The following is a 57,671-nucleotide window of genomic DNA, read 5'->3' as shown; positions in this document are numbered from 1 at the left end:
TGTACAGGTGGACTAGTTGCAAGTATAATTACTAAAATCTCAGGCTCTAGTGATATATTTAATGGAAGTATTGTTACTTACTCAAATAGTATAAAAAACAAAGAGTTAGGTGTTTTAAATGAAAGCTTAGATAAATTTGGGGCAGTAAGTAAACAAGTTGTATCTGAGATGCTAGATGGTGTATTAAAAAAATTTGAAGCAGATTTTGCTATTGCAATTTCAGGGGTTGCTGGTCCAAATGGTGGAACAAAAAATAAGCCTGTTGGAACTATTGTAATAGGTATTGCTTCAAATAATAATATAAAAAAAATAAAAACATATCACCTAAAAGGTAGCAGAATTTCAATTCAAAAACAATCAGCAAATATAGCTCTTTCAAAAATTTTGAAATTTGTATCAAAAACTATTGACAATTAATTTAAATTGCACTATAATTCCAGTCCATTTTAAGTAAACACTTAAAATTTGAATGACTCGTTAGCTCAGCCGGTAGAGCATCTCACTTTTAATGAGGAGGCCGATGGTTCGAATCCATCACGGGTCACCATTTTGTTGTTGTATAATCTTGGCCCCTTCATCTAACGGTTAGGATTCATGGTTTTCATCCATGCCACAGGGGTTCGAATCCCCTAGGGGTCACCAAGTACAATATGCAACAAATGGTCGATTAGCTCAGTTGGTAGAGCGCTACCCTTACAAGGTAGATGTCATAAGTTCGAGTCTTATATCGACCACCATTATTTAAAAGGTGCGGCCATAGTTTAGTTGGTTAGAATGCCTGCCTGTCACGCAGGAGGTCGCGAGTTCGAGTCTCGTTGGCCGCGCCATTTTATTTATTTTTTTGACTCGTTAGCTCAGCCGGTAGAGCATCTCACTTTTAATGAGGAGGCCGATGGTTCGAATCCATCACGGGTCACCATTTCTTTTGTTATATATCTTGGCCCCTTCATCTAACGGTTAGGATTCATGGTTTTCATCCATGCCACAGGGGTTCGAATCCCCTAGGGGTCACCAAGGTTAATATATAACAATCCCCTAATTTCGGTCGATTAGCTCAGTTGGTAGAGCGCTACCCTTACAAGGTAGATGTCATAAGTTCGAGTCTTATATCGACCACCATTATTTAAAAGGTGCGGCCATAGTTTAGTTGGTTAGAATGCCTGCCTGTCACGCAGGAGGTCGCGAGTTCGAGTCTCGTTGGCCGCGCCATTTTATTTTTTAACTATCTCTTAATTCAAATCTAGCTATTATTAATTTTTATATTTTAAGGTTGAAAATTGCTAAAAGCTAAAAGTCTATATCATTTAATTGTTTACAGTATATTTTTTATTATCATTTTAATATCTTTTTTTACTTTTATTATTATAAACAATGCACATGAAGAACTTCAAGAGAAAATAACTACTTTAAAAGAAGATTATACAAACAATCAAAAAGCTCTACTTAAAAATTATGTAAATTATGTAGTTAAATTTATTGATTACTACTATATTGAAAATAGAGATAAATTTGATGAAGAAACTATTCAAAAAAATCTTATTTTAGCTTTAGATCATCTAAATATTAGCTCAAATCCAAATGAGTATATTTTTATTTTTGATATTAATGGAAATTTAATTGATAATTCTAATGATAAACAAGAAATTGGCAAAAATTTCCTAAATTATAAAGACTCTAAAGGAAAGAGTGTTGTAAAAGAGCTAATAGAAGCTTCAAAAAATAGTGATGGTGGATTTGTAAACTATTTTTGGTCAAAACCTAGCCTAACTAAAGAGACAAATAAAATATCTTATGTTAAATCTTATGATAGATGGAGTTGGACAATAGGAAAAGGTGTATATTTAGATGAAATTGATAGATTAATTAAACAAAAAGAAGAAGAGTATAGCAGTAAAATATCAAACTATACTTTACAAATAACTTCCTTAACCATTTTACTAATTTTGTACTCTATATTTATTTATAAGAATGCTACTATATTAATAGTAAATGATGTAAAAGAGATAGGTAAATATTTTAAAGAATCTGAAGAAAGAAATGAGCCAATCAATCAAAATAGAATTACCTTAGGAGAGTTTAAGATTATTGCAAATTATGCAAATGATACTATGACAAATATAAAATTAAAGAGTTCTATGCTTGAAGAGCTAAATAAAAATTTAGAAATAAAAGTAAATGAAAAAACAAAAGAGTTATCAGACTTAGTAGAATCTCAAAAACAATTTTTAAAAAATTCTGTCCATGAGATTAATACTCCTTTAGCAATTATAAGAACAAATATTGATTTGCTAAAGATGAAAATCCCTGAAAATAAATATATTACAAATATTGAATCTGGTTCAAAAACTATCCAATATATTTATGATGATTTATCGTATCTTATAAAAAAAGATAGAGTTTTATATGAAAAAGAGTATTTAGAGTTTTCAGAAATTCTAAAAAATAGATTAGAATTTTTTGAAGAGATTGTAAAATCAAACTCTTTATATTTTATAAAAAATATTGAAGATGATGTCTATTTAAAATTTAACTCTATAGAACTTCAAAGAATTATAGATAATAATATTTCAAATGCTGTAAAATATTCATTTAGTAAATCAGCAATTCATATAAAATTACATTATATAAATGACAATGAAATAGAGTTTAGTGTAACAACGAACTCAAAAATAATAGAAGACACAAATAAAATCTTTGAAGATTTTTATAGAGAGAACAAAGCTCGTGGTGGATTTGGATTAGGATTAAAAATTGTAAAAGAGATTTGTGATAAAAATTTAGTTACAATTGAAATATTATCAGATAAAAAAGAGACAAAATTTAGTTATAGGTTTAAAATAAATGAAGATACTACTACTTGAAGATGAATTGATGTTAAATAGTGCCATTAGCGAATATTTAAAAAATATTGGTCATATGGTTGAAAGTTTTTTTGATGGTGCCGAAGTTTTAAAAAGTATTGAAAATGGTTATGATTTACTAATTCTTGATGTTAATGTACCAAATGTAGATGGTTTTTCTATTTTAAATGAACTAAATAATAGAAAAATTCATATTCCTACAATTTTTATATCAGCACAAATTGATATTGAAGATATTACAAAAGCTTATAATCTTGGTGCTAGAGAATATCTTAAAAAACCATTTCATTTGGGAGAGTTAGGAATAAAAATAAATCAAATTTTAAAAAAAGAGCAAAACAATACTACACATATTAGATTTTCAGAAAATTACTCTTATTCCAAAGATAAACAAACACTGTATTTCAATGGAGAACCTCAAAATCTTACAAAAAAACAGTTAGAAATTATTCATATTTTAGCTTTAAACATAAATATGATTGTAGATTTTGAAAGATTCAGAGTAGATGTTTGGGATGCTGAAAATATTGATAATCCAACAATAAGAGCTGAAATATCAAGATTAAAAAAATCACTAAAAGAAGATTTTATTAAAAATATTCGTGGACTTGGATATAAAATAGATAGATATTACTCAGTATAAATTTTTTAATACTTCTGTGCTACTTTTTTGCTACTAAATATGATTATAATTCCCCTTGTTTACAAGGAGAATTATGAAAATCGAAGAACCAAATATTAAATTTTTCAGAGAAAAAACAACTATTATTTTTACTCTTATTCTTTTATTATTTATTTTCTCATTTGGATTTGGAATAGTTCTTTTTGGCTTCTTAAATAGTTTTAATCTTTTTGGAGCTAAATTATCATATTTTATATCTGGACAATTTACAATTTACTTATCTATTTTATTAATATTTATATATCAAAAACAGGTTTTAAAATTAGAAAAAAAATATGAGAACACCTATTAAATGGAACTTCAATCTTTAATATACCTTTTTGTAGGTGTATCATTTACAATATACTTTGGTTTAGCTCTTTGGACAAAAGCTAGTTCTACAAAAGATTTTTATGTTGCAAACAAATCATTTAATCCATTATTTAATGGGGCCTCTATTGCTGTTGATTTTATTAGTGCTGCAACATTTATATCTTTATGTGGAGCTTTTTTAAGTTTTGGATATGATAGTTTTGCTTATATTATTGGAATTACATCTGGTTTTGTTTTGCTTACAATTTTAATAGTACCTTATCTAAGAAAAATGGAGTGTTTATCTATTCCACTTTTTTTTGAAAAAAGATTTAACTCTAAGTTACTCAAAATAACTACAATAATAATTGTTGTTTTGGTCTCATTTATATATATTTCTGCGCAACTAAAAGGTGTAGGAATAATATTTTCAAGAATTTTCCAACTTGATTTATCAACTGCTCTTTTAATAGGAATGTGTATAACTCTATTTTATGCTTTTATTGGTGGTATGAAAAATATTGCTTATACTCAAATTGCTCAATATATTATTATTCTTTTTTCATTTATGACACCTATTTTCTTCTTAACTATTGAGTTTACGAACTCGTATCTTCCTCAATTAGCTATTTTTTCTAAATCAGCAATATATGAAGAGAGATATTTAATTGAAGTTTTTGAACAAACTTTAAATGATTATGGTTTTAAATCTTTTTCTGAATTTAATGTTTTAAATAGTTTATTAATAGCTATATCTTTGAGTTTAGGAGTTGCTTCTTTACCACATATTTTAATCAAATTTTTCTCAACTCCCACAGTAAATGACGCAAGAAGATCATCATTTTGGGCATTAGTTTTTATATCTGTTATTTATACTTCTATATCATCTTTATTTATTCTTTCTACTTTAAATTTAGTAAAAAACACAAATAGTGTAGAGTATGATGCTTTTATAAATAATGAAATAGAAGGAAATGAAGGTAAGTGGCTAAAAACTTGGGAAAAAACTGGTTTAGTAAAGTTTGAAGATTTTAATAAAAATAATAAAATAGATTTAAAATATGAAAATAATATAAGCGAATTATCAATAAATCCAGATGCGCTATCGCTTTTAACTCCAGAAATTGCAAACTTACCAAATTGGGTTATATCTTTAGTTTTAGCAGGCGCATTAGCAGCAACATTATCTACAATAACTGGTTTGATTTTAATCATAAAAACTACAATATCTTATGAATTGCTAAAAGAAAATTTTAGTAAAAATAATATTATTGCTAGAGTTATATTTTCAAAATTATTAATAGTTTTAATTATAGTTCTAGCAACTTTATTTTATATTCCAAACTATACAATTTTGCAAACAGTTGCTATAGCTTTTACAATATCTGCAGCAACACTATTTCCAACTTTGGTTTTAGGAATTTTTTATAAAAAAATAAATAAAATTGGGGCAATATTTGGTGTAATATCAAGCTTATTTTTTACACTATCTTATTGTATCTATTTTTTATACATAAATAGTTCAAGCAATTACTTTTTTGGTATTAGTAGTGAAGCAATTGGCTCTATTGGTGCAATTTTAAATATTTTAATTACAGTTATAGTTTCAAAACTAACATCAAAACAAAAAAATATAAATGAATCTATTGATTTTAAGCAACACAAGGAGTAAAAATGAGTATTCAAGATCAAGAGAGTTTTTTATCAAAAACTCACCCATTTGAAGTTTTAACACCAAGCCAAATTGCTACATGTATTGAGCATATGGATATAGCTTACTATCCAAAAGATACAGTTTTAATTAGTCCAGAAAAAATACCAAAATATTTTTTTATTATTATCAAAGGTTCAGTTTTTGAATACTCTCCTGAAAATGTCGTAGTAATGGATTATCAAAGCGAAGATACTTTTGATTCAAATTCACTAATTTATGGAAAATGTGAAAATAGTTTTAGAGTAAACGAAGAGCTAATATGTTATGAAATAGAGAAAAAAACTTTTTTAGAATTAATTGATAAAAACCAAAAATTTAAAGATTTTTTCTTAAAAGATTTAGTAAATAAAATCAGAACATTAAAAGACAAAGAGAATACTTCTCAATTATCATCTTTTATGATAGCAAAAGTAAGTGATACTTTAATACATGAAGCTTGTATAGTAAAAAAAGATACAAAATTAATAGATGCAATAGATAAATCAATGAAATACAAAACTTCAACTATTATAATTGAAGGTGATAATAAAGAGTATGGAATTATTACAGATTCTTTGCTAAAAGTAAAAGTTCTTTTAGAAGGAAGAGATTTATCCATTCCTGTTAGTGATATTGCTATTTTTCCACTTTTGACTATTAAACAAGATGATTATCTATTTGAAGCTTTAACAATTTTAGTAAAAAGAAATATTAAAAGAGTTGGAGTAGTTGATAATAATGGAAATATGGTTGGAATTCTAGAACAAATAGATATTTTATCTCATTTTGCAAATCATACATATGTTATTGAATCAAAGATTAAAAATGCAAAAAATATTGAAGATTTAAAAGATGCTAGTAAAGATTTTATAGACATAATTACAAGTCTTCAAGCAAAAGGTGTTAAATTACACCATATTTCAAATCTTATTGGGCAATTAAACACAAAGGTTTATCAAAAAATATTCTCATTAATTCTTCCTTTAGAGTTGCAAAAAGATGCTTGTCTATTTGTAATGGGAAGTGAAGGAAGAAATGAACAAATTATAAAAACAGATCAGGATAATGCTTTGATTGTAAGAGATGGTATCGATGTTGAAAAATACAGACCTTATATGCAAAAAATTACAGATGCTCTTATATTTTTAGGTTATCCTCCTTGTGAAGGAAATATAATGGTTTCTAATCCTGCTTGGTGTAAGTCATATCTCAATTTTAAAGATGATATATCAAGATGGGTAGGTACTCAAGATATGAAAAACTTCTTAGATTTAGCAATATTTGCTGACTCATTTGCAGTTGCAGGTGATAAGCAGATGCTGATTGATTTAAAAGAGTTCTTATACTCAAAAGTGCAAAATGATATTTTTATGGCATATTTTGCAAAATCAACAACAGCATTTGAAACTCCAACAACAATATCTACTTTTATGGGTAAAGAAAATTTTATAAATATTAAAAAAGCTGCAATTTTTCCAATAGTTCATGGAATTAGAAGTTTAGCCTTAAAAGAGAAAATAAAAGAGACAACAACTATAAAAAGAATCCAAATTTTAGAGCAAAGAAAGATTTTAGAAAAAGATAGAGCCGCAGAGCTATTAGAAGCACTAGAAATAGTAAATACTTTAAGATTGAGACATCAAATAGATTTATTACAGCAAAATAAACCACTATCCAATGAGATAGATACCAATAGTTTAGGAAAAATAGAGAGAGATTTATTAAAAGAATCATTTAAAATTGTAAATGACTTCAAAAAAATTGTAAGTTATATATTTAAACTAGATAAGATTTATTAAAATGTTTAAAAATATTATAAAAATTTGGCAAAGAAAAAAACTTTTAGATAAAAGATTTGATTTTTTATTTAATGAACCTCCACAAGATGAATATATAAGTTTAGACTGTGAAACTACAGGTTTAAATCCTAAAAAAGATGAAATTTTATCTATTGGTGCAGTCTTAATCAAAGATAACAAAATTTTAATGAGAAAAACATTTAATATATTTGTAAAACCATCTCAAAATATAAATCCTGAATCTATAAAAATTCATCTCTTAAGAGAAATAGATTTACAAAATGCTATTGAACCTGATGTTGCTATATATAAACTTCTTGATTTTATTGGCTCAAGACCAATAGTTGGCTACTATATAGATTTTGATATGGAAATGATTTCAAAATATACAAAAAAATTAATAGGAATAAAACTTCCAAATCAAAGAATTGAAGTATCATCAATATATTATGATATAAAAAAGACAAAAGATAACTATGGATTTATAGATTTAAAGTTTGATACTATTATGACTTTTCTTGATATACCAGTTTTAGGAAAACATGATGCTTTAAATGATGCAATAATGACTTCTATGATATTTTTAAAACTAAAAAATCTCGCAAAACAGAAAAAAATTAACTTTTAGAAATACTATAAAATAGTATTTCTAATCTTTTTAAACCTTTTTTTTTAATCTTTTTTTAAATGCTATGCTTTTGCAACTAAAATATTTTACTATTTCAACTAATCTTATTTTAGGAGAAAAAATGGATAACAAATTAGTAGAAAGGATTAAAGCTAATCCTAAATACCATGAACTTGTTTCAAAAAGAAGTTCATTTGCTATTAAATTAGCAATTTTCATGCTAGTAGTTTATTATGGTTTCATATTAACTATTGCATTCAACAAAGAGTTCTTTGCTACAAAAATAGGTGAAACAATGACGGTTGCATTCCCTATAGCTTTTGCAATTATTGTAATAGCGTTCTTAACAACTCTAGTTTATGTTGTTAGAGCAAATGGTGAGTTTGAAGACTTAACTAATGATATTAAAAATGACGTGAAGGATATATTATAATGTTAAAAATAATTACTTTATTAGGTTTATCATCATTAGCACTATTTGCAGATGATTCTAAAGGTAGTATAAATATGGAAGCTATGATAATGTTCTTTGCATTTATCATTGGAACTATGGGTATTACAAAATGGGCTGCTAGTAAAACAAAATCTGCTTCAGATTTTTATACAGCTGGTGGGGGAATTACAGGTTTTCAAAATGGTCTAGCAATTGCTGGAGATTTTATGTCTGCTGCTTCTTTCCTTGGTATTTCAGGTATGATTTATCTACATGGTTTTGATGGTATTATTTATGCTATCGGATTCTTAGTTGGTTGGCCAATTATTCTTTTCTTAATGGCTGAAAAATTAAGAAACTTAGGTAAGTTTAACTTTACTGATATTGCTGCTTACAGACTAGATGAGAGAAGAATAAGAATTCTTGCTGCTTGTGGTTCTTTAACAGTTGTTACTTTCTACTTAATTGCTCAAATGGTTGGAGCTGGAAAACTAATTGAAGTATTATTCCATATTCCATATCACTATGCAGTTGTAATTGTTGGGGCATTAATGATTATATATGTAACATTTGGTGGTATGTTAGCAACTACATGGGTACAAATTATTAAAGCTGTACTTTTACTAGGTGGAGTTACAGTTATGGCTCTTTTAGTTCTTGCTACAACTGGAATTAACTTCTCATTTGCAAACTTAGCTGAAACTGCTGTTAATTTACATGCTAAAAAAGATGCTATTTTGGCACCAGGTTCATTTGTATCTGATCCAATTGCTTCTATTTCTTTAGGACTTGCTTTAATGCTTGGAACTGCTGGATTACCTCATATTCTTATGAGATTCTTTACAGTTGGAAATGCTAGAGAAGCTAGAAAATCTGTTGTTTATGCAACTGGATTTATTGGTTACTTCTATTTATTAATAGTTGTTGTTGGTCTTGGTGGAATTGTTTACCTAATGGATCCAAATGTTAATAGTGCTTATTTAGATGCTGCTGGTAAATTAATCGGTGGAAATAATATGGCTGCTGTTCACTTAGCTCAAGCTACTGGTGGATCTATTTTCTTAGGATTTATCTCTGCTGTTGCATTTGCTACAATTCTAGCGGTTGTTGCTGGTCTTGCACTTGCTGCTTCTAACTCAATTGTACACGATTTATATGCAATCGTTATTAGAAAAGGTCAAGCGACTGATGCTGAAGAGATGAAAGTTTCAAAAAGAACAGTTATTATCATTGGTATAGTTGCAGTTCTTCTAGGATTTGCTTTTGAAAATCAAAATATTGCATTCATGGTTGGTCTAGCGTTCGCAGTTGCTGCATCTGCTAACTTCCCAATATTAATTTTATCAATCTATTGGTCAAAATTAACAACAAGAGGTGCATTTATGGGTGGATTCATAGGTCTATTAACTGCAGTTATCCTAGTTGTTCTAAGTAAAACTGTATGGGTTGATATTTTTGGTTTCAAAGATGCTATATTCCCATGGACACATCCAGCACTATTCTCTGTATCTGCAGCGTTTATTGCTATTTGGTTCTTCTCTATAACTGATAGTTCAGCTAGAGCGGAAGAAGATAAATCAGGATTTGAAGCTCAAAAAATAAGAGCTGAAACTGGTATTGGTGCTGATGGAGCTGTATCACACTAATAAAATTACTAAAGAGAGAAATCTCTTTAGTAACAACTTAAAAAATACTTAATAATTATAATTAATTGTAATAATTAATATATTGTTTTTTGTTACTATTCTACATTTATTTTAAAATTTCTATATAATTTTTATCAACAAATCAAGCAAAATATAAATTTATTTGTATAATCGATTACTTTATCTATAATTTAGATAAAAATAAAAAAGTCGCAGGAGAATAAGGTATGGATGAGAAATTGGTTGAGAAAATAGAAGCCAATCCTAAATATAAAGAGCTAGTTTCAAAAAGAAACTCTTTAGCTTTAAAACTAGGAATTTTTGTGTTGATAATGTTTTATTCATTTATCACAATAGTTGCATTTAACAAAGATCTATTTGCAATAAAAGTAGCAGAAGGTTATATAACAACTATTGCATTTCCTATTGCATTAGCAATTTTAGTTATTAGCTTTATTACAACGCTAATTTATGTAAGACGAGCAAATGGTGAGTTTGATGATCTTACAAATGGAATTAAAAAAGATGTAAGGGAGTTTTTATGATTAGAATAATAACTCTACTTTTTTTAACTTCACTTACTCTTTTTGCTGCAGGTGATGCAACTTTTGAAGGTAAAAGAGAATTAAATGTAGCTGCTATTGCTATGTTTTTAGTTTTTATTGTTGGAACACTAGGAATTACATATTGGGCCGCTAAAAGAACAAAATCTGCTAGTGATTTTTATACAGCTGGTGGTGGAATAACTGGTTTTCAAAATGGTTTAGCAATTGCAGGTGACTATATGAGTGCAGCTGCATTTTTAGGTGTTTCTGGACTTATTTATATGAATGGATTTGATGGAGTTATTTATGCTGTTTCGTTTTTAGTTGGTTGGCCAGTAATTTTGTTTTTCATGGCTGAAAAATTAAGAAACTTAGGTAAATTTACATTTGCTGATATTGCTGCATATAGATTAGCTCAAAAAGAGATTAGAACTTTGGCTGCATTTGGTTCTTTATCTGTTGTTATTTTATATCTAATTGCTCAAATGGTTGGAGCTGGAAAACTAATTCAAATTCTATTTGGTATGGAGTATGAGTATGCTGTATTTATGGTTGGAGCACTAATGATTATTTATGTAACATTTGGTGGAATGCTTGCAACTACTTGGGTACAAATTATTAAAGCTGTTTTACTTCTTTCTGGGGTTTCATTTATGGCTATTATGGTTTTATGGCACTTTGGATTTAATTTTGAATCATTAGCTCAAACTGCTGTAAATAATCATGCAAAAGGTGAAGAGATTTTAAAACCAGGTGGATTTTTAAGTGATCCAGTATCTGCTATCTCTTTAGGAATGGCTTTAATGCTAGGAACTGCTGGTCTTCCTCACGTATTAATGAGATTCTTTACAGTTGGAAATGCAAAAGAGGCTAGAAAATCTGTTGTTTATGCAACTGGATTTGTTGCATACTTTTGGGTAATTATCTCTATTGTTGGTCTTGGAGCAATTGCATTTTTAAACAGTGCAGAAGGTGCTCAATATTTTGTTGATGGAAAACTATTTGGTGGATCTAATATGGCATCAGTTCACCTGTCTCATATGCTTGGTGGAAATGCTTTCTTAGGATTTATTAGTGCTGTTGCATTTGCTACAATTTTGGCTGTTGTTTCTGGACTTACTCTAGCAGGTGCTAGTGCAATTTCACACGATATTTATGCGAATGTTATAAATCCAAATGCAAGTGATGAAAAAGTTGTAAAAATTTCAAAAATAACTGTTATAATTGTAGGTATTGTTGGAGTTACACTTGGAATTGCATTTGAGTCTCAAAATATTGCATATATGGTTGGACTTGCATTTGGAATCGCTGCAAGTGCTAACTTCCCAATTTTATTTTTATCAATTTATTGGTCAAAATTAACAACAAGAGGTGCATTTATTGGTGGATTTATGGGATTAATTACAGCTGTTTCTCTAGTAATTTTAGGCCCAAATGTTTGGGTTGAGATTTTAGGAAATGAAAAAGCAATTTTCCCTTATGCTCACCCTGCACTATTCTCTGTTACAGTTGCGTTTGTTTCAATTTGGTTCTTCTCTATAATTGACAACTCAAAACGAGCTACTACAGAGAGAGCTATGTTTAGAGCTCAAAATGTTAGAGCTAACACTGGAATTGGTTCAGCAGGAGCAGTTTCACACTAAAAATATCAAAAAGAGAATCTCTTCTCTTTTTGATTTTGCACTACTTTAAATATAGGAGAGATGAGTATGCAAGAGCAAAAAAAATTTATTTCAAATATTCACCCATTTAATAATTTAAATACATTTGAGTTAGACGATTTAGTCGAAGATTTAGACATTGTCTATTTTAAAGCAAACTCAATAGTTCAAGCACAAGATAGTAATCCAGAGTTTTTATATTTTGTTTTAAAAGGTTTAATTCAAGAGATAAACGATGATGAAGTTTTAAGTGTATATTCAAAAGGTGAGATATTTGATTCTGTATCTTTGATAAAAAATCATAGTAAAAATAGTTTTGTGGCTATTGAAGAAAGCATTTGTTACGCTCTTAAAAAAGAGAGATTTATGCAGATTTTAAGCTCAAATCAACAACTAGAAAACTATTTTTTTCAATCCATTTCAGATAAATTAAATAATAATATCTTAAATGAAAAGAATAAAGATATGGCAAATATTATGATTGCCAAAGTTAAAGATGCAAAAGTTCATAAAGCTGTAGTTGTTGATACAAACAAAACAATTTATGAAGCAGCTACAATCATAAAACAAGAGAAAATTCCAACCCTATTATTAAAAGATGAAGATGGTGAAATGTATATTGTAACTGATTCAGATTTTAGACAAAAAGTTATTTTAAATAGAATGGATTATGATGATTTGGTTGTAAAAATTGCTTCTAAGGGTTTAATTTATATAAATGAAGATGATTTTTTATTTAATGCTCAACTTCAAATGGCAAAACATGGATTAAAAAGAGTAGTTGTAAAAAATGACCATGATGAGATTGTTGGAATTCTTGATCAAATATCTCTTTCGTCATTTTTTGCAACAAATACTTTTGCAGTTTCAAATCAAATAATTAATGCTGAAACATTAGAAGAGCTAAAAGAGGCTTCACACTCATTTATAAAAATAATTAAATCATTAAATGCCAAAGGTGTAAAAATAGAGTTTATCTCTAAGTTGATAAACCAACTAAACAAAAAACTTCTTGACAAACTATATAAAATTTTAGCACCCAAAGAGCTTATTGGAAAATCTTGTTTAGTTGTGATGGGAAGTGAAGGAAGAGCTGAACAAATACTTAGAACTGATCAAGACAATGCGCTTATTATTTCAGATGATTGCTCTATTAGTGAAGAAAAACTAAGAGAGTTTACTCATCTTTTTACAGAGACTTTAGTTGATTTTGGATTTCCTAGATGCGAAGGGAATATAATGGTTTCAAATCCATATTGGTGCAGAAAGCAGAGTGATTTTAAAGAGCTTATTTATGAGTGGGTAAATAGTCCAAGTGGTGATAACTTTATGAATATTGCAATATTTTATGATGCACTTTGTGTATCTGGAGATATTGAAATTATTAAAGAGTTAAAAAATTATCTATTTAAAATATCTTCAAACTCTCAAAGTTTTTATACAAATTTTGCAAGAGTTATAAATAGTTTTGATGTACCTTTAGGTTTTTTTGATGGTTTTGTATTTAATAGCAAAGATGAAAAACATAAAGATGAGATTGATATAAAAAGAGGTGGTATTTTTATAATTGTTCAAGGAATTAGATCTTTAAGTATTCAAAACAGAGTTCTAAATACAAATACAATAAAAAGAATAAATAGCTTAAAAGAGTTAAAAGTTTTAGATGATGAGAGTGCAAAAGAGTTGATTATGGCATTTAATATTTTAAATAGTTTAAAACTAAAAGCTAGTTTAGAGAAACTTGATAAAAAAGAGAAGATAGATAATTTTGTAAATCCAAATAGATTAACAATTATGGAAAAAGATTTACTAAAAGAGTCTTTTAAAATAGTAAATAAACTAAAAAAACGATTAGAAAACCATTTTAAGCTTAACTATGTTTAAAAAAATTTCAAACTACTTTAATAAAAAAAATTTAAAAGATAAAAAATATAGTTTTTTATTTGATAAACCTTTAAAAAATGAGTATGTTTGTTTTGATTGTGAAACAACTGGACTAGATCCAAAAATTGATGATATTATCTCTATTGGTGCTGTGATTATAAAAGATAATACAATAGTTTCAAGTAAAAAGTTTGTAAGATATATTAAACCTAAAAACTGCTCTTTAGATGAAAAATCAATAAAAATACACCATATACGAGAGTGTGATTTAGAAAATGGATGTGAAATTGATGATGTTATTTTAGAGTTTTTAGAGTTTATAGGAAATAGAACTTTAGTTGGATACTTTTTAGATTTTGACAAAAATATGATAAATAAATATCTAAAACCACTATTGGGAATAACTCTACCAAATAGAAGTATAGAGGTGTCTGAGATTTATCACGATTTTAAAATTGAGTTAATCCCTCAAAGCTTTATAGATTTAAAATTTAAAACTATAGTAAATGATTTAGATATTCCAGAATTTGGAAATCACGACTCTTATAATGATGCAATAATGACTGCAATGATATTTTTAAAACTAAAAAATCATCCAAATGTAAAAATAAAATAGATGAATTTATCAAAATTTAAATCAGAAAAAGAGATACTAAAGCTCTCTATATTTACCACAATTTTTTTAGCAATTCTTGGTTTGATTTTTGGTCTGCTAGCTAGTTCTGCAACTATTATTTTTGATAGTATTTATGGAATGATAGATGCTTTAATGACTATTTTAGCACTTGTTGTTGCAAAATTAATTACAGCTTCAACTTCAAAAGATATTGTCTCAAATAGACTTGAAAAACATTTTACAATGGGCTTTTGGCACCTTGAACCAATTGTTTTAGGAGTAAATGGAATACTTTTAATAGGTGCTTCTATTTATGCTTTTATAAATGCAATTGATAGTATTTTGCTTGGAGGAAGAGAGATAATCTTTTCATATGCAATTATTATAACTGCTATTTCTATTGTAGTTGAGATTACTTTGGGAGTTTTTATAAGAAAAGCAAATAAAGATATTAATTCTGAATTTTTAAAATTAGACTCTATTAGTTGGTTGATTTCAGCTTCCATGTCTTTTGCTTATCTTATAGCTTTTGGTTTTGGATACTTTGTAAAAGATGAAGAACTTTCTTGGATTACACCATTTATTGACCCTTTTATTCTAATTTTTGTATCAATTTTAGTAATTCCAATGCCTTTTAAAACTGTTAAACAAGCACTTGCAGATATTTTGCTTGTAACTCCATCTTCTTTAAAAAATCATGTTGATATTGTTGCAAAAAATATTGTAAATAGATATAAATTTGACTCTTTTAGAGCCTATGTTGCAAGAGTTGGAAGAGGAAGACAGATTGAACTTTATTTTATAGTTCCAAAAAGTTGGCCAGCAAAAAGACTTGAAGAGTGGGATATGCTTCGTGATGAGATAGAGAAAGATTTAGGAAAAGAAGATCCAAATCTTTGGCTTACTATTGTTTTTACAACTGATTTTGAGTGGGCAGAATAAAAAATTATTTAAGTTTTAATTAGATATTATTTCAAAAAGTTAATTATAAATTTTAATATAAATTTAAGAAAAAGGATAGAAATGTTGATTTTCGTTTTAAATGCAGGTTCTTCTTCACTAAAATATCAACTAATAGATATAAAATCAAAAGAGCTAAAAGCTAGTGGTTTAGTTGAGAGAATTGGAATTGATGGAATACTAAAACATGAAATTGGAGAGAATAAAAAAATTACTTTTGAACTTCCAATTCCTACACACAAAGAGGCAATTGAATTAGTTCTTAGAATTCTTACAAATGATGAGACAAAGGTTATAAACTCTATTGATGAGATAAAAGCTATTGGACACAGAGTTGTACATGGTGGAGAGTATTTTAAAGGCTCTGCTATTGTTGATGATGAAGTAATTAGAAAAATTGAAGAACTAATTCCTCTAGCTCCTTTGCATAATCCTGCAAATATTTTAGGAGTAAAAATTTGTAAAGATTTAATGCCAAAAGTTCCAAATGTTGTAACTTTTGACACAGCATTTCATCAAACTATGCCAATGGAAAACTTCTTATATGCAGTTCCTTATGCTGATTATACAGAGCATCACTTAAGAAAATATGGATTTCATGGAACAAGTCACTACTATGTATCACAAGAGGCTATTAAACTTTTAAATAAAAAAGATAGCAAAGTTATCGTTTGTCATCTTGGAAATGGATCATCTGTTTGTGCTGTTAAAGATGGAAAATCAATTAGCACTTCTATGGGTCTTACTCCGCTTGAAGGTTTAGTAATGGGTACAAGAAGTGGAGATATTGATGCTGGTGTTATTCCATATTTAATGGAGAAAAAAGGTTTAAATCATATTCAAATTCTTGATTACTTAAATAAGAAATCAGGGATTCTTGGAGTTTCTGGAGTTAGTTCAGATTTAAGAGAGGTTATAAAAGCTGCTAATGATGGAGATAAAAGATCTAAAATAGCAATTACTATGTTATGTGATAGAATCAAAAAATATCTGTGCTCTTATGCTGGACTTATGCATGGTGTTGATGCTATTTGTTTTACTGCTGGAATTGGAGAAAACTCTGATTTAATTAGAGAAAAGGTTTGTGAAGGTTTAGATTTTATGGGAATTGAGATTGATAAAGATAAAAACTCAAAAAGAGAGAAAGGAAACAAAGAGATAAATACAAAAAACTCTAAAACAAAAATCTTTGTTATTCCTACAAATGAAGAACTTGTAATAGCAACTGATACTTATAATCTACTAAAAAAGTAAAAATTTATAAAAATAAAAAGAGCAAACTTGTAGAATTTACTCAAAAGTGCTCTTTTTGTTTTATTTTTTCACTTTTTTTAACACTCTCAAAGCCCTCAAACATCGCTTTTATTGCTATTTTAATGCTATTTTTTTTCATTATACTTTTCGTTATATTTGAAAAAAGAAAGGATTGGTTACATCATGGGTTTAATTGATAATATCAAAGAAAAAGCTAAACAAAATTTAAGAACTATAGTTCTTCCTGAATCTGAGGATGAGAGAGTTTTAAAGGCAACTGAAATAGTTTTAAAAGATAAAACTGCGAAAATTATCCTTATTGGGAATGAAGAAACAATAAAAGCTGATGCTACAAAATATGGTGCAAATATTTCTGGGGCGACTATTGTTGATCCTTCAAAATGTGCAAATCTTGATAAATATGTTGATGAATTGGTTGAACTTAGAAAAAGTAAAAATCTTTCAAGAGATGAAGCTAAAAAACTAATGCTTACAGAACCTAGATTTTTTGGTTGTATGATTGTAAGACTAGGAGATGCGGATGGATTAGTTGCTGGTTCAAACTCTCCAACTTCTGATGTTTTAAGAGCTGCTATCCAAGTAATCAAAACAGCTCCTGGTATAAATACAGTTTCATCTGCATTTATTATGGAAACAGCTGATGGTAAATTTGGAGATAATGGTCTAATTTTATTTGCAGATTGTGCTGTTATTCCAGATCCAAATGCTGAGCAATTAGCTGATATTGCTAGTGCTACTGCTGCTACTGCTGCTAGCGTTGTAGGTCTAGAGCCTAGAGTTGCTATGTTATCTTTCTCTACAAAAGGTAGTGCATCACATCCAATGGTAGATAAAGTTACAACTGCTTGTCAAATTCTAAAAGATAGAGATGTAAAATTTGCATTTGATGGAGAACTTCAAGCTGATGCGGCAATCGTTGCAAGTGTTGGTTCTAAAAAAGCTCCTGATTCAAAAGTTGCTGGAAAAGCAAATATTTTAGTATTCCCTGATTTACAATCTGGAAATATTGGATATAAACTTGTACAAAGATTTGCAGGAGCAGAAGCTCACGGACCAATTATTCAAGGTTTAAATAAACCTGTAAATGACCTTTCAAGAGGTTGTTCAGTTGAGGATATTTCAAACTTAGTAGCTATCACAGCAACTCAAATTAAATAATAAATTAAATTTCAAAAAAGGATTAGTAAATGTTAGTTTTCGTATTAAATGCAGGAAGTTCATCTTTAAAATATCAATTAATGAACCCTGTTACAAAAAAAGTTTTAGCTTCAGGAATTTGTGAAAGAATTGGAATTGATGGTGTTTTAAAACATGAATATAATGATGGGAAAAAGTTAGTTTTAAATGAAGCAATGCCTACACATAAAGAGGCTATAAATGCTGTTTTAACAACACTTACAAGTGGTGAGGGAAAGGTTATTGAATCTACAAATGACATTGAAGCTATTGGACATAGAACTGTTCACGGTGGAGAAGAGTTTGCAAGTTCTGTTTTAATTACTCCAGAAGTTATTGAAACTATGAAGAGATTATCTCCATTAGCACCTTTACACAATCCTGCAAATATTTTAGGAATTGAAATTTGTCAAGAATTAATGCCAGGAAAACCAAATGTTGGTGTATTTGATACTGCATTCCACCAAACAATGCCTGATTATGCTTATATGTATGCCTTACCATATGAAATGTATACTAAACATGGAATTAGAAAATATGGTTTCCATGGAACTAGCCACTATTTCGTTTCAAATGAAGCTAGAGGAATGCTTGAGAAAAAACACAACACTAGAATTATTGTTTGTCACTTAGGAAATGGTTCATCTGTAAGTGCTGTATTTGATGGAAAATGTATTGATACATCAATGGGATTAACTCCTATTCAAGGACTTATGATGGGTACAAGAGTTGGAGACATTGGTGCTGGAGCTATTCAATATATGATGAAACAAGAGAACAAAGATATTGATGAAGTTCTTGATATTATGAATAAAAAATCTGGAATTTTAGGAATTTCAGGAAAATCATCTGATTTAAGAGAAGTTTTAGATGGTATGGCAAATGGTGATGATAGATGTAGACTTGCTATTGATATGGTTGCATATAAAATCAAATCTTATGTTGGAGCTTATGTTGCAGCATTAAATGGTATTGATGCACTGTGCTTTACAGGTGGAATTGGTGAAAATGCCTCTTTAATTAGAGAAAAAGTTTGTGCAGGTCTTGATGCAATGGGGCTTGTAATTGATCCAACTAAAAACAATAAAAGATCAAGTGAAGCAAGAGATATCTCTACAAATGCATCACCTGCTAGAATATTTGTAATTCCAACTCAAGAAGAGTATGTAATCGCAAATGATACTTACAATATAGTTTCTAAAGGAAGATAATTTAAAAGGCGAAATTTTCGCCTTTTAATAAAATTCTAATATGCTTTTAAACTGCTAGAAAAACTCATAACAACTTTTGAAATAGCTTGACTCATAAGTTTATCCATAAATTTTTCAAATTTGTCCTCTCTTTTCCAAATAGGTTTTTCAACTTTTGATAACTCTATTAAACTATATTTTGCAAAATTAAGTGTTGCAACTTCATCTACAAGCCCAACATCTTTTGCTTGATATGCTGTAAATATTTTTGCATCCGCAAAACTTGTATGTTTTTTAATATCTAATTTTCTAGCCTCTGCAACATCGCTTATAAACATATTATATGTACTATTTATAACACCTTGAAGCTCTTGTTCTTCATCATTTGTCCATTTTCTTGTAAATGTTCCTGATTCTTTATATTTTCCAGCTTTTATAGTTTGAGAACTAATTCCAATATTTTCTAATAGTTTACTAGCTTCAAAACCTTGCATAATAACACCAATAGAGCCAACAATACTTCCAGGATTTGCAATAATTTTATCGGCCCAAATAGAAGCATAGTAACTACCGCTGGCAATTGTTCCACTTGCATATGCAACAACTGGTTTTTTCATACTCAACTCTTTTATTGCATAAGCTATCTCAACAGAAGGAGCAACAGCACCTCCTGGACTATCTATTACAAATAAAACACCTTTTATATTAGAATCATTTGAAGCTCTTTCTATATCTTCTAGTACTTTTGAAGGATCAATTATTTGTCCTATTAAATCAATCTTTTGTAGGTTTGCATTATATTTTGCAATTGTTTCATCTTCAGCTGTACTAAAAAATATAAAATATACAATAGTTAAAAAAACTATTGTTTTAAAATATTTTGTAATAAAATCTAAAAACCAAACAACTGGTAAAAATAGTTTTTTTAAAAAATCAAACAAACTCTCCTCCTATCACAATTTTATCTACATATTTTGTATGCAAAATAATCTGCATATAAATATCTTCAACTTCTTCAATCTTGTCTGGTAAACAAAAACCTATAATATCAGCATCAAAATCTTTTATTAAACTACCTTTTTTAACTCCTAAAGCTTTTGCTCCATTTACAGTTGCAGCATTTAACAAAGTTTTTGAAAACTTTATTATATTTCTTTCGTAGTGAGTATAAAGTGCAACTCTTAGCTCATCAAACATACTTAATGAATTATTTGAACTTAAACCATCTGTTCCTATGCTAAAAGGAATATTTCCTAGACTCTCTAAATTTAATCTACTATTATTTAAAAATCTATTTGAACTAACACAATGATTTATAGTTGCTTTTAACTCTTTTATCTTACTAAAATCTTCATTACTTGCTTCTACACAATGAGTAAAAGATAGATTTTTTACACCCTTAAAAAGGTTTAAAAACTCCAAAGGTTTTGTTGTTGCTTTCTCTTGATTTAAAAAATTTTTGAAAAAATCTAAAAAACTACCCTCATCTTTATTTAACCAATCTTTTTCATCTTTTGATTCTAAAAAATGAGAAGTAACTGGAAGATTTTGATCTTTAGCAATATTTAAAACTTCACGAACTAAAAATGGATGAACAGAGTATGGCGAATGTATTGCAATACCTGTTTTAAAATTTTTACTATTATGCTTTTGAGCATCTTTTAATCTTGCTTTAAAATCACTAAACAAAGTATCAATCATATCTGCTTTTGAACCAATTACTTCACAAAAAAAGATTGTATTAATTGGAGATTTTAAACAAGCTTCTAAATCAAAAGAGTAAGATGATATAGCACCTATAGTTGTAGTTCCTGTTTTTAAAAGTTTTTTTAGCTCTTGAGTTATCAAAGATGTTTTAGCTTTATCAATAAGTTTTTCTCTATGTCTTATAACAGAATTTAACCAAGAGTAAAAACTACCATATTTTAAAGTTGTTTTATTTGCACTAAATTCAAGATGAATATGTGAGTTTATAAGTCCTGGCATTAAAACAGAGTTTTCTCCAAGACTTAAAATTTCAATATTTGGATATTTTTTTATAGTAATATCATAACTTGCAAGCTCAATAATTTTTTCATCAAAAACAATACAACCATCTTTTAAAATAGTAAAGTTTTCATCAAATGTAAGGATATAAGAAGCAGTTAATATTTTCATAAAAGCTTATTTATTCTCTTCTTGTGTTTGTGCTTGTATTTGAGCATTTCTTGCATCATTTAAAGCTTTTAATTCATTTAACATTTGAATTAAAGAGATAAGTCCCAAATGATAACCAAATCCACCAAATCCAGTAATTACTCCTGTACTAGACCCTGCTGTAATAGATTTTTGTCTAAACTCTTCTCTTTTATAAATATTTGAAATGTGAACCTCAACAACAGGCATATTAACAGCTGCTAAAGCATCTCTAATTGCTATTGAAGTGTGCGAATATGCAGCTGGATTTATCATAATTCCATCAACTGTACCTAAGCACTCTTGAATTCTATCAACTATTTCTCCTTCAAAATTTGATTGAAAAAACTCAATTTCAACTCCATTTTGATCAGCTGCATTTTGAAGTTGAGCATGAATTTGCTCTAAAGTTACTCCTCCATAAATATGTTGCTCTCTAACTCCTAACATATTTAAGTTTGGTCCTTGTATTACTGCTATTTTCATTATTATATTCCTTTTATAAAATTTAGGTAAGATTATAATCAAATTTTTGTTAAAAAACCCAAAAAAAGGCAATCTTAGTGGATAACTTTATTTTAAAAAATGAGAATGCAATATATTATGAATGTAACTTTTCTTGTGATAATGTAATTTTTTTAAGTTTAGGAAGTGAGAAATTTTTTATTACAGATGCTAGATATACAATTGAAGCAAAAGAGTATGCAAAAAATTGTGAAGTTATTGAAAGTTCTAATCTAATTGAGAGTGTTAAAGAGATTTTGAAAAGAAATCTTATCAAATCTATAACTTTTGATCCAAATGATTTTACTTTTTTTGAGTACAAAAACATGGTAAAAGATTTAGATATAGAGTTTGTTGAAGAGATAAATTTTTCAAAAACAAAAAGATTAATAAAGAGTGATTATGAGATAAAACTTCTTAAAAAAGCATCATCTTTAGGAAAAGATGGTTTTAAAGAGTTTGCAAAATATATTAAAAATAGTGGATTTAAAAAGAGTGAAAAAGAGCTATATTTTAATGCTTACAAATTTATGAGTCAAAAAGGAGAGCTTGAAACCTCTTTTAATCCAATTGTTGCAATAAATGAAAATGCAGCAAAACCTCACGCACTTCCTACAAACAAAAGATTAAAAAAAGATGATTTAATTTTAGTTGATGCAGGAGTTAAATATAAAAGATATTGTTCTGATAGAACTTGTACTAGTGTTGCTAATTTTGATAACTTTAATTTTGAACGAAAGCAAACTTTTAAAAATAAAAAGCATCAAAAAATTTATGACATTGTATTAAAAGCTCAAGAAAAATCTATAAAAGAAGCAAGAGCTGGAATGAAAGCTTGTGATGTTGATAAGATTGCTAGAGATTTTATATCTCAAGCTGGTTATGGAAAATATTTTGTGCATAGCACTGGTCATGGTGTTGGACTTGATATTCATGAGTTTCCAAATATAAATAGCAAAAATGAACTTATAATTGAAGATAATATGGTATTTACAGTAGAACCTGGAATTTATATTCCAAATGAGTTTGGTGTAAGAATTGAAGATACAGTTTATATAAAAAATGGCAAAGCTGAAATTTTATAAATAAAAAAAGAGAGAAATTTGAAAAAAAAATTATCACCTAATTTAACACTTTTTTATACATCAAATTTTCCAAAAATTTTCAATATTAGTTCAAACAAAAAATATAGTGTAACTATTGGAGTTGGGGGAAATATTGGAGATACAAAAAAAATATTTGATAAATTAATCTTATGTTTAAAAAAAGATTCAAGATTTACTTTACTTAAAACTTCCCCTCTTTTAAAAAATCCTCCATTTGGTTTTTTAGAACAAAGTGATTTTTTAAATGGTATAATTCGTCTTCAAACAGATCTTTGTGCATTTGAGTTTTTACAAGCTATGCAAAGATATGAAAAAAAATTTGGAAGAAAGCGATCCTTTCAAGATGCGCCTAGAACCTTAGATATAGATATTATATTTTTTGATAAAAAAAAGATAAACTCAAAAAATTTAATTATACCTCACAAAAATTGGGCAAATAGAGAATCTGTGATTATTCCTTTAAAATACACATAAAAAACTTTTTAAAGGTAAAAAAATGAATAAAAATAAAAGAGTAGTTGTAGGAATGTCAGGTGGAGTTGATTCATCTGTTACAGCCTTATTGTTAAAACAACAAGGATATGATGTTGTTGGATTGTTTATGCGAAACTGGGAGTATGGAATAAAAGGTAGCCAGTGTCCTAATCGTATAGAGTTTGAAGATGCAAAAAAAGTTGGTGCATTAATAGGTATTGAAGTTATTGGAAAGGACTTCGTAAAAGAGTACAGAGATAGAGTTTTTGATGTTTTCCTAGATGGTTTAAAACAAGGTCTTACACCAAATCCAGATATTTTATGTAATCGTGAGATAAAATTTAATGTATTTTTAAATGAAGCAAAAAATATGGGTGCAGATATGATTGCAACTGGTCACTATGCAAAAATTGCAAAATATAAAGACCATTTTGTACTTGATACTCCAAAAGATAGCTCAAAAGATCAAAGCTATTTTTTACATGCACTATCAAGTGAACAATTATCTCAAGCTATGTTTCCACTTGGAGATTTAACAAAAAAAGAGGTTAGAGAGATAGCAAGAGCTCATAATCTTCCTGTTAGTGATAAAAAAGATAGCACTGGAATCTGTTTTATCGGTAACCAAAAATTTGATGAATTTATTACTCAACACTTACAAGCAATCCCAGGTGATATTATTGATGAAAATGGAAAAGTTTTAGGAAAACACAAAGGTTTGGTTTGTTATACATTGGGTCAGAGAAAAGGTATTGGTCTTGGTGGACTTAAAGGCAATGAAAATGAAAACAATACGCACAAACCTTGGTTTGTAGCTTCTAAAGATGTAATAAATAATACCTTAACAATTGTTCAAGATACAAATCATCCACTACTTATGAGTAAAACTGTTGAAGCAAAACAGATGCACTGGGTACTAGAAGTTGCACCAAAAGTTGGGGATAAACTAATGGCACAAGTTAGATATAGACAACAAAAACAAGCTTGTACGGTTGTTGAGGCAAGTGCTGAAAAAGTAATAGTAGAGTTTGATAATCCTCAAAGAGCTGTAACTCTAGGGCAAAGTCTTGTTTTATACTCAGGTGATTATTGTCTTGGTGGTGGCTTTATAAGCTTTTACAAATAAAAAGGTAAAAGATGAGTAAACAAAAAGTAATGGTTGGAATGAGTGGAGGAATTGACTCATCAGTTACAGCTTATATCTTACAAAAAGATGGATATGAAGTTGAAGGAGTTTATCTAAAACTTCATAATAGAACTGATGGTTACCACGAATCAAATTTAAGTTATATTGATGGGGTTGCAAAATTTTTAGGTATAAAATATCATATTTTAGATTTATCCAAAAAATTTAAAAAAGATGTTTATGACTATTTTGTAAACTCTTACATAGATGGAAATACTCCAAATCCATGTGTAAAATGTAATAAAAATATAAAATTTGGTGCAATGCTTGATTTTGCAAAAAAACAAGGAGCTTCATTTCTTGCAACTGGTCACTATGTAAAAACTGATGGTAAATTTTTATATCTTGCAGATGATTTATCAAAAGATCAAAGCTATTTTTTATCTCAAGTTCCTAAAGACTCTATTGCTTCTATGATGTTTCCTCTAAGTAACTATAAAAAAGAGGATATTATAAAACTTGGTGCAAATTTAGATGTAACTTATAAAAAGATAACAGAAAAAAGTGAATCACAAGAGATCTGTTTTGTAGAGACAGTTTATACTGATATTATAAAAAAACACGCAAATATAGATATTGAAGGTGATGTTTTAGACCAAAATGGAAATATAGTAGGAAAGCATAAAGGTTATGCTCACTATACAATTGGAAAAAGAAAAGGATTTACAGTTAAAGGTGCTCAAGAGCCTCATTTTGTTTTAAAATTAAATCCAAAAGATAACACTATTATTGTTGGTAAAAAACCAGCTTTAGAAGTTAATGAAGTTGTTGGAGAAGAGCTTAATCTCTATATTGATAATAAAAAATTCACATGTGGTGTAAAACTAAGATATAGAAGTAATACAATTTTATGTGATGTTGAGATTATTGATGATAAGGCAATTATAAAATTAAAAGAACCAGCTTTTGGAGTTGCTAGTGGACAATTGGCTGTTTTTTATGATGGAAATAGAGTTTTAGGAAGTGCTTTTATAAAAGGTGCAAAATAATTAAAAGTGGAAATCCACTTTTAATTATTTAACTAAAATTTATACTCAACACTAGCTAAATATTTATTATAATCTGTCTCACCACTTGCTTCGTCAGCATCTACATTTACATACATAATATTTGTATTTAAATTTTTTGTGAAATTATATCCAACACTTAGATTTAACTCTTTTTCTTTCAATCCAGAGCTTGACGCATCATATCTTGTAATTCCATACAAAGCACCAAATTCAAAATCATAAATTGAATAACCCAAAGAGCCATAAATAGTTCTAGCATCTAAAGTATACACTTTTTCTCCATCTTCAAATGGTGAAATACTATCTCCATAAGAAGTTATAATATCAGCTCCACCTTTTTTACTTGTTTTTATTAAACCAACTGCTGAAGTTAAATCTTCAAAATTACCATTTAACTCAAAATGTGCTACATAACCATCATTTTCTGAACTATTATTAGTTTTATATTCATTAGTTAAGCTACTCTTTGCATATTGTGCAATAGCTCCAAAATATTCTAAATTGTAAGAAGTTTTTAAACCATAAAATTTTACTACATCTGGAATTTGGTAGTAGTAAGGATTTATTTCCAATCCCTCTAAACTCTCATTTTTAATATCAACTACATAAATACCTTTATCATGTGGTTTATGAAAGTCTTCACTTGTATCAATTCCTGATTCAGCTTTTCTATTTGAAAATGCTAAAGATACAGTAGTATCAGGAATTGCTGTAATCTCGACAATAGCTCCTTGTTGATAATCTGTAAGCCACTCTAATTCACCTTCATATCTACCTGCTTTAATTAATAACATCTCATTTAAAGAATATTGTAAATATGCTTGAGTTATTAAAGCATTGTTTTCAAAAGGTCCTTCGTTTTTTCTATCATCTTTATGTTTTTCACCAAGTTTAATATTTCCTTTTACTTGAGTTCCTAAACTAAAACCATAAAAACTAGCAGTGTTATATCCTAAAGTTAAATTACCATTACCAAATGCAAAATCTCTTTTAATAGATTGATCTTTATTATCTTGAGTTAATCCAAATAGTGCTATGCTTCCCTCTATTTTACCATTTTTGAAAGCTTCATCTATAGAGTTTGCATTTTCTATATTATCTTTCTTTAAAGGAGCATCAACTTCTTTGTCAAAAGCTGAAGCAGCAAACATTGTACTTGATAACATAATAGTTGAAACAACTAAACTTAATTTTTTCATAAATACTCCTTTAATTAATAATCTAAATGATACTTGTTATCATTATTTTTAGATTTTGGAATAATACAGTTTTTTTTATTAATACTTTATTAATCTTTTATTAATAATTAACAAATTTTTATTAAGTAGATTTTTGATACTATTTTAAATAAAAAAATCAAAAATTAGAGGAATTTTTATGTCTACTTTTAAACTCTTTAGTGGAAGTGCAAACCCTGAATTTGCAAAAAAAGTCGGTGACTACTTAGGAATGAATGTATCTGATGCTAAATTAAACAAATTTAGTGATGGTGAAATATCTGTTCAGATAACTCAAAGTGTAAGAGGACAAGATGTTTATATTATTCAACCAACTTGTGCTCCTACAAATGATAATTTAATGGAACTTTTAATAATGATAGATGCACTTAAAAGATCAAGTGCTAAATCAATAAATGCCGTAATTCCTTACTACGGATATGCAAGGCAAGATAGAAAAGCAGCCCCAAGAGTTCCTATTAGCGCAAAATTAGTTGCTGATTTATTAGAGAAAGCTGGAATAAATAGAGTTGTAACTATTGATTTACATGCTGCTCAAATTCAAGGATTTTTTAATATTCCTGCTGATAATCTTTTTGGTTCGATTCTTTTTGTAAACTATATAAAAAGTAAAAATTTAAAAAATCCAATTATTGCAAGTCCAGATATTGGTGGGGTTGCAAGGGCTAGACAATATGCTGATAAACTAGGTTACGATTTAGTAATAGTTGATAAAAAAAGAGAGAAAGCAAATGAGTCTCAAGTTATGAACATAATTGGAGATGTAAAAGGTAAAGATGTTATTTTAGTAGATGATATGGTTGATACTGCTGGAACTTTAGTAAAAGCTGCTGAAGTATTAAAAGAAAAAGGTGCTAACAGTGTTATGGCATGTTGTACGCATGGAGTTTTAAGTGGTCCTGCTTATGAAAGAGTTGCAAATGGTGTTTTAGATGAATTAGTTATCTCAGATACAATTCCAACTAAAAAAAATGCAAAAAAAATAACTGTGCTAACAGCTTCTTCTATAATAGGTGAAGCAATAAGAAGAATACATAATAACGAATCAGTAAATTCTATTTTTAATAATTAAACAAACGTTAATAAAAAATTAATAAATTACTGATATAATTCGCGTATTGTAATTTAAAATTAAGGAAAATAAATGAAAAAAATATTACTATCTTCATTAGCTTGTGCATCTTTAGTACTTGCTGCAAATAGTGACTACAAATATGAAATCACTCCATTAATCGGTGGAGGATTAGGTGAAGGTAATCATAGTTTAGAAAGAAACTATGCAAATGCTGGATTAGCTTTAGGTTTTAATCAATCAGAGGATTCATTAATTGATCAATTTGAATTAGGTTTTTTAAGAACAGTTCAAGATGTTGATGGAAAAAATTCTGTAAGAAATCAAGATACTTCAATTACTAGAGTATTTGGTAACTTAGTTAAAGATTATGGTTTAACTACTGATTTATCTTTATATGCATTAGCAGGACTTGGAGTTGAGTTTTTTGATAATGAATTAACTAAACACCAAAAAGATGGTCTATTTGGAAACTATGGAGTTGGTTTAAAATATCAACTAACAGATGCAATGGCTTTAAAATTTGATTTAAGACATTTAATATCTGCACAAAACGGAGACAGCACTCTATTATATAACTTTGGTTTAGCTATTCCATTTGGTGAAAAAGCTGCAAAAGTTGCTCCTGTAGCTGCTCCTGCTCCTGTAGCTGCAAAAGCTGCTCCAAAAGATAGCGATGGAGATGGTGTTATTGATGAACTTGACAAATGTCCAGATACATTAAAAGGTGCAAAAGTTGATACTGTTGGATGTATGACTTTAATTAATTTAAATGTTAATTTTGATACAGCTAAATCAGAAATTAAAGATATTTATGGAACAAGAATTCATGATTTTGCAAAAGTTATGAATACAGACAAAAAATTAAAAGCTGACATAGAAGGGCATACAGACGCTGTTGGTTCAGTTAAATACAATCAAAAATTATCTGAAAGAAGAGCAGCTTCAGTTGTTAAAGCTTTAACAGATTTAGGTGTTGAAAAATCAAGATTAAAAGCTGTTGGATATGGAAAAAGTAGACCTATAGCTTCTAATGAAACTGCTGAAGGTAGAGCAGAAAACAGAAGAGTACACGCTGTAATGACTAAATAATTTAAGTTTTCTACTTAAATTTTCAAAAGGGGCTAGAAATTCTAGCCCCTTTTTTTATTATAAAAATTATTTAACAAAAAACTTACTACTTTTTAGATATAATCTTACCACTTTACAAATAATCTTTTAAAATTATAGGAAAAAAATTGCAAAAAAATATTAGAAACTTTAGTATCATAGCTCATATTGACCACGGTAAATCAACACTTGCAGATAGAATTATTCAAGAGTGTGGAGGAATAAGTGATAGAGAGATGAAATCTCAAGTTATGGACAATATGGATATAGAAAAAGAGAGAGGAATTACAATAAAGGCACAAAGTGTTAGGCTAAACTACACTTTAAATGGTGAAAAATATATTCTAAATCTTATAGATACTCCAGGACATGTCGATTTCTCTTATGAAGTAAGCCGTTCTTTAGCATCATCTGAAGGTGCTTTGCTTATTGTTGATTCAACTCAAGGTGTTGAAGCACAAACAATAGCAAATGTATATATTGCAATGGATAATGACTTAGAACTCCTTCCTGTTGTTAATAAAATAGATCTACCAAGTGCTGACCCAATGCGTGTTTTAGCAGAAGTTGAAGAGGCTATTGGAGTTGATTGTACAGAGCATAATTTAATAAGTGCAAAAACTGGTCTTGGAGTTAAAGATTTAATAGAGTCAATCATAAAAAGAGTACCTTCTCCAAATGGTGATGAGAATGCACCTACAAAAGCTTTAATCTACGACTCTTGGTTTGATAACTATTTAGGAGCTTTAGCACTTGTAAGAGTTTATGATGGAAGTATCAAAAAAGGTCAAACTTTAAGAATGATGAATACAAAAGTTGAACATCAAGTTTTAAGTTTGATGTATCCTCATCCACTAAAAAGAGAAGATACTTTAGAGATAAAAACAGGTGAAATAGGTATTGTTGTACTTGGACTTAAAACTTTAGATGGAATTGCTGTTGGTGATACAATGACTGATGCAAAAAATCCAACTAAAATGGTTATTGATGGTTTTGAACCTGCAAAACCATTTGTATTTGCAGGGCTTTATCCAATAGAGACAGATAAATTTGAAGATTTAAGAGAGGCTTTGAATAAACTAAAATTAAATGACTCTTCAATCTCTTTTGAACCTGAAAGTTCAATGGCTCTTGGAAGTGGATTTAGAACTGGATTTTTAGGAATGCTTCATATGGAAGTTATTAAAGAGAGATTAGAAAGAGAGTTTGATTTAGATTTAATAGCAACTGCTCCAACAGTTATTTATGAAGTTTTAAAAAAAGATGGAGAAAAAATAACTATTCAAAATCCAAGCGAACTTCCTGAGCCAAACTATATAGAGACAATTTTTGAACCTTATGTAAAATCTACAATTTTAGTTCCTGATGAGTTTTTGGGAAATGTTATAAAACTTTTAAATGATAAAAGAGGAATTCAATTAAAAATGGATTACATAGGAAAAAGAGTTCTTCTTGAGTATGATTTACCTATGAATGAGATTGTAATGGATTTTTATGATAAGTTAAAATCTACAACAAAAGGTTATGCATCTTTTGATTATGAACCTGTTGGATTTAGACCAGGAAACTTAAAAAAACTTGATGTTAGAGTTGCTGGAGATATAGTTGATGCACTATCTATTATAGTTCCTGAAGATAAAGCTGTTTCAAGAGGAAGAGAGTTTGTAAAAGCTCTAAAAGAGCTAATTCCTAGACAACTTTTTGAAGTTGCAGTACAAGCGAGTATTGGAAGCACAATAATTGCAAGAGAGACTGTAAAATCTATGGGTAAAAATGTAACTGCAAAATGTTATGGTGGAGATATTACAAGAAAAAGAAAACTTCTTGAAAAACAAAAAGAGGGTAAAAAAAGAATGAAAGCTATTGGGAAAGTAAATGTTCCACAAGAAGCATTTATGGCTGTTTTAAAAATCTAAAAGGTTTTATTTTGAAGTGTACAAGTTGTGACAAGTTATCTTTACAAATTATTTGTAAAACTTGTCAAACCACACTTCTTGCTCCAAACTTTTATAAAAAAGAACTAGAGAAAGATTTTTTTGTCTACTCTTTTTACGATTACAAAGATTTAGAAGATTTAATCCAAAGTAAATATCACTTTTATGGAGATAGAGTTTTTAATATTTTAGCTAAACTTAGTTTTAAGAAGTTTGCAGATAATTTTGAATTTACCCACCCTATTTTGGCTATTCCAATAGATGACCACACAAGACACGATTTCTCTCAAACTGCTATTTTGGCAAAGCATTTAAAAAGTTCTTTTATAAAACCAATTTTCAACACTTTAAAAGCTAAAAATATTGTCAAATATGCTGGAAAAAATTTAGAGTTTAGACAAAAAAATCCAAGAAAATTTATCTATAGTGGAGTAAAAAATTGTGATGTAATTTTAGTTGATGATGTAATTACTACAGGAACAACTATTTTAGAAGCTAAAAAAGCTTTAAAAAAAGAGGGTGTAAATGTTTTGTTTGCTCTTACTCTATGCTCATTTTTAAATTAATAAAAGATATAATCTATGCTTTAAAAGGATTTAGATGCTAGGAATAATAGACTACAATATGGGAAATCTGGCAAGTGTTTATAACGCTTGTTCAAAATTTACAAAAGATTTAAAAATTGTAAAAAATGCAGATGATTTAAAAAATTTAGACAAAATAATACTACCAGGAGTTGGAGCATATAAAGATGCTATGCAACATTTAGAAAAAAGTGGCTTAAAAGATGCTATTTTAGATTTTGCAAATAGTAAAAAACCACTTCTTGGAATTTGCCTTGGAATGCAACTTTTATTTGAAAGTTCTGAAGAGTTTGGATATACAAAAGGTTTAGGACTAATTGAAGGAAAAGTTGTGAAATTTGATAAATCAAAGATGAGTAGTGATTTAAAAATTCCACATATGGGTTGGAATAAAACAATAAATAAAGATAATCCACTTTTTAAAAATCTACAAAACCCATATTTATATTTTGTACACTCTTATCATGTTGTTACAGATGATAAATATACAATAGCAACAACAAACTATGGATATGATTTTGTAAGTGCTGTAAACAAAGATAATATTTTTGGATTTCAACCTCATCCTGAAAAGTCTCATAATAATGGACTTAAAATATTAGAAAACTTTATAAATTTATAAATATTAAAAGGAAAATTATGGATATATTACCAGCGATTGATTTAAAAGATGGAAAAGCTGTAAGACTTAGCAAAGGGCTTATGGATAGTGCAAAAATCTACTCAGATGAACCATGGCAAGTAGCAAAAAGATTTGAAGAGTTAGGAAGTAAGTGGGTTCATATTGTTGATTTAAATGGAGCATTTGAAGGAAAACCAGCCAACTTAGAGCAGATTAAAAAAATTAGAGATAACTGCAATCTAAAAATTGAGCTTGGTGGTGGAATAAGAGATGAAAAAACTATTCAGATGTATTTAGAACTTGGAGTTGATAGATTAATTCTTGGCTCAATCGCTGTTAAAGATCCTCAATTTGTAAAAGATATGGCAAAAAAATATCCAATTGCTGTTGGAATTGATGCAATAAATGGAATGGTTGCAGTTGAGGGTTGGGCAGAAGTTTCAACAATGAAAGCTACAGACCTAGCACAAGAGTTTGCAAATGCTGGAGTTGAAGCGATTATTTGTACAGATATAAGCAAAGATGGTATGCTTTGTGGAGTTAATGTTGAATTTACAGAAGATATTGCACTTGCTAGCAATGTTTACACAATTGCAAGTGGTGGAGTTAAAGATATTGAAGATATCAAAAACTGTAAAGCAAATGGAAATATTGGTGGAGTAATTGTTGGAAAAGCATTTTATGAAGGTACTTTAGATTTAGAAGAAGCTTTTAAAATATTGTAATTCAATAAAATATTTGTAATTTTTTATAAAATTTCTAAAAAGGGAAAACAAATGAAGTCAAATACGAAAATAACACTCATCATTTTTTCAATGGTTATAATTTTAACTTCAATTATTGTTGTTTTAGTTGCAATTGGTTCTAGACAAATAGGATATGATGCTGTTAAAAAGAAAGCTTATTTAACAGCTGATATAGTTAAAAATTCTCTTACTTCACATATGGTAAATGGAAACATGGCACAAAGAGATGTATTTTTGGACAGTATTAGTCAGCTAAAAAATGTACAATCTTTGTGGCTAGTTAGAGCAAAAAGTGTTAGTGAACAATTTGGAAATTCAAATTTAGCAAATGAAAAACCAAAAGATGAGATTGATTTGCAAGTTTTAAATACAGGTATTGAGAAAATTGTAATCGAAGAGTCTTTATATACTGCGAATCTTAGAATTACAATTCCTTATACAGCATCTTCTTTAGATAGACCAAACTGCCTTTCTTGTCACAATGCAAAAGAGGGAGAAGTTTTAGGTGCTATATCTTTAAGCTTTGATATAAGTGAAGATAGAGGTTCAAATATTATGGTTTTAATTTATATTATTGGAACTATCTCTATATTTTTAATAGTTTTCTTAATTTTTATGAGAAAAAAGATAACTCCATATACAAACTCTTTTGATTCACTATCTGATGTATTAAAAAAAGTTCATGAAGGAGATTACTCTATTAGAGCAAATCCTGGTGTTTTAAAAGAGGATAAAGAGGTTTCAAATTGGTTAAATGAATTAATAGAAAAACTTGAAACAGTATTAACTGGAATTGAGAAAAATTTAACATCTTTTGTTCATAATAGAACATCAAATGTAAATCATGATAAATTAATTACAGCAAAAGAGATAATTGAAGATATTAGTGAAATTTATCACTATAAAAAAACTATTGAAAATGATTTAACTATTGATGATATTTATCATAGATTAATTCTTGTTTTAAAAGATAAATTAGAAATAAACTGTTTTGTGATTTTTGAGACTGATTTAGTAAAAGATGAGAGAAAAACTATCTTTGCAAGCAATGGTGCTATAGCTTGTTGTGATTTAAAACAAAATATTAAAGAGGCTTGTAGAGCAGAAAGAATAAACAGTATTGTATCTTCTGAAAACTTCCCAGAGATTTGTAGAGTTGCAAAATGTAAAGTTGATGAAAACTATATTTGTATTCCTTTTTATGTAAATGAACAAAAAAATATTGTAATTCATATTATTTCAAAATCTCAAGATGAGCTAAATAACCTAAAATATAAAATTGGGATTATCAAAAAATATCTTGAAGAGACTAAACCAATTTTAGAGAGTAAAATCTTAATGGAAGCATTAAGACAAAAAAATCTTACAGACTCGCTAACAGGTCTATATAATAGAAAATATCTAGATGAAATTGTAGAAAAACAACTAAATCTTGACATGAAAAATGGTGTTGTTTATGCGATTATGTTTTTAGATATTGATTACTTTAAAATGGTAAATGACACTTATGGTCATGATGTTGGAGATGATATTTTAAGAAAACTTGCAATTACTATGAAAAAATCAATCTCTTCAAATGAGACTTTAATTAGATATGGTGGTGAAGAGTTCTTAATCTTAATGAAAAATGCAACTCAAGAGAGTGCAAAAGAGTTAGCAAATAAAATAAATGCTGATTTCTCAAAAATCATATTTAATTATGGAGGAGATAGCTTTTCAAAAACTGTAAGTATTGGTTACTCTTTCTTCCCGACAGATACAGATCAATTCTGGAAATGTATAAAATATGCTGATATATCTTTATATGAGGCAAAATCAACAGGAAGAAACAAAGTGATTAAATTTTCAAAAGATATTTTGAAAAATGGGGATAAAATAGACTATTAAATTCTAATAAATTAGAATAATTTAAACTAGAGTATAAAAGATTATTTATACTCTAGACTCTCTATAACTAACTTTTTATTTGTAAATGGATTTATGATAGCTTCAATCTCTTCAATTTTATACTTTAAAGGAAAAGCTATTTTTGAATTTGTCGCAGTTGTTTCCAAAATATAGTATTTTTTATTATTTACATAAAGTGCTTTTTTATTTAAATTTATCCCTTCAAGATTTATTATCACAAAAATATGATTTGGAACTAGTACAAAATATGCTTCATAATCTTTAACTTTCAAAAGTGAAATAAGTAAATTTGACTTATCATCACAATCACCAAAATTTTGTTCAACCACTTTTTTTGGACTTTTTGCAGTACTTTCATTTATCTTATATGGAATTTGTGTTACAAAATCTAACATATTTTGAACTTCACATATAGAATCTTGTTTACAATTTTTTGTTAAAAAATCTGCTAACTTTTTTGTATAGTCATCTACTCTTACTTGATTTACATAAGTAGAATCTCCAATATCTGTAAACTGGTTTTTAACTATAAAAAAAGAGCTATAAATCATATAAAAAAGGTTTATTAAAAATATTATAGATATTAAAAATGATATATTTCTTAAACTTTTACTTTTTATAAACACTACACTATAAACCTAAAAAACTTTTTATTCCATCAAATATTAGTTGTGCAGATAACGCAGCCAAAAAAAGTCCTGTAATTTTTGATAAAATTAAAAGACCATTTTTGCCAATGAATCTCTCTATTAAACTAGATAAATATAGCATACAACCTATTAATAAGATTGCAAAAATAAGAGCTAAACTTCCAATAACTAATTTTGAAAAACTATTAAATTCAACTCCCATTACTAATAAAACTCCAATAGTTCCAGGTCCAATAGTAATAGGTAAAGCCAAAGGAACAACTGCCAAATCTGATAAATTTGTATCAGTTGGTTTTTGTCCATCTTTATTTCCATAAATTAACCCAACAGCCGTTAAAAATAGCAAAGCTCCAGCACCTATTTTAAACGCATCCAAAGTTATACCAAAAACTTTGAAAATATGTTCTCCAAAAAAGAGTAAAACTAAAGATATAACAACAACAGATAAAGTTACTTTAATTGCTAATTTTCTTTTCTCAATAAGTGTTGCATCATTTGTAATGGTTAAAAAAACAGTAAGTACAAAAAAGGGTGTCATAATAAAAAATATTTTAATAAAAGTTGAAATAAATAAATCCATAATTTTTCCTAAATAAGCTATATTTTTAAATTTTGCTTATTCTAGCTTTTATAGATTAAAATAGTGTTTAATCATTAAAAAATAGAGTTCTACTCTTCAATCATAGTGTAGTGAAGTTCTAGCCCTTTTGAAGTTGCTACAAAACCATTTACATTTATTTTACCCTCATGAACCATTTTATGATGAAGTTTACAAAGTGGGATTAGATTATATTTATGATTTGCATTTATATGTCCTATAAATCCATCTTTATTTGCTTTTTTCTGCTCTTGTATATGATGAACTTCATCACAAGCACGACCACATATTATACAAGTACTTGTATATAAATTACTATTATATTTAGAACTATTTTTTTGTGAAATTCTTTCAACTTTTGTATAGTCATCTGCTAATCTTTTTCTAATATCATTTGCAACATTTAAAAACTCTTTATCAATATACAAAGATTTTGCAAACTCCAAACCATATATAGATGAGCCACTACCAAAAGCTAATTTTCTATCAAAAATCAGTTTATCTTCATCATCTTTATACATAACAGATAGATGAAGACAAATAATATTTTTTAATTTCTCAATCTCAGGAATTTGTGGTAGTTGATGTAAATGTGTAGCAAAAACAAAAAGTGATTCAAGACGTGCAAGTTTCAAAATAGCACTTGCAACAATACTAAGACCACTTAAAGTCTCTGTACTATGACTTATCTCATCCCCCAAAATTAGAGATTTTTTACTAGCACGATTAAATATATTTTTTAAATCCATCATCTCAACTGCAAAACTTGATAATCCTTTTGAAATATTATCAGCACCACTAATTCTTGTAAAAATTGAGTCAAATATTGAAAATCTCATAGATTTACAAGGTACAAAAAAACCTGCTTGTGCTAAAATAACACTTATTCCAATAGCTTTCATTAAAGAAGATTTTCCAGAGCTATTTATTCCAAAAAGAAGTATTCCATGCATTTTATTACTTTGAAGATTTGTAGGATTTGAGTTTTTTACTATAATATTATCTTCATACTCTTTACTAACTAAATTTAATTCACCTAAAACAATATCATTTGTAACATAAACTCCCCTATCCTCATTTGCTTCAATTATTGGATGTCTAAGTTCTATTAGTTCTAAAAAATTCTCATCATCTTTGGTTTTTACAATTTTTGGACAAGTGTAGTTATATTTTTTACTAGTTTTTATATTTGAAACAGTTAAATCAACTTCAGCTATAAATACAACTAATTCACTTAAAAGTGTTGAAAACTTTTTTTCAAACTCAATAAGTTTCTCTTTAAATACAAGTTTATTTATCTCAACGATTTTTTTAAGATTATGAACATATTTATCTGAAATATCATCTGTTAAAGAGCAAGATAATTTTATACTGTTTGTTTGAGTTTTTATAGAAAAATCTTTAAAAAGTAGAAGTTTATCATCAATTATAAGATGAGATTTTAAAAGCTCCTCTTTTATAAGGTTATATCTATTTTTTGTTATTGAGATATAAAATCCTTCTTTATCAAGCCTATTAATTGTTACAAAACTTTTTTCATCTGATTTAAAAAAAGATAAAATATGATTTTTTAAAATTTCCAATTTATCCAAAAGTAGTTTATTTTCTCTATTTAAATCATCAATTTGAAGATTTACTCCGCTTGTTATCATATTTTCATCTACATCTTTTAGCATAAATCTTCCACTTATACTTAAATCAAAAGTAGAGTTAATAGATGCTAAAAAAGAGTTTATCTCATCACTACTACAAGGAGGAGTTATAAATTTATAACTCTCCATAAATTTTACAATCTCTTTTATACTTACCAAAGAGTCATACAAATAGTTCAACTCAAAAGGGTGCAGTCTTGATAGCTTTATTCTTCTTGTAAGCCTTTCTATATCGTAAATACTTGCTAATTCATTCTCTATTGGTGAGTGAAAATCATATAATTCTTTAGATAAATTGTATCTTCTTAAAAGCTCTTTTGAGTCTTTTATTGGATTTGTAATCCTCTCTTTTAAAAGTCTTTTACCCATAGCAGTTGAAGTATTATTTATTAATCTTATTAGACTTAAATTATGCGTTGTATCTATAATATTTAACTGCTCTAAAGCATTGTTTCCAATATATATGTATCTACTAACATCTAATTTTATTGGGTTTGATAGTTTTTGAATAATTGAACTATCATGAGCTATTACAAAGTCTATTAGAATTGCCAATGATTCTGTTGAAAGAGGAGATCTCTCCATATCAAGATGCTCTATTGGAGTTAGAAGTGACTCAATGCTAAAAACATTTTTAAAAAGTTCATTTTGATATGTAATTTTTGGTCTAAAGTTTCTTAAATGAAAACTTTTTAAATTTAACTCCAAATAGTCAATTATCTCTTTTTGATTAATATTTTTATCTGCTAGAGTAACTATAATTTCGCTAGTTTTGTGCATATTCATATAATTAAAGACTTCATCAAGTGCAAAAAACTTATCTTCATTTGTTCCAAAAACTTCGTTGTAATAACACTTTGCTGTTGTTACATCAATAGCACTATAACCTATTAGATAATTTCCTCTTACTTGATCAATTACAATTGAAGTTATAAAATTATCATCTTGCTCTACTACAAAATCAAAGTTTGTACCAGGACTTACAACAACATCCAAATATCTACTCACATTTGGAGGAGTTCCTTTTTGTCTTATTATTGCTATTGTATATTTTTGCTCAGCAATAATTCGTGCTAGATGTTTTTCAAATGAAATTGCTGGAACTCCAGCCATAATTGGATTCTCTTTTGAGTTTTCAAGTATTGATTTATTTTTTCTTGTTAATTGAATATTTAAAAGTTCTGCTATCTCTTTTGCTTTTCCTATCTTCTCTTTTTCATTATTTACTTCATAAACTTCAAAAAAAGTTCCAATTTCCATGAGAACTAAGGCATTTTCACCATATTTTTTATCAAATAACTCTTGAATCTTAAAATATGTGATAGTTAGAAGTTCATTTCTATTTTCTAAAAGAGCTGTTACTTCTTCTCGCACTATTTTCGCACTCCTGTCCAATCTCTAATTTTTTCTCTATCTTCTTTTGAAAGTTCTGCTTCAATGTGAGCCCACGTATAAGCTGGAAGAGGCATTGATGAGTGAGCTGTTCTATAGATTGCTTTTAATTTTTCATTTTTTTGTGTTTGAGTATATTTTTCCCAATTTGAAAAATTCAAAGCATTTACCCCCTCATTTGTATGATTTGCAACAACCCAAGAAAAAGGTGCAACATTTGAATACCAAGGGTAATTAATCTTATTTGAGTGGCAATCATAACAAGCTCTTACAAATATCTCTTTTATATCAGGAGGTAAAACTATCTCATATGTTTCATCTTCACTATATTCTACTTTTTGGGGTCTTATAAACTGCATCAATAGAAAAACTACAAAACAAATTATCAAAGCTCTTTTCATTTTTAAAATACCATCTCATATAATCTTTTTAATTCACTATTAAAAATATCTAAACTAATATTTCTACCATATCTTTTAAACTCTTTACCTTCAAAAAAGACCAAAATAGTTGGACTTGAAAAAATATTAAAGTGAGAAGTAATATCTAAATTTTGATTACTATTAATATAACATTGTTTCATTTTAGAAAAATTAAGAGAAATATTCATCTCTACTTTTGGTTTTAAAACTTGACAAACACTACAGTTTGTAGCTCCAAAATATAGCATTACAGCTTTAGAATTTTTTAAAATATCTAAAATTTCTTCTTTACTGTTTATTTCTATCATAATTAAAAAAAGATAGGAGAAATCCTATCTTTTTATACCTGATGCCCACAATTTTTAGTAAGTCTATTTTTTTGTGATAAATATGAGTTTAAAGCTCCAATATATGCTTTTGCAGTTGCAAGCATTGTATCAATACTTAATCCATGACCTACAAAAGAGTTGTTTTTATCTTCAAAAGTAACTCTAACTGTAACTTTTGCTAAAGCATCTTTCCCTTCACTAACAGATACAACTTTATAATCTTTTAACTCTCCTGCAAAACCAGTGATTCTATCTATTGTTTTAAAAATAGCATCCATAGTTCCATCACCTAAACCAGCATCTTTTATAATTTTATCTTCAAACTTAATTGAAACAGCAGCCATTGGTAAACCATCTGAGCAATCACTTATTTGTAAACCTACTAAGTCATAAATCTTATCGTGATTTAAAGCTTCATCAGTGATTAACATTCTAACATCATCATCTGTTATATCTTTTTTCTTATCAGCTAATGCTTTAAACCTTTCAAATGCACTATTTAACTCATCATCGCTTACACTATCAAAACCTAATTGTGCAATTTTATCTTTAAATGCAGCTCGACCTGAATGTTTTCCTAATATTAAAGTGCTATCTTTAATAACTCCAACATCTTCTGGTCGCATAATCTCATATGTCTCTTGATGTTTTAAAACACCATCTTGGTGAATTCCACTCTCATGTGCAAATGCATTTTTACCAACAATTGCTTTATTTTGTTGTGGTTCAACTCCTGTAATTGTTGCAATTAATCTTGAAGTTGCATAGATCTCTGGAGTATTAATAGATGTGTATAAATCACCAAAAACATCTTTTCGTACCTTTATAGCCATAACAGCCTCTTCTAAAGCTGAGTTTCCAGCTCTCTCACCTAATCCATTTATTGTAACTTCAATTTGTCTAGCTCCATTTAAAACAGCTGCTAAAGTATTTGCAGTTGCTAATCCTAAATCGTTGTGATTATGAACTGAGATTATTGCTCTATTACCTGCAAACTCGCTTAACTCTTTAACCATTGCACCCAACTCTGTAGGTAATCTATACCCAACAGTATCTGGTAAATTAATTGTAGTTGCACCTGCACTTATAACCGCATCCATCACCTCTTTCATAAAAGGAATTTCACTTCTTCCAGCATCTTCTAAAGAGAACTCAACATCATCTACAAAAGTTCTTGCATACTCTACAGCTCTAACAGCTCTTTTTATAACTTCATCTGGAGACATTTTTAATTTATATTTCATATGAATTGGGCTTGTAGCTATAAATGTATGAATTCTATGTTTTGGCGCATGAGAAACAGCCATACCAGCCTGTTTTATATCATTTTCAATAGCACGACTTAATGAACAGATGCTTGAATTTTTAATTGTTTTTGCAATTTGAGTAACTGCATCAAAATCCCCAGGACTTGCTGCTGCAAAACCAGCTTCAATAACATCAACTCCCAATTTTTCTAACTGTAAAGCAACCCTTAATTTCTCTTCTGTGTTCATAGAACAACCAGGGCTTTGCTCTCCATCTCTTAAAGTAGTATCAAATACAATAATTTTATTTTTATCCATAATATTTACCTTTTAAATTAACTTTTGATTATATCTTTTTTTAAATAAAAAAAGAAAAACAGATTTTTTAAAAACTTATTTAATTTTAAATTAAAATTTGAGTAGATTTAAGAGTAGTAAAGAAGAGTTTACACTTTTTAGAAAATTGCTTTTTGAAATAATAAATATTTTCATTTTACTCTCCTTTTTTAATTAGGTTGAAAGTATAATTTAATTTAATTTATTTGTCAAGGATAATTTTTATTATTTAGAAAATTTTTAGAAGCAAATTTGCTCCTAAAAATTATTATTTTTCAGATGGATTATCATCTTTATTTTCTATTTGAGTTTTATCAGATTTAATATCTTCTTTTAAATCACTTTTATCTAAACTATCGCTATGTAAATCTTCACCTTCAAAAACTTTTCCACCATGTTCTTTTATAATCTCTCTAACTCTTTCACCTGTAATTACCTCTATTTCAAGTAGTTCAGAAGTCATTTGTTCAATTGCATCTTTGTTATCTCTTAAAGCTTGTAACACAACTTGATATCTTTCATTTAAAGTAGTTTTTACATGATCATCTAAATCTTTTGCCATAGCATCTGAGAAATCTTTTTGAGTTTGTCCACCTAAGAACTGATTTGTTCTTCTTTCTAGTACCATAAGCCCAGCTATATCACTCATTCCATAAATAGTTGCCATAGATTTAATAATATTTGTAGCTCTCTCTAAATCATTTCCAGCACCTGTACTAATCTCTCCTATAAATACCTCTTCAGCAGCTCTTCCACCAAGTAAAACATCAACTTCAGCTATTAGCTCATGTTTTTGCATTAAATATTTATTCTCTTCAGGAGTATTTAGTGTATATCCAAGCGCTGCTAAACCTCTTGGAACAATAGATACTTTATTTACTTTTTTAGCACCTTTTGTAATTTCAGCCATAACTGCATGTCCACTTTCATGATAAGCAACAATTTTTCTCTCTTTTGGAGATATTCTTCTTGATTTTTTCTCTAAACCTGCTATTTGTCTCTCAACAGCCTCTTTAAAATCACTTGGCTCTACTTCCTCTTTATTTGCACGTCCAGCTAAAAGAGCAGCTTCATTTATAATATTTGCTAAATCAGCACCAGCAAGTCCTGCTGTCATCTTTGCAACCTCTTTTAAATCTACATCTTTTGAAATTTTTACATCTTTAATATGAACATTTAAAATCTCAATTCTTCCTTCATAATCAGGTTTATCAACTAAAACTTGTCTATCAAATCTTCCTGGTCTTAAAAGTGCTGGATCTAAAACTTCAGGTCTATTTGTAGCTGCAAGAACTATTACAGGAGCTGTTTCAGTAGAAAATCCATCCATCTCTGCTAAAAGTTGATTTAAAGTCTGCTCTCTCTCATCATTTCCACCCATTGGTCCGCCACTAGCTCTACTTTTACCAATAGCATCAATCTCATCAATAAAAATAATAGCAGGAGCTACTTTTTTTGCTTGTTCAAACAAATCTCTAACTCTACTAGCTCCAACTCCTACAAACATCTCAATAAATGCAGATCCTGAAACAGATAAAAATTGAACATCAGCCTCTCCAGCAACTGCTTTTGCTAAAAGAGTTTTACCTGTACCTGGAGGACCTACAAGTAATACACCTTTTGGAATTTGAGCTCCAAGTCTTACATATCTATCTGGTGCTTTTAAGAAATCTACAACTTCCCTAACCTCTTCTTTAGCCTCTTTATTTCCAGCCATATCATCAAATTTTACATTTGGTTTTTCAGAATTTATCATCTTTTTAGATGAACCAATTCCAAGGATTCCACCACTTCCGCCACCCATAGATTTTTGCATTCTTTTAACCAAAAACATCCAAATAGCAAAAAATAAAAATATTGGTAAAACCCATCCAAAAAGAATATCAGATAGAAGATTCTCTTCGCTTATTCCACCATAAGAGATACCACTTTTTTCCAACTCAGAAATTAATGTCTCATCAGGAACAACTCTTCTTGCTGTATAAGTAACTCTTTGCATTCCATCATTTTTACTAACAGCTCTAATTAGAGTATTTCCAATACCAACATACTCAATTTTTCCACTTACAATAAGTTTTTTTAACTCAGAATATGTAATTGTTTTGCTTACATTACTTCCATAAGCTTGAATATTTGAGTTTGTAGCGTTTGTTTCACTATCAGGAAAAATTGCTTTAAATGCAAAAATTGTTACAAGCGAAAATGCAACAAATATCAAAAGTGGATTATTGTTGAAAAAATTATTGTTATTATTTTGATTATTGTTTGGATTGTTATTTTGTTGTTTATTCATCATTATTTATATCCCTCTTATTTTTTAAATACCATTGTTACCCACTCATTTTTGTGAATAATTTTTAGCTCTTTTAAATTAGAAAATTTACTTAAAACTCTCTTTTCATGCTTATCTAAAATACCAGAAACTATTATAATTCCACCATCTTTTGTAGAATTTATCAAATCATCTGATATCATAACAAGAACATCTGCAATAATATTTGCCAAAACTACATCATATTTTTCTTTGGCAAAATTTACAGAGCCAATCCAAAAGTTATTTATCTTTTGATTGTTTAAAACAAAATTTGATTGTGTACTCTCTATACAAATTTCATCTGTATCACAAACATCAACAACTGCACCTTTTTTTGCCGCTGCAATTGCTAAAATACCACTTCCTGTTCCAACATCCAATAAGCTATCACCTTTTTTTACAAACTCATCAATTGCTAATAAACAAGAAGAAGTTGTTTCGTGGTGTCCTGAACCAAAAGCAAGTGCTGGATCTATTAAAATATCAATTTTTCCCTCTTTTGCTTCACTCCATGATGGTCGCACATAAAAGCTTCCAACTTCAACAGCTTGTATAGAGTCTTGATATTTTTTTATCCAATCTATACTCTCTTTTTTTTCACATTTTATATAACATTTTGTATTTAATGCTTTTGCAAATTTTTCAAGTGGTTCCTGAAAATCTTCAAGATTCTCTTCACTTCTAACAATTATTTCACCATCATTTTCTTCAATTGCATCATCTGTAAGTGATAAAATTAGATTTAAAAACAGTTCATAATTATCTTCTGGTTTTATTAGTAATTCAAAATACTCTTTTGACAAATAAAAATTCCTTTATATTTTTTTTAAAAACTTAATATTCTATCTAAATAACTTTTTAATCAAATTAAATCTAAAAAAAGCTCTCTATTAAATCTCTCATTATATTTTTGTCACTAATTTGATTTACTAAATCTCTAAACTCATTTGCTCCTGTATAACCTTTTGAATAAGCGTGTAACAATTTTCTAAAAATTATAGCACCATAGTCTCCATGAAACTCAAGCATTTTGTCATAGTGTTCTAAAATAATCTCTTTTTTTATAGAATTATCAATATCTTCAAGCTCATGTTTTAATTGATAAAAAACCCAAGGTTTACCAATAGCACCTCGTCCTATCATAACACCATCAGCTTTTGTGTACTCTAAAACCTCTTTTGCTTTTTTATAATCTTTTATATCACCATTTGCAATAACTGGAATTGAAATAGCCTCTTTCATCTGTTTAATTGCATCATAATCTACAGGTGCTTTATATTTTCCAGCTCTTGTTCTTCCATGAACTGATACAAAATCAACTCCACAAGCTTCAACCGCTTTTCCAATTTCAACTGGAATTTTTTCATTAACTCCAAGCCTTACTTTTGCACTTGTGTACTCTTTTTTTGAATATTTTTTGATAGTACTTAAAATCTCTTCAAGCTTTTTTAAATCACCTAAAAGATTAGAACCTGAACCATGAGAGAATACTTTAGGAGCAGGACAACCGCAGTTTAAATCAATTCCATCAATTCCTTCAACATCATTTAATATTTCAACTGCTTCTCTTACAAGTTGAGCACTATTTCCAGCAATTTGTACAAAATATGGGTCTTCTGAAGGAGACTTTTCTATCATCTTAAGTGTTCTTGCACTTTTATAAACCAAAGCATTTGAACTTATCATCTCTGAAATTGTAAGATCAGCTCCAAACTTTTTAACAACACTTCTAAAAGGTAAATCTGTATAACCAGCAAGGGGAGCAAGCACTATAAGAGGCTTGCTAAAATCTAATTTTTTTTTCATTCTTAGTTATACGACAAGCTTTCCAAACTATAATGTTTTCCAGCATCTTTTAGTTCAATTAGTGCTTTAAAAGGTGCGAAATCATTACCTTCTCTATTTGCTAAATTTTCTCTTAGTTTATCTTTCATCTCAAATTCACTCAAAATATATAGATATGCAACTGTAGCTTCTTCTTGTTCTTGTGAAATTTTTTCAAAAAGTTCTATTAAAACATCTGGATTCAGACTATTTTTATATTTTTTAGCAAGTTGAATATAATCATCTTTTGAAAGTTTTATATTTTTAACAAGTTCCAAAATTTCGTTGTTTTCAAATCCAAATTCACTATTTTCAATATTTTTTTCTAAAAGTTTAATTGTAAGTTCTTTATCAAGATTTACATTTTTGTAAATCTTTTTAATTGTTGTCATACTCTTTTCGCTCAAAGATTTCAAAAATGCTACTTTTACAATATCACTATCATATTTTTCAGCTTTTTTTACAATATCAACAGCAAAATCAACTTGTGAATTTATTTTATTTATTAAGTTCTGTTTTCCTAAAGATGATTTTTCATCAACTTTTAGATTTTTATCAACATAAATACCATTGTTTACATTTTGTATAGCAGCAACAGTTTTGTTTAATTCTTCATTTGTAGAACTAAATATCTCTTTTGGTACTTCAAGATTTAATTGAGTTAAAATATTTGCCAACTCTTTTTGTTTTCTTGTTCTAAAACCAATTTTATGCTCTTTATTTAGTAGTTTTAATTTAATTAATTCAACCATATTATCTAAATCACTATCTACTAATCTAAGTTTAAAATAGTTAATAAGCCCGTAAAAAATAATATGGATATAAGTTAAAAGACTTAAAAAAATTATAGGCAAAACAAACCAAACAGAAACAGGTAAAGTTTCACTAAAACCAAATAAACTAAGAGTATATTCTCCAAGTTCTAAACTATGAACAAAACCAAACAATACTATTATTAAAAGTATTGTTGAAATTATATAACTTTTAAGACCCATCTTCTTTTTTCCTTTTTGAAGAGTTAATTGTGTTCTATTATACAAAAAAGTTTATAAATTACTTATGATATGGATGATTATTTATAATACTTAAAGATCTAAATATCTGTTCTGATAGTATCAAAGTGGCAATTTTATGAGCAAAGGTAAGATTACTTAGGGAAATTACACTATCACAAAGAGATAAAAACTCATTTTCAAAACCAAAAGCTCCCCCTATGAAAAAATTTATCTCATTTTTATCTTCCAGAAGCTTAGAAAAAGCAAAACTATCGACACTTTTACCTAAAACATCAAGAGCTATATTGTAACCTTTCAAATATGGTAAATAACTTTTTGTATATATTTTTTTTGATTCATTTTCTCCGATGGTTTGTGCTTTTGCTATATCTTTATTAAATATATAAAAAATTTCAACTTTTGCATATTTACTAGACATTTTAATAAACTCTTTAATAAGTTTATCAAAATCATCATTACTTGGTTTTACTATTGAGTAAATGTTAATTTTCATTTAAAATAGCACTTCCAACACAATTAAATTTTGTATTTTTGATAATATCATCAACTTTTACGCCACCAATAGCACAAACAGGATGTTTAGACATTTTTGCCAAATATTGTAGTTTTTCACCCAAAATATTTGAAATATCTTTTGTATTTGTAGCTTTGTAAGCACCTAAACCAATCATATCAAGTTCAAAACTATTTGCTTCTAGAATTTCTAGTTCATTGTGAGTTGAGAGTCCTAAAAGTTTATTTTTTACTCTTTTTCGTAAAAGTTTTATAGCTAATTTTTTATCTTTGTTTATCTTTAAAATATCATCTTGACCTACATGCAAACCATCTGCATAATCAATTAATTCTACTTTATCATTTACAATAATAGGAATATTTAGATTTTGTTTAAGAAAAATAAGATTTTGTTTTTGTAACTCTAAATCTGAAACTTTGTCTCTATACTGTAAAAGTTTTACATCATATTTTTTTAAAATTTCCAAAAAATTTTCAAGAGTTATATTTTTTTTTAAAAGAGTTTCGTAATCACACAAAACATAAAGATAGTTAAAAGCTTCAAGATTAAATCCCAAAGCTTTTTCTAAATTTGAAGACATTAGCTAATTTTTTCTTGTCCAAAAATAGTTAATAAATCTGTAAGAGTTTTTTTCATATCTCTTCTATTTACAACCATATCAATAGAACCTTTTTCTAGTAAAAATTCAGCTCTTTGGAAACCTTCAGGAAGATCAGTTCCAATTGTTTGTTTAATTACTCTTTGTCCAGCAAAACCGATTAAAGCACCTGGTTCTGCCATAATAATATCCCCTAAAAATGCAAAAGAAGCAGAAACTCCACCCATAGTTGGATCTGTTAATATAGATATATATGGAAGTTTATAGCTATCGAGTTTTTTCAAAGCTGCAGATGTTTTTGCCATTTGCATCAAAGAAAAAGTTGATTCTTGCATTCTTGCACCACCTGATGCTGATACTATAATAACTGCTTGTTTTTTTTCAATTGCTCGATTAACTGCTCTTACTATTTTTTCACCTTCAACACTACCTAAACTTCCACCCATAAATGCAAAATCAAAAACTACAAGCTGAACACCAATTGAGTTAATTGTACACTCACCACTAATAACACTTGATACTCTTCCTGTTTTTGCAAGTCCTTCTTCAACTCTTTTTTTATAAGAGAGTTTATCTACAAACTTCAAAGGGTCATTTGGTTTTAAATTTGTATCAAACTCTACAAAGCTATTTTCATCTGCAAGGATTTCTACTCTTCTTTTTGCCCCTATTCTCATATGAAATTCACATTTTGGGCAAACATTATCTTGATTTTCAACCTCTTTGAAAAACATCAAAGAGCTACAACTAGGACATTTTATCCAGTGACTTGGAGCATCTTTCTTTGTAGCTTGCTCTTTATTTTTGTTATCAAATGAAATTTTGCTAAATAGATTTTTTAAATCCACTACCTTTTCTCCTTTTTTTCTAAAGCAATATTATAGTTAAATCTAACTAAATATTTTTAAATTTATCTAGTTCGTCTAATTTTTCCCAAGGATAATCAGGTTGTCCAACTTGACCACGAGCTGCTACATCTGCATAAAGGAATGTTGTAGCACTTGGTTTATCTAGATTAAATTTTTCTGTAATCCATCTTGGTGTTAAAGGGAAATTTTCCATTACAAATGCAGATAAAATATCATCATTATGTTTTGTATATGTTCCCATTGTATCAACAGCAACAGAAGTAGGACGTGCAACTCCAATAGCATAAGATATTTGCACAATAGCTTTTTTTGCAAGTCCTGATGCAACTATATGTTTTGCAATCCATCTTGCTGCATAAAGTCCACTTCTATCTACTTTTGTATAATCTTTTGAAGATTGAGCTCCTCCACCAATTGGTGCATATCCTCCAAAACTATCAACAATCAGTTTTCTTCCAGTTAGTCCACTATCATGCAAAGATGAGTGATTTACATATCTTCCTGTTGGATTTATGTGAATAATTGTGTTATTTTTATCATAAAGTTTACTTGGAAGTCCAGAATTATCAATTAATTCTTGAATTATTGCTCTAACTTCTTCTATTTTCATTCCTTCAACACAAGGTGCTGAAACAACAATTGTATGTATTTTTTGAGGAAGTCCATTTTCAAAATTCTCTTTTGTTCCATAATCAACAGTAACTTGAGTTTTTATATCAACTCCTAGTTTTTGATTATTTTTTAAAGCATAATTATAAACTGTATCACATAATTTTCTTGCATATACTATTGCTGCAGGCATAAACTCAGCTGCCTCATTTGAAGCAAACCCAAACATAATTCCTTGATCTCCAGCTCCAATTTCTCCTGTTGTTTGATCAACACCTTGACTTATATCTGGGCTTTGTTGATTTAATAATACTTGAACTTGTACATCATCTGGATGAAGTGCTTGCTCTTTTGTAAAAGCACTTTTTCCATCGTATCCAATTTTTGCTAATGCGTCTTTTACTATTTTTTCATAATCATTTTGTGATAATTTTGCATTTGATTTTACTTCACCACCAATAACAACATGCTTTCCAGCAACAAATACTTCACTTGCAACTCTACTATTACTATCTTCAATAATAAGTCTATCAACTATACTATCAGCAATAATATCAGCACATTTATCAGGGTGACCAGGGCTTACAACTTCACTTGTAAACAGATATTGAGATTTTTTTTCCATTTTTGTTTTCCATCCTTTGTTTTCCACAAGCTTTGCTTGCATTGTTTTCCATCTTTTGTTTTCCATTTAGTCTTTTGTATAAAAAAATTAAATTAAAAATTTAAAGAGTTCGATTTTCCGTAACTTTTAAAAAGTTATGGAAAAAAGTTTTGTAGTGTAACTAAAAATTAATTAGTTTTCTTTTAAGTAGTTTATTACTCAACAGTTACAGATTTTGCTAAGTTTCTTGGCATATCAACATCATTTTTAAGTCTTATTGATATCTCCATAGATAAAATTTGAAGTGCTACCAACATCTCAAAAAATTCAAGCATATAGTGATCACACTTATTTATTTTTATAAAATCATCTGCAAGTTCAAAATCAGCAGAAGATATTGCGCAAATTGTACTATCACGTGCACTTAACTCTTCGACATTTGATTTTATTTTATCATACAACATATTTTTTGGCATAAGAGCTATTGTAAAAAGTTCTGGGTCTGCAAGAGCAATTGGTCCATGTTTCATCTCACCTGCTGGATAACCTTCAGCATGTAAATATGAAATTTCCTTAAGTTTTAAAGCACCTTCTAAAGCAAGGGGATAAAATACATCTCTTCCTATAAAGAAAAATCCATGACCGTGTAAATATCTTTTTGATAATCTTTTTGCTTTTTCATGAATATTTTCATGAACTTTTAAAGCTTTTGGAACTTCTCTTAAAGTATTAACTTCATTTTCAAGTTTTTCCTTAGAAATAGTTTCTTTAATTTGTGCAAAATATAAACTTAACATCCATAAAACAACTGTTTGAGTAGAGAATGCTTTTGTAGAAGCAACTCCTTTTTCAATTCCAGCTCTTGTTAAAATTGTAAAATCTGCAACTCTTGTCATAGAAGAGTTATCAACATTACAAATTACCAAAGTGTTAAGACCCGCACTTTTTGCCATTTTTAAGGCTTCTAATGTATCAGCTGTTTCTCCACTTTGAGAGATTACAACAAATAGTGTATCTTTTGTCAATAGTGGCTCTTTATATCTAAACTCACTTGCAACTTCAACGCTACATTTTATTTTTGATAATCTTTCAAACAGATATGAAGATGCAAGCCCTGCATGATATGAAGTTCCACATGCACAAATTTTAATCTCATTTATTCCATCTAATATTTTTGAATCAATCTCATCAAAATTTATCTCACTATCTTTTACACGACCTAACATACAATCACTTACGACAACACTTTGCTCATAAATCTCTTTTTCCATAAAGTATCTAAAACCATCTTTTTGAGCAAACTGTTTTGATGTTGGAAGTTTTGACCAAACAATATTTTTACTAAAAAACTCGATCCCATCTCTTGAAGCTACTCCCCCAATTTTATCATCAAGATATACAACATCATTTGCAAGTCCAATAAGTGCTGAATCTGAAGATGCAAAAAGTACTTCATCTTTTTCTATACCATGTCCAACAATCATTGGACTTCCAAGTTTATAGAAAAATATTTTTTCTGGATCTTTTTTTGTAATTAATAAAATAGCATAAGCCCCTTCAAGCCTTTTTATAGTCTCTTGAAATGCTTTTTTTGCATCATTTAATTTATTGTTGTAGTGCTCAAAAAGATGAACAATAACTTCTGTATCTGTTTGTGAAACAAAGTTGTGTCCTAAAGATGTTAACTCATCTTTTAACTCTTTATAATTTTCTATTATCCCATTATGAACAACATAAGAGTATTCACCTAAATGTGGATGAGCATTAACTTCTGTTGGTTTTCCATGAGTTGCCCATCTTGTATGTCCAATTCCTAAATTATATCTATCTTTATTATTTTGATTAACTTTTTCTTCAAGATTTACAAGCTTCCCAACTGCTTTGAATACATCTATTTCATTTCCATGTAAAACAGCAATTCCTGCGCTATCATACCCTCTATATTCAAGTTCTTTTAAACCATCTAATAAAATCTTTGTTGTATCGTATTTCCCTATGTAACCAACTATTCCACACATAAAAAGTCCTTAAATATCATTTTAAAAAATATAAGATTTTATCAAAAATTAACTAAATATCTAGTTTACTTAGTAATTTATCATGAATTTTACCATTTGAGGCAACTATATATTTATCTTTAAACATATCAAAAGTAGTACCTCTAATATTTGTAATTCTTCCACCAGCTTCACTTAAAATTATAACTCCAGCACTAACATCCCAAGGTTTCAGATTCATTTCATAGTAACCTTCATAAACGCCTTTTGCAACCATACATAAATCAATAGATGCACTTCCTAATCTTCTTAAATCTTGACACTCTGGTAAAATATTCTCAATTTTTTTTATCACATCTTTTAAATCTTTTGTATTTTCACCACTACTATATGGAAAACCTGTGGCTAGAAGTGATTTTTGTAAATCATTTTGCAAACTTACTTTTATTTTTTTACCATTTAAAAATGCACCTTTTTTATGTTTTGCAAAATATAACTCATCTAAAATAGGATTATATACTACACCAATATATGGCTTTTTATCTTTATAAACTCCAACTGAAATAGCAGTATGTGGTACACCATTTACAAAGTTTGTAGTTCCATCTATTGGATCAATTATTATTGAATTCCCAAACTCTACCAAACTATTATCTGACTCTTCAGCTATAAGATTAAACTCTTTAAAATATTTAGAAAACTCTTTTTTTAGATAATTTTCAACTGCTAAATCATATTTTGTAACTAAATCTTTTTTTGCTTTAAAATTTACATCTTTATTTGAGTAATAACCTTTTTTTAAAATTTTTCCAGCTTTTTTTATAATTTGAATAAGTTTCTTTTGCATGATTTTCCTTAAAATTTTTGATATTTTATCTAATTCTTTTAAAATCTATGTAAAATTGCACACATGAAAAACTTTGTAAAACTTGAAGATAAAAATATTAAATTTGGTGATTGTAATAATTGCTTTGCTCATTGTTGTAGTGGAAGTTTTGGTTCTATTTTTTCACAAATTCTAAAAGAAGAGTTTGAAGATGTTTATAAAAACTTTCCTATTTTATTTATTTTTGGCTCTTTAGGTTTTGTAAAACCTGTAATTTTACTATCAAATGGTTTTGATTTTTGTCCACATTTAAAAGATTTCAGATGTAAAATTTATGAAAATAGACCAAAAGTGTGTAGAACTTATCCTTTAAGTCCAAATATAGATAATTTTATCTATATTGACAACTCATGTCCAGAATTAAACAAAGCGGATAATATCTTAAATTTTGAAGATGAGATATTTGAAAATTATCAAGAGAAATATATTAATACTCACTTTGAATTTGAAAAACTTAAAATTGAAGAGTTTGAAAAAATTTTATCTATAAAAGGAGTTGATTTTTACAGATTTATTGGAGATGAAAAATCTAAATATTTAGATTTTCATAAACTCTCAATTAAACTATTAGAAAACTTTACATTATAAAAACTATTTATCTTTAAATCTTTTTTTATTTACATCTTCAATAATAAGTTTTGAAATACTATTTGTAGATATTGCAATATCTTTTGTTTGAGACGTAACACTAGCATTTTGCTGTGTTTTTTGATCCAAAATAGCAACTGCATTGTTTATCTGTTCTATTCCTAAAAGTTGTTCTTTGCTTGAGTTTTCAAACTCCTTTATAAGCTCTATTGTCTGTATAATATCACTATTTAGTTCACTGTACCCATTTATCATACTATTTGCAATATGTTTCCCTTCATCTGCCTTTTGTGTTGCAATCTCAACTATATTTTTTATCTCATTTGCAGCTTGTGCACTTCTATTTGCAAGATTTCTAACTTCACCAGCAACAACTGCAAACCCTTTTCCTGCTTCTCCAGCAGTTGCAGCTTCTACAGCTGCATTTAGACTTAGGATATTTGTTTGAAATGCTATTTGGTCTATTACACTTATTGCCTCATTTATAGATGAAATTTTTATATTTATCTCTTCCATAGATGAAACAGTTTGATTTGCTAATTTTTCTCCATTTTTTGCTCTAGAAGTTACGCTTGAAGCTATACTTGCCATTTTCTCAACATTTTGAGTACTACTTCTTAAATTTGAAGTCATCTCTTCTAAAGAAGCAGCTGTTTCTTCAAGATTTGCAGCTGTACTAGTAGAACTTTCATTTAATTTTTCAACATTACTCAAAAGTATATTTGAACTTTCAGATAAAGTTTCTCCATTTTTTTTATTTTCAATCAACATTTTTGTTATTGAATCTCCCAAAATATTAACACCATTTGCAAGTTGTAATATATGATTTGAAATTTTTGTTGTATCAACTCTATTTACATAATCATATTTACTATATTCATCTATTACTTTTAAAACATTCACAATATTCTTTTCTAATTCCTGTGCCATTTGATTCATAACAGATTTTAATTTTGATAGATTAATATCATCAACCTCTATATTTAATCTTTGAGATAAATCTCCTTTTTGAAATTTTTCTAAAATATCTATTGTAGTTTCAATAAAAAGATTATTATCATCTATCTCTTTTCTAGCAATCTCAATATTTTGATCAAGTATTTTTGACATATGACCTATTTCATCTTTTGAATAATTTTTGATTCTATCAACTTTATTACTTTCATTATTTAAATATTTAAAAAATGACTCTAAAGTTGTTTGAAATATATTTAGTGGTCTTAAAATAATTTTATTTATAGATGGAACAATTATAGAAATTAAAACAATATTTAATAAAACTGTAACAAAAATAGCTATCCAAAAAAGTGTATTTATATCTCTATTCATCTCTTCTTGTAATTCATTTATATCTTTTTGAATATCATCTGCATATATTCCAGTTACTAAAACCCAGTTAAATTCTGGAATAAAAATAGATGAAGCCATTTTTAATACAACCTCTTTTGTTGCTGGATTTTCATAATGGTAAGTTATATATTTTTGCTCTTTTGAAAATTTAATTAAATCTTCTCTAAAAGCATACCCTTTTGCATCTGGAGATTTTATATTTGTTTTTGTATTATTTAATTTTGGATTTGCTGGATGAAAAGCAAAATAATAATCAGCACCTCTTTGCTCATAAGCAAAAAAATATCCACTCTTATCATCTAAATATCTAACACCTGTTAAAAGTTCTATAACTTTTTGTTTTGCTAAATCTATATTTTTTTCTTTATCAATAATTGTTTTAATAAGTGTTTGAGCAACTTCAAATTGATGCTGTATTAATGACTCTTTCTCTTTTGTAATAGTAGTTTCAAACTTTTTTAATGTATTATTTAAAGTGTTTTGTGTTTTTTCAAAATTAATTCCAGAAAGTACAAATATTCCTATAGTAAAAGGTACAATTGTTATTAAAAGTAGCTTTATTTTTAGCGAATTTATATTCATTAGTATCCCCTTTTTTATAACGAACTTACATTCTATAAAATAAACTTTAAAGATAGATTAAACAATCTAATATTTGTTATAAGAAATATCTATTTATCTATATTTACACATTTTGAATATTAAAATAGATATTGAATCAATTTTTTATAAATTACTTATTTAAATTAAGTGTTAATTAATATTTAATCAATTATAATTCCACTCCAATTTAAGAAATGTTTTGATTTATTAAATGTGATTAAAATATTAAGTTTATTTTAATTATTTTAAAGTATAATTTCAATCCTTTTTTAAGAGGTTTATGCGGGAGTAGCTCAGTTGGCTAGAGCTTCTGCCTTCCAAGCAGACTGTCGCGAGTTCGAGTCTCGTCTCCCGCTCCACTTTTTTTAAGTGTGTTCTTTATTTTTTTATCGCGGAATAGAGCAGCTAGGTAGCTCGTCGGGCTCATAACCCGAAGGTCATAGGTTCAAATCCTATTTCCGCAACCAACTATTTATAGGCATTTAAACCACTTTACTATCACTTTAAGTTTTCATAAAAATACAACAAATGTGCAACAAAAAACTATATTTATCAACTATTTTAAAAAATCTGTTTTCTTTTATATGCATTCCACAAATTACTTTTTATATTAATTCTCAAATAATCTATATTCATAATATTTTTTAACAGTTTTTCTATCTAATTTACATAATTCTCCAATTTTTGAAAAATTGATTTTTTTACCTTTCTTTTCATATTCAGAAACGATAGCTAAAACCCTTTTATAATTCTCTTCTTGTTTTCTAAAGAGATAGTGTTTTTTGGCTTCTAAAAGTTGTTCTTTGTTTTTTTCTTTATCTCTAAGATTTACAGTTCTTATAGCTGAAAGCTTTTGTCTTCTTTGTGTTTCTAAATCATATTCTTCTCTTGAAAGATTTCTCATTTTTGGAAAATTCATTATGCCCTCATTTATATCTTTTATATAGTTTAAAATATCATTTTGAGTGATTGACTTTTGATTTTTAGCATAACTGCCCTATTTCCTGCCCTTCTACCCGCTCTTTTTGTTAGTATTAAAAGTGTTGTTGTTTTTACTTTTCTTTTTAAATTTGCGATAAAAATGAAGAGGTTGTTTTTTGTTATAGTTTTGTTATAGTTTTTTAGCTTTTTTTAAGTTTTATCCCGTTATAATCTCGACCTTGAAACAAGGAAAATACTTAGTTTCAAAGGTGTGTCAAAGTAGCTCAGCTGGCTAGAGCGCTGGTCTCATAAGCCGGAGGTCGAGAGTTCAAGTCTCTCTTTTGACACCATTTATATAAATTAAAAGTGCTGGTGTAGCTCAGTTGGCTAGAGCAGCTGATTTGTAATCAGCAGGTCGGGGGTTCGACTCCCTTCACCAGCTCCACTTTTACTTTATTTGCATTCCTTCTGGGGTATCGCCAAGCGGTAAGGCAACGGTTTTTGGTACCGTCACTCGAAGGTTCGAATCCTTCTACCCCATCCACTAAACTTATTTTCTTATATCTATTTTATCAAGAATTTAATTTATGTTTTTTTATCGCGGAATAGAGCAGCTAGGTAGCTCGTCGGGCTCATAACCCGAAGGTCATAGGTTCAAATCCTATTTCCGCAACCAATTTTTTATTATCTCAATTTTATAACAATCAATTTATAAACTAAAATATCATTACTTAACAAATATAAATCTTTACTTTTTTCAAATATAAGTTATCCATTTTCAATATTTTATAGTAAAATTTTAAAAATAGAAAAAGGAGATTTATGTTAAATAAAAAGATTATTATTTCATTTTTAACATTTTGTTTATTAAGTTCATCTATTTATGCAAAACAAAGTGATGATGAAAGAGAAAGTAAAAAACGAGACTATAAGCATAGTAATTATCATAAAGATAAAGATTATAGTGATAAAAAAATAAAATCTGAAAAACAAAAAAATATTCCTCCTGGTTTACAAAAAAAAGTAGATAATGGTGGAACTCTTCCTCCTGGATGGCAGAAAAAAATAGAAAAAGGAGAAGTTGTAAATAGTACTATTTTGAGTAATGGAAGAATTGTTACAAGTAAATATCCAAAAATAAAAAATACGGAAGTTTATGAAGTTGAAAATAGAGTTTTTAGAATTTATAAAGATACAAAAGAGATTTTAGATATATTAAAGTAGTAAAAGTTGGGAGTGTTAGAAATTCCGTGTCAATCTGATAAAATAATATCAAGGATTGACAATGGAACAAGAGATAAACTTTGATTTCAATGAAATATTGAAAGAATTTAGAAGTGGTA

Annotated in this window: 52 protein-coding genes, 14 tRNA genes and 1 pseudogene (1 of these 67 running past the window's edge); 44 read left to right on the top strand and 23 right to left on the bottom strand. The window is 28.1% G+C overall.

The genetic code is table 11. From position 1 onward, the window contains the following. The 25 genes from AC5LG6_RS08515 to AC5LG6_RS08395 form a co-directional block, all read left to right on the top strand. Positions 1 to 417, top strand: partial view of a CinA family protein gene (locus AC5LG6_RS08515; RefSeq protein WP_141047734.1) — the 3' portion only. It extends 87 nt beyond the left edge of the window; only the last 417 of its 504 coding nucleotides appear in the window; its start codon lies beyond the left edge, outside the window; its stop codon occupies positions 415 to 417. Positions 418 to 471: 54 nt separating this feature from the next. Then, positions 472 to 547 (top strand) — tRNA-Lys (locus AC5LG6_RS08510). 20 nt (positions 548 to 567) lie between these two features. After that, positions 568 to 642 (top strand) — tRNA-Glu (locus AC5LG6_RS08505). Positions 643 to 661: 19 nt separating this feature from the next. Next, positions 662 to 737, top strand: a tRNA-Val gene (locus tag AC5LG6_RS08500). Between the two features lie 13 nt (positions 738 to 750). Next, positions 751 to 827, top strand: a tRNA-Asp gene (locus tag AC5LG6_RS08495). A 16-nt stretch (positions 828 to 843) separates the two neighbouring features. Next, positions 844 to 919 (top strand) — tRNA-Lys (locus tag AC5LG6_RS08490). Between the two features lie 20 nt (positions 920 to 939). Beyond that, a tRNA-Glu gene (locus AC5LG6_RS08485) sits at positions 940 to 1,014 on the top strand. A 29-nt stretch (positions 1,015 to 1,043) separates the two neighbouring features. Further along, positions 1,044 to 1,119: transfer RNA gene (locus tag AC5LG6_RS08480), tRNA-Val, on the top strand. Between the two features lie 13 nt (positions 1,120 to 1,132). After that, positions 1,133 to 1,209: transfer RNA gene (locus AC5LG6_RS08475), tRNA-Asp, on the top strand. A 68-nt stretch (positions 1,210 to 1,277) separates the two neighbouring features. Next, a complete protein-coding gene (locus AC5LG6_RS08470) occupies positions 1,278 to 2,861 on the top strand; it encodes a sensor histidine kinase (RefSeq protein WP_066404058.1) in 1,584 nt (527 codons plus the stop codon). Further along, entirely contained in the window at positions 2,842 to 3,504 is a 663-nt protein-coding gene (locus AC5LG6_RS08465; RefSeq protein WP_066152187.1) for a response regulator transcription factor, read from the top strand. Before AC5LG6_RS08470 ends, AC5LG6_RS08465 begins: the two co-directional genes overlap by 20 nt. Positions 3,505 to 3,577: 73 nt before the next feature. Next, complete coding sequence (locus AC5LG6_RS08460; protein WP_066404063.1) at positions 3,578 to 3,835, top strand: sodium/substrate symporter small subunit; 258 nt, start codon at positions 3,578 to 3,580, stop codon at positions 3,833 to 3,835. Next, a complete protein-coding gene (locus AC5LG6_RS08455) occupies positions 3,836 to 5,506 on the top strand; it encodes a VC_2705 family sodium/solute symporter (RefSeq protein WP_498586235.1) in 1,671 nt (556 codons plus the stop codon). Between the two features lie 2 nt (positions 5,507 to 5,508). Next, positions 5,509 to 7,326, top strand: coding sequence for a DUF294 nucleotidyltransferase-like domain-containing protein (locus tag AC5LG6_RS08450; RefSeq protein ID WP_260898174.1), 1,818 nt, complete (start codon positions 5,509 to 5,511; stop codon positions 7,324 to 7,326). 1 nt (position 7,327) lies between these two features. Beyond that, positions 7,328 to 7,954, top strand: a complete 627-nt coding sequence (locus AC5LG6_RS08445; RefSeq protein WP_066359436.1) for a 3'-5' exonuclease — start codon at positions 7,328 to 7,330, stop codon at positions 7,952 to 7,954. Between the two features lie 121 nt (positions 7,955 to 8,075). Next, positions 8,076 to 8,387: a DUF485 domain-containing protein gene (locus tag AC5LG6_RS08440; protein WP_181403757.1), complete on the top strand. Its 312-nt coding sequence runs from the start codon at positions 8,076 to 8,078 to the stop codon at positions 8,385 to 8,387. Then, positions 8,387 to 10,033: a cation acetate symporter gene (locus AC5LG6_RS08435; RefSeq protein WP_498586234.1), complete on the top strand. Its 1,647-nt coding sequence runs from the start codon at positions 8,387 to 8,389 to the stop codon at positions 10,031 to 10,033. Before AC5LG6_RS08440 ends, AC5LG6_RS08435 begins: the two co-directional genes overlap by 1 nt. Before the next feature lie 227 nt (positions 10,034 to 10,260). Continuing rightward, entirely contained in the window at positions 10,261 to 10,578 is a 318-nt protein-coding gene (locus AC5LG6_RS08430) for a DUF485 domain-containing protein (RefSeq protein WP_498586233.1), read from the top strand. Continuing rightward, positions 10,575 to 12,221 carry a cation acetate symporter gene (locus tag AC5LG6_RS08425; RefSeq protein ID WP_498586232.1) on the top strand — a complete coding sequence of 549 codons (1,647 nt, stop codon included), beginning with the start codon at positions 10,575 to 10,577 and terminating at the stop codon, positions 12,219 to 12,221. The genes AC5LG6_RS08430 and AC5LG6_RS08425 overlap by 4 nt, the downstream gene beginning before the upstream one ends. A gap of 66 nt (positions 12,222 to 12,287) precedes the next feature. After that, positions 12,288 to 14,123: a putative nucleotidyltransferase substrate binding domain-containing protein gene (locus AC5LG6_RS08420; RefSeq protein ID WP_260960543.1), complete on the top strand. Its 1,836-nt coding sequence runs from the start codon at positions 12,288 to 12,290 to the stop codon at positions 14,121 to 14,123. Further along, entirely contained in the window at positions 14,116 to 14,739 is a 624-nt protein-coding gene (locus AC5LG6_RS08415) for a 3'-5' exonuclease (RefSeq protein ID WP_319060128.1), read from the top strand. The genes AC5LG6_RS08420 and AC5LG6_RS08415 overlap by 8 nt, the downstream gene beginning before the upstream one ends. Beyond that, entirely contained in the window at positions 14,740 to 15,681 is a 942-nt protein-coding gene (locus AC5LG6_RS08410; protein ID WP_498586231.1) for a cation diffusion facilitator family transporter, read from the top strand. It begins immediately after the preceding gene. Between the two features lie 81 nt (positions 15,682 to 15,762). After that, positions 15,763 to 16,953: an acetate/propionate family kinase gene (locus AC5LG6_RS08405; protein WP_498586230.1), complete on the top strand. Its 1,191-nt coding sequence runs from the start codon at positions 15,763 to 15,765 to the stop codon at positions 16,951 to 16,953. 183 nt (positions 16,954 to 17,136) lie between these two features. Continuing rightward, the gene (gene pta, locus AC5LG6_RS08400; RefSeq protein WP_498586228.1) at positions 17,137 to 18,132 is read left to right on the top strand and encodes a phosphate acetyltransferase; all 996 of its coding nucleotides are present in this window, start codon (positions 17,137 to 17,139) and stop codon (positions 18,130 to 18,132) included. A gap of 29 nt (positions 18,133 to 18,161) precedes the next feature. Next, positions 18,162 to 19,361, top strand: coding sequence for an acetate/propionate family kinase (locus tag AC5LG6_RS08395; RefSeq protein WP_066359448.1), 1,200 nt, complete (start codon positions 18,162 to 18,164; stop codon positions 19,359 to 19,361). A 35-nt stretch (positions 19,362 to 19,396) separates the two neighbouring features. Here AC5LG6_RS08395 and sppA read toward each other — a convergent pair whose 3' ends face one another. The 3 genes from sppA to aroQ are packed head-to-tail and all read right to left on the bottom strand — an operon-like array spanning position 19,397 to position 22,001. Next, positions 19,397 to 20,281, bottom strand: coding sequence for a signal peptide peptidase SppA (gene sppA / locus AC5LG6_RS08390; protein ID WP_260895621.1), 885 nt, complete (start codon positions 20,279 to 20,281; stop codon positions 19,397 to 19,399). Continuing rightward, positions 20,274 to 21,497: an aminofutalosine deaminase family hydrolase gene (gene mqnF / locus AC5LG6_RS08385; protein WP_260966553.1), complete on the bottom strand. Its 1,224-nt coding sequence runs from the start codon at positions 21,495 to 21,497 to the stop codon at positions 20,274 to 20,276. The genes sppA and mqnF overlap by 8 nt, the downstream gene beginning before the upstream one ends. 6 nt (positions 21,498 to 21,503) lie before the next feature. Further along, entirely contained in the window at positions 21,504 to 22,001 is a 498-nt protein-coding gene (gene aroQ / locus AC5LG6_RS08380; protein ID WP_066154236.1) for a type II 3-dehydroquinate dehydratase, read from the bottom strand. A 77-nt stretch (positions 22,002 to 22,078) separates the two neighbouring features. Here aroQ and AC5LG6_RS08375 point away from each other — a divergent pair, with 77 nt between their 5' ends. Genes AC5LG6_RS08375 through mnmA (AC5LG6_RS08360) form a run of 4 tightly spaced genes read left to right on the top strand, consistent with a single transcriptional unit; the run spans position 22,079 to position 25,774 of the window. Beyond that, entirely contained in the window at positions 22,079 to 23,104 is a 1,026-nt protein-coding gene (locus AC5LG6_RS08375; RefSeq protein WP_498586226.1) for a M24 family metallopeptidase, read from the top strand. Between the two features lie 18 nt (positions 23,105 to 23,122). Next, on the top strand, positions 23,123 to 23,599 hold the full coding sequence (folK, locus tag AC5LG6_RS08370; protein ID WP_105939059.1) for a 2-amino-4-hydroxy-6-hydroxymethyldihydropteridine diphosphokinase: 477 nt from the start codon (positions 23,123 to 23,125) through the stop codon (positions 23,597 to 23,599). Positions 23,600 to 23,621: 22 nt separating this feature from the next. Continuing rightward, on the top strand, positions 23,622 to 24,725 hold the full coding sequence (gene mnmA / locus AC5LG6_RS08365) for a tRNA 2-thiouridine(34) synthase MnmA (RefSeq protein ID WP_498586224.1): 1,104 nt from the start codon (positions 23,622 to 23,624) through the stop codon (positions 24,723 to 24,725). Positions 24,726 to 24,736: 11 nt separating this feature from the next. After that, positions 24,737 to 25,774, top strand: a complete 1,038-nt coding sequence (gene mnmA, locus AC5LG6_RS08360) for a tRNA 2-thiouridine(34) synthase MnmA (RefSeq protein WP_498586223.1) — start codon at positions 24,737 to 24,739, stop codon at positions 25,772 to 25,774. A gap of 32 nt (positions 25,775 to 25,806) precedes the next feature. On the opposite strand, the gene AC5LG6_RS08355 is transcribed toward mnmA (AC5LG6_RS08360), so the two are convergent. Next, complete coding sequence (locus AC5LG6_RS08355) at positions 25,807 to 26,994, bottom strand: Opr family porin (RefSeq protein WP_498586222.1); 1,188 nt, start codon at positions 26,992 to 26,994, stop codon at positions 25,807 to 25,809. Between the two features lie 178 nt (positions 26,995 to 27,172). Here AC5LG6_RS08355 and AC5LG6_RS08350 point away from each other — a divergent pair, with 178 nt between their 5' ends. The 7 genes from AC5LG6_RS08350 (at position 27,173) to AC5LG6_RS08320 (ending at position 34,988) form a co-directional block, all read left to right on the top strand. Next, positions 27,173 to 28,105 carry a ribose-phosphate pyrophosphokinase gene (locus AC5LG6_RS08350; RefSeq protein WP_066219436.1) on the top strand — a complete coding sequence of 311 codons (933 nt, stop codon included), beginning with the start codon at positions 27,173 to 27,175 and terminating at the stop codon, positions 28,103 to 28,105. A gap of 72 nt (positions 28,106 to 28,177) precedes the next feature. Then, a complete protein-coding gene (locus tag AC5LG6_RS08345) occupies positions 28,178 to 29,197 on the top strand; it encodes an OmpA family protein (protein WP_498586221.1) in 1,020 nt (339 codons plus the stop codon). A 146-nt stretch (positions 29,198 to 29,343) separates the two neighbouring features. Beyond that, positions 29,344 to 31,131, top strand: a complete 1,788-nt coding sequence (gene lepA, locus AC5LG6_RS08340; RefSeq protein ID WP_498586220.1) for a translation elongation factor 4 — start codon at positions 29,344 to 29,346, stop codon at positions 31,129 to 31,131. Between the two features lie 11 nt (positions 31,132 to 31,142). Continuing rightward, positions 31,143 to 31,715: a ComF family protein gene (locus AC5LG6_RS08335; RefSeq protein WP_066219426.1), complete on the top strand. Its 573-nt coding sequence runs from the start codon at positions 31,143 to 31,145 to the stop codon at positions 31,713 to 31,715. Positions 31,716 to 31,749: 34 nt separating this feature from the next. Then, the gene (hisH, locus tag AC5LG6_RS08330) at positions 31,750 to 32,355 is read left to right on the top strand and encodes an imidazole glycerol phosphate synthase subunit HisH (protein WP_498586218.1); all 606 of its coding nucleotides are present in this window, start codon (positions 31,750 to 31,752) and stop codon (positions 32,353 to 32,355) included. A gap of 17 nt (positions 32,356 to 32,372) precedes the next feature. Then, a complete protein-coding gene (hisA, locus tag AC5LG6_RS08325) occupies positions 32,373 to 33,080 on the top strand; it encodes a 1-(5-phosphoribosyl)-5-[(5-phosphoribosylamino)methylideneamino]imidazole-4-carboxamide isomerase (protein WP_129098145.1) in 708 nt (235 codons plus the stop codon). Positions 33,081 to 33,131: 51 nt separating this feature from the next. Then, entirely contained in the window at positions 33,132 to 34,988 is a 1,857-nt protein-coding gene (locus AC5LG6_RS08320) for a GGDEF domain-containing protein (protein ID WP_498586217.1), read from the top strand. Positions 34,989 to 35,029: 41 nt separating this feature from the next. Here the strand turns inward: AC5LG6_RS08320 and AC5LG6_RS08315 are convergent, their stop codons facing one another. The 16 genes from AC5LG6_RS08315 to AC5LG6_RS08240 all read right to left on the bottom strand — a co-directional run bounded on the left by AC5LG6_RS08315 (position 35,030) and on the right by AC5LG6_RS08240 (position 52,827). Beyond that, the gene (locus AC5LG6_RS08315; RefSeq protein ID WP_498586215.1) at positions 35,030 to 35,560 is read right to left on the bottom strand and encodes a transglutaminase-like domain-containing protein; all 531 of its coding nucleotides are present in this window, start codon (positions 35,558 to 35,560) and stop codon (positions 35,030 to 35,032) included. A 79-nt stretch (positions 35,561 to 35,639) separates the two neighbouring features. Further along, positions 35,640 to 36,239, bottom strand: a complete 600-nt coding sequence (locus tag AC5LG6_RS08310) for a MarC family protein (protein ID WP_066219410.1) — start codon at positions 36,237 to 36,239, stop codon at positions 35,640 to 35,642. 89 nt (positions 36,240 to 36,328) lie between these two features. Beyond that, positions 36,329 to 39,283, bottom strand: a complete 2,955-nt coding sequence (locus AC5LG6_RS08305; protein WP_498586214.1) for a MutS-related protein — start codon at positions 39,281 to 39,283, stop codon at positions 36,329 to 36,331. Continuing rightward, positions 39,283 to 39,702 carry a heme-binding domain-containing protein gene (locus tag AC5LG6_RS08300; RefSeq protein WP_260874783.1) on the bottom strand — a complete coding sequence of 140 codons (420 nt, stop codon included), beginning with the start codon at positions 39,700 to 39,702 and terminating at the stop codon, positions 39,283 to 39,285. Before AC5LG6_RS08300 ends, AC5LG6_RS08305 begins: the two co-directional genes overlap by 1 nt. A gap of 2 nt (positions 39,703 to 39,704) precedes the next feature. Next, the gene (locus AC5LG6_RS08295) at positions 39,705 to 40,031 is read right to left on the bottom strand and encodes a thioredoxin family protein (protein ID WP_260967591.1); all 327 of its coding nucleotides are present in this window, start codon (positions 40,029 to 40,031) and stop codon (positions 39,705 to 39,707) included. Between the two features lie 32 nt (positions 40,032 to 40,063). After that, positions 40,064 to 41,617 carry a 2-isopropylmalate synthase gene (locus tag AC5LG6_RS08290; protein ID WP_498586213.1) on the bottom strand — a complete coding sequence of 518 codons (1,554 nt, stop codon included), beginning with the start codon at positions 41,615 to 41,617 and terminating at the stop codon, positions 40,064 to 40,066. 286 nt (positions 41,618 to 41,903) lie between these two features. Next, positions 41,904 to 43,931, bottom strand: coding sequence for an ATP-dependent zinc metalloprotease FtsH (gene ftsH / locus AC5LG6_RS08285; protein WP_498586212.1), 2,028 nt, complete (start codon positions 43,929 to 43,931; stop codon positions 41,904 to 41,906). 14 nt (positions 43,932 to 43,945) lie between these two features. After that, the gene (locus AC5LG6_RS08280; RefSeq protein ID WP_498586211.1) at positions 43,946 to 44,752 is read right to left on the bottom strand and encodes a 50S ribosomal protein L11 methyltransferase; all 807 of its coding nucleotides are present in this window, start codon (positions 44,750 to 44,752) and stop codon (positions 43,946 to 43,948) included. Positions 44,753 to 44,822: 70 nt separating this feature from the next. Then, the gene (locus tag AC5LG6_RS08275; protein WP_066219394.1) at positions 44,823 to 45,755 is read right to left on the bottom strand and encodes a tRNA dihydrouridine synthase; all 933 of its coding nucleotides are present in this window, start codon (positions 45,753 to 45,755) and stop codon (positions 44,823 to 44,825) included. A 2-nt stretch (positions 45,756 to 45,757) separates the two neighbouring features. After that, positions 45,758 to 46,768: a hypothetical protein gene (locus AC5LG6_RS08270; protein WP_066219391.1), complete on the bottom strand. Its 1,011-nt coding sequence runs from the start codon at positions 46,766 to 46,768 to the stop codon at positions 45,758 to 45,760. Between the two features lie 58 nt (positions 46,769 to 46,826). Next, positions 46,827 to 47,282: a 23S rRNA (pseudouridine(1915)-N(3))-methyltransferase RlmH gene (locus AC5LG6_RS08265; RefSeq protein ID WP_141049806.1), complete on the bottom strand. Its 456-nt coding sequence runs from the start codon at positions 47,280 to 47,282 to the stop codon at positions 46,827 to 46,829. Beyond that, complete coding sequence (locus AC5LG6_RS08260; RefSeq protein ID WP_260884232.1) at positions 47,272 to 47,883, bottom strand: thiamine phosphate synthase; 612 nt, start codon at positions 47,881 to 47,883, stop codon at positions 47,272 to 47,274. Before AC5LG6_RS08260 ends, AC5LG6_RS08265 begins: the two co-directional genes overlap by 11 nt. Beyond that, on the bottom strand, positions 47,883 to 48,749 hold the full coding sequence (accD, locus tag AC5LG6_RS08255) for an acetyl-CoA carboxylase, carboxyltransferase subunit beta (RefSeq protein ID WP_066359490.1): 867 nt from the start codon (positions 48,747 to 48,749) through the stop codon (positions 47,883 to 47,885). The genes AC5LG6_RS08260 and accD overlap by 1 nt, the downstream gene beginning before the upstream one ends. A 46-nt stretch (positions 48,750 to 48,795) precedes the next feature. After that, complete coding sequence (gene metK / locus AC5LG6_RS08250) at positions 48,796 to 50,004, bottom strand: methionine adenosyltransferase (protein WP_498586267.1); 1,209 nt, start codon at positions 50,002 to 50,004, stop codon at positions 48,796 to 48,798. Positions 50,005 to 50,198: 194 nt separating this feature from the next. Beyond that, complete coding sequence (glmS, locus tag AC5LG6_RS08245; protein ID WP_498586209.1) at positions 50,199 to 52,001, bottom strand: glutamine--fructose-6-phosphate transaminase (isomerizing); 1,803 nt, start codon at positions 51,999 to 52,001, stop codon at positions 50,199 to 50,201. Positions 52,002 to 52,053: 52 nt separating this feature from the next. Continuing rightward, positions 52,054 to 52,827 (bottom strand): inositol monophosphatase family protein, encoded by a 774-nt coding sequence (locus tag AC5LG6_RS08240; protein WP_066219378.1) that lies wholly within the window; start codon positions 52,825 to 52,827, stop codon positions 52,054 to 52,056. A gap of 63 nt (positions 52,828 to 52,890) precedes the next feature. On the opposite strand from AC5LG6_RS08240, the gene AC5LG6_RS08235 reads away from it, so the two are divergent. Continuing rightward, positions 52,891 to 53,454, top strand: coding sequence for a YkgJ family cysteine cluster protein (locus AC5LG6_RS08235; RefSeq protein ID WP_498586208.1), 564 nt, complete (start codon positions 52,891 to 52,893; stop codon positions 53,452 to 53,454). Between the two features lie 3 nt (positions 53,455 to 53,457). On the opposite strand, the gene AC5LG6_RS08230 is transcribed toward AC5LG6_RS08235, so the two are convergent. Then, positions 53,458 to 54,045: a methyl-accepting chemotaxis protein gene (locus tag AC5LG6_RS08230; protein WP_434246386.1), complete on the bottom strand. Its 588-nt coding sequence runs from the start codon at positions 54,043 to 54,045 to the stop codon at positions 53,458 to 53,460. Positions 54,046 to 54,792: 747 nt separating this feature from the next. Next, a pseudogene (locus AC5LG6_RS08225) lies at positions 54,793 to 55,386 on the bottom strand (cache domain-containing protein); the annotation flags it as partial. A gap of 303 nt (positions 55,387 to 55,689) precedes the next feature. Between AC5LG6_RS08225 and AC5LG6_RS08220 the strand changes: the two are divergent. Both AC5LG6_RS08220 and AC5LG6_RS08215 read left to right on the top strand, forming a co-directional pair. Further along, positions 55,690 to 55,766: transfer RNA gene (locus tag AC5LG6_RS08220), tRNA-Gly, on the top strand. Between the two features lie 31 nt (positions 55,767 to 55,797). Then, positions 55,798 to 55,874: transfer RNA gene (locus AC5LG6_RS08215), tRNA-Met, on the top strand. 143 nt (positions 55,875 to 56,017) lie between these two features. Here the strand turns inward: AC5LG6_RS08215 and AC5LG6_RS08210 are convergent. Continuing rightward, the gene (locus tag AC5LG6_RS08210) at positions 56,018 to 56,326 is read right to left on the bottom strand and encodes a hypothetical protein (RefSeq protein WP_498586206.1); all 309 of its coding nucleotides are present in this window, start codon (positions 56,324 to 56,326) and stop codon (positions 56,018 to 56,020) included. Between the two features lie 275 nt (positions 56,327 to 56,601). On the opposite strand from AC5LG6_RS08210, the gene AC5LG6_RS08205 reads away from it, so the two are divergent. From AC5LG6_RS08205 to AC5LG6_RS08185, 5 genes are all read left to right on the top strand, one after another. Continuing rightward, positions 56,602 to 56,678 (top strand) — tRNA-Met (locus AC5LG6_RS08205). 18 nt (positions 56,679 to 56,696) lie between these two features. Further along, positions 56,697 to 56,773, top strand: a tRNA-Thr gene (locus AC5LG6_RS08200). Positions 56,774 to 56,797: 24 nt separating this feature from the next. Next, positions 56,798 to 56,872, top strand: a tRNA-Gln gene (locus AC5LG6_RS08195). A 55-nt stretch (positions 56,873 to 56,927) separates the two neighbouring features. Continuing rightward, positions 56,928 to 57,004 (top strand) — tRNA-Met (locus AC5LG6_RS08190). Between the two features lie 146 nt (positions 57,005 to 57,150). Then, positions 57,151 to 57,552 (top strand): hypothetical protein, encoded by a 402-nt coding sequence (locus AC5LG6_RS08185; protein WP_260891086.1) that lies wholly within the window; start codon positions 57,151 to 57,153, stop codon positions 57,550 to 57,552. Positions 57,553 to 57,671: the final 119 nt, after the last annotated feature.

This window comes from Arcobacter thermotolerans, from assembly GCF_983172305.1.
This window is presented reverse-complemented; position numbering and strand designations above follow the sequence as displayed.

Excerpts from the sequence above, each read along its gene's own strand:
- AC5LG6_RS08410 (WP_498586231.1), top strand. The coding sequence starts at position 14,740 with ATGAATTTATCAAAATTTAAATCAGAAAAAGAGATACTAAAGCTCTCT.
- AC5LG6_RS08300 (WP_260874783.1), bottom strand. The coding sequence starts at position 39,702 with ATGAAAAGAGCTTTGATAATTTGTTTTGTAGTTTTTCTATTGATGCAG.
- AC5LG6_RS08295 (WP_260967591.1), bottom strand. The coding sequence starts at position 40,031 with ATGATAGAAATAAACAGTAAAGAAGAAATTTTAGATATTTTAAAAAAT.
- AC5LG6_RS08210 (WP_498586206.1), bottom strand. The coding sequence starts at position 56,326 with ATGAATTTTCCAAAAATGAGAAATCTTTCAAGAGAAGAATATGATTTA.
- AC5LG6_RS08455 (WP_498586235.1), top strand. The coding sequence starts at position 3,836 with ATGGAACTTCAATCTTTAATATACCTTTTTGTAGGTGTATCATTTACA.
- hisA (WP_129098145.1), top strand. The coding sequence starts at position 32,373 with ATGGATATATTACCAGCGATTGATTTAAAAGATGGAAAAGCTGTAAGA.
- AC5LG6_RS08355 (WP_498586222.1), bottom strand. The coding sequence starts at position 26,994 with ATGAAAAAATTAAGTTTAGTTGTTTCAACTATTATGTTATCAAGTACA.
- mnmA (WP_498586224.1), top strand. The coding sequence starts at position 23,622 with ATGAATAAAAATAAAAGAGTAGTTGTAGGAATGTCAGGTGGAGTTGAT.
- AC5LG6_RS08450 (WP_260898174.1), top strand. The coding sequence starts at position 5,509 with ATGAGTATTCAAGATCAAGAGAGTTTTTTATCAAAAACTCACCCATTT.
- AC5LG6_RS08440 (WP_181403757.1), top strand. The coding sequence starts at position 8,076 with ATGGATAACAAATTAGTAGAAAGGATTAAAGCTAATCCTAAATACCAT.
- AC5LG6_RS08260 (WP_260884232.1), bottom strand. The coding sequence starts at position 47,883 with ATGTCTTCAAATTTAGAAAAAGCTTTGGGATTTAATCTTGAAGCTTTT.
- AC5LG6_RS08420 (WP_260960543.1), top strand. The coding sequence starts at position 12,288 with ATGCAAGAGCAAAAAAAATTTATTTCAAATATTCACCCATTTAATAAT.
- AC5LG6_RS08460 (WP_066404063.1), top strand. The coding sequence starts at position 3,578 with ATGAAAATCGAAGAACCAAATATTAAATTTTTCAGAGAAAAAACAACT.
- ftsH (WP_498586212.1), bottom strand. The coding sequence starts at position 43,931 with ATGATGAATAAACAACAAAATAACAATCCAAACAATAATCAAAATAAT.
- hisH (WP_498586218.1), top strand. The coding sequence starts at position 31,750 with ATGCTAGGAATAATAGACTACAATATGGGAAATCTGGCAAGTGTTTAT.
- aroQ (WP_066154236.1), bottom strand. The coding sequence starts at position 22,001 with ATGAAAATAGCAGTAATACAAGGACCAAACTTAAATATGTTAGGAGTT.
- AC5LG6_RS08315 (WP_498586215.1), bottom strand. The coding sequence starts at position 35,560 with ATGATTTATAGCTCTTTTTTTATAGTTAAAAACCAGTTTACAGATATT.
- AC5LG6_RS08445 (WP_066359436.1), top strand. The coding sequence starts at position 7,328 with ATGTTTAAAAATATTATAAAAATTTGGCAAAGAAAAAAACTTTTAGAT.
- AC5LG6_RS08405 (WP_498586230.1), top strand. The coding sequence starts at position 15,763 with ATGTTGATTTTCGTTTTAAATGCAGGTTCTTCTTCACTAAAATATCAA.
- AC5LG6_RS08185 (WP_260891086.1), top strand. The coding sequence starts at position 57,151 with ATGTTAAATAAAAAGATTATTATTTCATTTTTAACATTTTGTTTATTA.
- glmS (WP_498586209.1), bottom strand. The coding sequence starts at position 52,001 with ATGTGTGGAATAGTTGGTTACATAGGGAAATACGATACAACAAAGATT.
- metK (WP_498586267.1), bottom strand. The coding sequence starts at position 50,004 with ATGGAAAAAAAATCTCAATATCTGTTTACAAGTGAAGTTGTAAGCCCT.
- AC5LG6_RS08320 (WP_498586217.1), top strand. The coding sequence starts at position 33,132 with ATGAAGTCAAATACGAAAATAACACTCATCATTTTTTCAATGGTTATA.
- pta (WP_498586228.1), top strand. The coding sequence starts at position 17,137 with ATGGGTTTAATTGATAATATCAAAGAAAAAGCTAAACAAAATTTAAGA.
- AC5LG6_RS08415 (WP_319060128.1), top strand. The coding sequence starts at position 14,116 with ATGTTTAAAAAAATTTCAAACTACTTTAATAAAAAAAATTTAAAAGAT.
- AC5LG6_RS08290 (WP_498586213.1), bottom strand. The coding sequence starts at position 41,617 with ATGGATAAAAATAAAATTATTGTATTTGATACTACTTTAAGAGATGGA.
- AC5LG6_RS08240 (WP_066219378.1), bottom strand. The coding sequence starts at position 52,827 with ATGCAAAAGAAACTTATTCAAATTATAAAAAAAGCTGGAAAAATTTTA.
- AC5LG6_RS08235 (WP_498586208.1), top strand. The coding sequence starts at position 52,891 with ATGAAAAACTTTGTAAAACTTGAAGATAAAAATATTAAATTTGGTGAT.
- AC5LG6_RS08310 (WP_066219410.1), bottom strand. The coding sequence starts at position 36,239 with ATGGATTTATTTATTTCAACTTTTATTAAAATATTTTTTATTATGACA.
- AC5LG6_RS08430 (WP_498586233.1), top strand. The coding sequence starts at position 10,261 with ATGGATGAGAAATTGGTTGAGAAAATAGAAGCCAATCCTAAATATAAA.
- AC5LG6_RS08265 (WP_141049806.1), bottom strand. The coding sequence starts at position 47,282 with ATGAAAATTAACATTTACTCAATAGTAAAACCAAGTAATGATGATTTT.
- AC5LG6_RS08425 (WP_498586232.1), top strand. The coding sequence starts at position 10,575 with ATGATTAGAATAATAACTCTACTTTTTTTAACTTCACTTACTCTTTTT.
- AC5LG6_RS08345 (WP_498586221.1), top strand. The coding sequence starts at position 28,178 with ATGAAAAAAATATTACTATCTTCATTAGCTTGTGCATCTTTAGTACTT.
- AC5LG6_RS08350 (WP_066219436.1), top strand. The coding sequence starts at position 27,173 with ATGTCTACTTTTAAACTCTTTAGTGGAAGTGCAAACCCTGAATTTGCA.
- mqnF (WP_260966553.1), bottom strand. The coding sequence starts at position 21,497 with ATGAAAATATTAACTGCTTCTTATATCCTTACATTTGATGAAAACTTT.
- AC5LG6_RS08270 (WP_066219391.1), bottom strand. The coding sequence starts at position 46,768 with ATGGGTCTTAAAAGTTATATAATTTCAACAATACTTTTAATAATAGTA.
- AC5LG6_RS08395 (WP_066359448.1), top strand. The coding sequence starts at position 18,162 with ATGTTAGTTTTCGTATTAAATGCAGGAAGTTCATCTTTAAAATATCAA.
- AC5LG6_RS08435 (WP_498586234.1), top strand. The coding sequence starts at position 8,387 with ATGTTAAAAATAATTACTTTATTAGGTTTATCATCATTAGCACTATTT.
- AC5LG6_RS08275 (WP_066219394.1), bottom strand. The coding sequence starts at position 45,755 with ATGAAAAAAAAATTAGATTTTAGCAAGCCTCTTATAGTGCTTGCTCCC.
- AC5LG6_RS08465 (WP_066152187.1), top strand. The coding sequence starts at position 2,842 with ATGAAGATACTACTACTTGAAGATGAATTGATGTTAAATAGTGCCATT.
- AC5LG6_RS08230 (WP_434246386.1), bottom strand. The coding sequence starts at position 54,045 with ATGGCAAGTATAGCTTCAAGCGTAACTTCTAGAGCAAAAAATGGAGAA.
- mnmA (WP_498586223.1), top strand. The coding sequence starts at position 24,737 with ATGAGTAAACAAAAAGTAATGGTTGGAATGAGTGGAGGAATTGACTCA.